The sequence below is a fragment of the Xanthomonas sp. F14 genome (assembly GCF_014199865.1).
Map to the genome: position 1 here is coordinate 457018 of NZ_JACHOM010000004.1, position 56989 is coordinate 514006.

Sequence of the window (56989 nt, forward strand, 5' to 3'; positions counted from 1 at the left end):
TACGCAACATCCCGGCCAACCGCTTGATGATCGAAACCGACGCGCCGTACCTGCTGCCGCGCACGCTCAAGCCGATGCCCAAGGACCGCCGCAACGAGCCGGTGTTCCTGTCGCATATCGTCGAAGAACTCGCACGCGATCGTGGCGAGGACGTGGCGCTGACCGCGGCCAACAGCACCGCGGCGGCGCGTGCGTTCTTCCGTCTGCCCGCGCCTGCAGCGGCGGCATGACCTGCGCGGCGTGGACGATCACGCCGCCAGCAACTCCCAGCCCTGCGCATCGCGCAAGCGCAGCCCCGGTTGCGGTGCATCCACGCTGACCCGCACGCCGCTGGCCCACGGCAGCTGCCGCTGCTGCGGAAACCAGCGCCGCGCCTGATCGACCACGATCAACAGGCCATCATCGTCGCCCAGCGCGGCAAAACCTTCGAGCGCCGGCGCAAACGGCCGCACGCCGAAGTGATGGGCGACACTGCTGGTCACCACCGCGACATCGTTGCTGGGTAAGCCGATCTCGCTCACGCACAGCAACTCGTCACCGTGGAACGCACCGTCGCCGTTGGCCACGTCCTGTACCGCCCGACGCGCGATCAACTCGAGTACCGCGCCATCGGGGCCGGCGAAATACACCGATCGCGACTGCCATACGCCGTCCAGTTGAAACTGCCGGCGGCCATGTGGATCGGCAAGCAGCTTGCTGCGCTCGCCGATCCACTGCGCAGCGGCGTCGAAGCGCGACGGCGCCACGTTGAACGCCAGATGCACGCTGCCCACCGGCTGCTGCGCCTGCACGCATTCCAGGCTGCTCCAGCCGATGCGAATGCTGTTGCCGTGCTGCGGCAGCTGCAGTACCTCGCGATAGAAGCGCAGGCTGAGGTCGGGGTCCAGGCAGGGCAGCAACAGATGGCGAAGATGCATGGCGGGCGCAGGTGATGGAAGGTGCAGGCATTGAACGACCTCAATCGCGGTTGAGGTCAAGCGGTGTGCCCGGATGGTGTGCGCGGATTCGGCAGGGCACGTGCGCGCGCTGGTAACGTGCATGTTGTCTGCAGCGAAGGCCCTGGCCGCGATGATGTCGCCATGCAAGCAGCATTGCGGACATGCGTGCTTCCACAGGATCAATGACTTCGGGTGCGGCTGAGGGTGTGTGGATCAGACCTCGGCTCAAGAGAACCAGCGCCATCGCTGGTGGCAGGCAACCCAATCAAACATCTTTCCGCATGAGCAGGTGTAGGAGCGCACCTGTGCGCGAGGGCATTACCGGGAGAGCCACATCGCGCACGGGTGCGCTCCTACAACAACCGTGGTGCTGCCGGCTCAAGACCAGCCTGGCTCACAGCACTGCCGCCAGGGCCAGCCTGGCCAACGGCGTCTGGCCCTCTGTTGGCAGGTAGGAGCGCACCTGTGCGCGAGGGCGTTACCGGGAGAGCCACGTCGCGCACGGGTGCGCTCCTACAACAACCGTGATGCTGTTGGCTCGAGATCAGCCTGGCTCACAGCACTTCCGCCAGGGCCAGCCTGGCCAGCGGCGTCTGGCCTTCTGCTGGCAGGTAGGAGCGCACTTGTGCGCGAGGGCGTTACCGGGAGAGCCACATCGCGCACGGGTGCGCTCCTACAACAACCGTGGTGTTGTCGGCTCGAGATCAGCCGGGCTCACAGCACTTCCGCCAGCGCCAGCCTGGCCAGCGGCGTCTGGCCTTCTGTTGGCAGGTGTAGGAGCGCACCTGTGCGCGAGGGCGTTACCGGGAGAGCCACATCGCGCACGGGTGCGCTCCTACAAAAACCGTGGTGCTGTTGGCTCAAGATCAGCCTGGCTCACAGCACTTCCGCCAGCGCCCACAGATGCCGGACCAGCGGCGCGGTGTCCAGGGCGCCCGGCGCGACTGCCAGGGCGAGCCGGGCCAGCGGCATCTGGCCTTCGATATCCAGATAGCGCACGCCGGGCAGCTGCAGCTGCGCGGTGGAGGCGGGCACCACCGACACGCCCAGTTCGGCGGCGACCAGATTGACGATGGACGACATCTGCGGCGCCTCCTGGGTGATGCGCAGGGTCACGCCGGATTGCCGGCAGGCGGCGAGGATCTCGTCGTACAGGCTGGACCCGAAGCTGCGCGGGAACAGGATGAACGGCTCGCCCGCCAGCGCCGCCAGTGGCGCGCTGTTGCGGGCGGCCAGGCGATGCGCGGTGGGCACGGCGATCTTCATCGGTTCGTCGGCAAAGCGCAGCAGTTGCAGGTCGGGCGGCGTGCTCAGGCCGTAGCGCACGAAGGCCGCGTCCAGGCGGCCATCGGCCAGGGCCAGCAGCAGCCCAGCAGTGTTGGTTTCTTCCAGCAACAGCTCGACCTGCGGCCATTGCCGGCGAAAGTCGCGGATCAGGTGCGGCACCACCGGGTTGAACGCGGCCGAGGCGGTGAAGCCCAGCCGCAGCCGGCCGGATTCGCCGCGCGCCACCCGCCGTGCGGTTTCGGCGGCGCGCTCCACATCGGCGAGCACGCGGCGCACCTCGACCAGAAAGGCCTCGCCGGCCGGGGTCAGCTCGGCGCCGCTATGGGTGCGCCGGAATAGCGGTGTGCCCAGATCGCGCTCCAGCGCCTGGATCTGCTGGCTCAACGGCGGCTGGCCGATGCCGACCCGCGCTGCGGCGCGGGTGAAGTTGCCCTCCTCGGCGACAGCCAGGAAGTAGCGCAGGTGGCGAAGTTCCATGCTATCTGTTCTGCATATGGCAACTGCCACGATCATATATTGGACAGGGGGTCAGCGCAGGCGAATACTCGCCGTCCCACGTCTCGATGCTGCGCCCGTGTCCTCTCCTGATCGCCGCACCGGCAGCCTGCCGGGCGCCACCGCCGGCCCTGCCGACAACGCCGCCGCCGCCGATGCGCCGGCCAGCGGCCGCATCCGCCTGGCCCTGTTCCTGGCCGGCTTTGCCACCTTCTCGCTGCTGTACAGCGTGCAGCCGGTGCTGCCGGAGTTTGCACGCGCTTTTGGCGTGGATGCGGCCACCGCCTCGCTGCCGTTGTCGCTGGCCACCGGCGCGCTGGCCCTGGCGATCTTCTGTGCCGGCGCAGTGTCGGAGAACCTGGGCCGGCGCGGGTTGATGTTCGTATCGATCGCACTGGCCGCGGTGCTCAACCTGGTCGCCGCCTTCCTGCCGCACTGGGGCGCGCTGGTGCTGGTGCGCACCTTGTCCGGTATCGCGCTGGGCGGGGTGCCGGCGGTGGCGATGGTGTATCTGGGCGAGGAACTGCCGGCCAACAAGATGGGCGCGGCCACCGGTCTGTATGTGGCCGGCAATGCCTTCGGCGGCATGAGCGGGCGCATCGTGATGAGCGTGCTGACCGATCACTACGACTGGCGCACCGCACTGGCGGTGTTGAGCGTGTTCGACCTGCTGTGCGCGCTGGCGTTCTTCTGGTTGCTGCCGCCGTCGCGCAACTTCGTGCGCCGGCATGGCATCAACCTGCGCTTCCATCTGCGCGCCTGGGCCGGGCATCTGCGCGACCGCAACCTGCCGTTCCTGTTCGCGCTGCCGTTCCTGTTGATGGGCGTGTTCGTCTGCCTCTACAACTACGCCGGCTTCCGGCTGGGCGGGCCGGAATTCGGCCTGAGCCAGAGCCAGATCGGCATGATCTTCAGCGCCTATGTGTTCGGCATCGTCAGTTCGTCGGTGGCCGGTGCGGCGTCGGACCGTTTCGGGCGCGGCCCGGTGGTCACCACCGGCATCGTGCTGTGCGTCCTCGGCGTGGCGCTGACCCTGGCGCATGTGCTGGCGCTGGTGGTGGGCGGCATCGTGTTGCTGACGATCGGCTTCTTCATTGCGCATTCGGCGGCCAGCGCGTGGGTGAGCCGGCTCGGCGGCGCGCACCGCAGTCACGCCGCATCGCTGTATCTGCTGGCGTATTACGCCGGCTCCAGCGTGATCGGCGCGCTTGGCGGCTGGTTCTGGCAACACGGTGGCTGGGGCGCGCTGGTCGGCATGTGCCTGACCTTGCTGGCTCTCGCCTTCGCCGCGGCCTACGTGCTGCGCCAGCGCGCCGATGACACACGGCCGTACGGGCGCTTTGCGCCGCACCCTGCACGCGGCGAGTGACGCGGTTCGACCGCCGCGTGCAAGCGCGACTGGCTGCACGACTGCGCGGTGTCTGTCAGCCGCTCTAGCGCGCCCGCTTGCTGCGTCTGGTCTGCGCTGCAGGCGGCAGCGTGGCCGCGGCATCCGCCGCACCCTGTGCCAGGGTTTCCAGCAAACGCGCACGGCGCCGCTCCAGGTCGGCCAGCTGGCGCTCGATCAGCTGCAGGCGTGCCCGATGCGCCTGCGCGGTTTCCGGGCACATCTGCGCGCCTTCCACCAGACGCATGCAATCGGGGAAGCCGAGGATGTCGTCCAGGCAGAAGCCGGTGGCAATCAGCCGCTGGATCTGCCGCACCTGTGCAACGCAGGCGGCGGGAAACACCCGGTAGCCGTTGGCGCTGCGCGAGGAGGTCAGCAGCCCATGCGCGTCGTAGTGGCGAAGCGAGCGCACGCTGGCGCCGGTCTGCAGCGCCAGCGCGCCAATGCTCAGTGAGGGTTCGGACGATGTGGCCATGCGCCCAGCATACGTTGCACGCAATGCTTGACCCTCACATTGGTGTGAGGCTCGAGGATGGTGGCTCCCATTGTCTGGAGCTCACTCCGATGCCTGTTCGCTTTCTCCCCATCATTGGCATGTTGCCGATGCGCTACCTGCTGGTTTGCCTGCTGCTGTTTTTCTCAACATCGGCTGCCGCAGGTCCGGCGGTCACCCCGGCGTCGCGCAGCTACACCGTCACCGCGCCTGACGGCGTGGCCCTGGCCGTGCAGGAGCATGGCGCCACCGATGGCCGGGCAATCGTGTTCGTGCACGGGCTGCTCGGCAGCCGCATCGATTGGGACGCGCAGCTGGCCGATCCGCGCCTGCAAGGCTATCGCTTGATCACCTACGACCTGCGCGGGCATGGGCTGTCCGGCAAGCCGGCGGCAGCGTCCGCGTATCGGGACGGCATGCGCTGGGCCGACGACCTTGCCGCCGTGGTGAAGGCAGCAAACGCGCGCGATGCGGTGCTGGTGGGTTGGTCGCTGGGCGGTGCGGTGATCAGCAACTACCTCACCCGTTATGGCGACGAAGGGCTTGGCGGCGTGGTGTATGTCGATGGCGTGATCGAACTGCGCGCAGAGCAACTGGGCGCGCATCCGGCGATCTATCGCGATCTGGTCTCCGACGACCTGCGCACGCACCTGCAGGCGGTGCAGGACTTCCTGCGGCTGTGTTTTGCCACCCAGCCTCCGGCGCCAGTGTTTGAAACCTTGCTGGCCAACGCGTCGCTGGCCTCGTGGGACATGCAGCGTGCCGTGCAGGGCATGTCGATCGACGTTGCCGGCCTGCAACGCACGCAGTTGCCGGTGCTGCTGATGTACGGCGCGCGCGATGCGCTAGTGACCACCGGGCCGACGCTGGCACGTGCACGGCAGCTGCAGCCGCGTGCGCAGACGGTGCTGTATCCCGACGCCGGGCATGCCCCGTTTCTGGAAGACAGCCCGCGCTTCAATCAGGATCTGCTGCGCTTTGTCGAACAGGCCGCCAACGCTCACTGACGCGGCGTGACGGCACGCGCGGTCCGTAGGGCGCGCTGCGCTGTGCTGCCGACCCGCGCAGCGCCCGTTGCCGCTGCGCAGGTCGGCACGCCGATGGCGGCCCCCCTGTCGCCATCGGCGGTTACAGCGTGGGCGAGGTGCCGGCAGGTGCAGATCCGGTCGCCGGGTCGTACTGCGGATGGCGTGGGTCCATGCTGGGTGGAGTGGAGGTGCCCGGCCGCAGCGCGCTTTCGCGCCAGGCGCGCACCAGCAGGTCGCGCAGCATCGCCGCGCCATCGCCGGCGGTGCGATAGACCATCGCGCGGCCATCGCTGCTGGATGCATCGTCGAAGGCGCCGGCCTTTTCCAGGCGATAGACCTGCTCGACACGGCCGGTGCCGATATCGAGAAAGCCCAGGATCTGCTCGAACACATCGCCATCCTGGTGCGCCAGGGCCGGCATGCGGCTCAGCAGGTCCTGGGGGGTCAGCGCAATCTTCTCCACGTAATCGCTCTCGAACTTGCCGTGCACCTTCGGGTCGGTGCTGTAGCCGTGCGGGTTCGGCCCCTGCCAGCCGTCGTGATGGATGCTGTCGTGCTGCGGCTGCGCGCCATCGCCGATGTAGTGCGCAAACCAGCTGACGTAGAACGCGCAGTTGCGTTCGAGCTCTCGGGTGTCCTGGCCCTTGGCGCGCAGCGTGCGCAGCTGCCGCATGGTCGCCACGATGCGTTGGTAGCCTTCGGTGGCGGCGTACGGCAAGGTGCCGGCCCAACGCACGTTCATGCGCTGCGCCAGTTGCGGGTCGCTGCCGGCGATGCGCCGTTGTTCGTCGTACAGCGCCAGCACGAAGGCGTAGCGCGAGCGCGGCGGGTGCTGCATGAAGGCGAACTGCTCGCGGAACCAGCCGTGGTTGGGGTCTTCTTCGATCTTGAGGAAGGGTTCGCTTTCGCTGCGCCAGCCGTCCGGCAGCGTGGCGCCGTCGGCGATCACCTGCGCGTACTGTTTGAGAAAGACCGGGCCGTCGTCGGGCAGCGCCTGCACGGCGGCGCTGTCGATGGCGGCATGCGCGCGGTGGCCCCAGGCGGCGGCATCGCCGGAACACGTCGCTGCTGCAACCAGCAGCGCACAGGCAAGACGGGAAGCTGTCATGGCAGTCCTTGTGGCCTGCAGCGCGTCTGCGGCGCTGCAGGCGATGGATCGGGAAGTGGAGCGCTGGCATCGAGGCTGCGACACCCCGGACGCCGGCGCACTCAGAAGTGGTAGGTCACCACCAGCCGCGAGTTGCGCTCGTAGATTGGCCGGCCGTAGATCGGCGCGCGCGTGCCCTGGCCGGAGATGGTGTCGGTGCGCGGGTTGCCTTCGGTCAGCGCAAAGGTGTTAGTCAGGTTGTCCACCGACAGCTGCACGTCCCACGGCCCGTTGCGCACCAGGATGTTGGCCGCCAGGGTGTCGTAGGCGGCCAGCTCGGTGGTGTTTTCCAGGTCGGCGTAGCGCTTGCCCACATAGGCGTAGCGCAACGAGGTTTCCCAATCGAACGCACCGGTGGTGAACAGCAGCGTCGGGCCGGCATTGCCGTACAGCTTCGGCTGGCGGTTGGGCATGTTGCCGTCCACGTCGACCACGGCCACTGCGCCATTGGCCACCACTTCGGTCAGGTCGGACACCTTGGTGTCGTTGTAGGTCAGGTTTGCATCAAAACGTAGCCACTGCGCCGGCGTCCACACCGCCGCCAGTTCGATGCCGGGGTTGGTGACGCTGCCGCGGTAGTCCTTGGATTCGGCCGCGCCGGTCTGCGGATTCACCGCGCTGGTGCCGATGTTGTACGGGTCGTACTTGGTGTAGAAGGCGGTGGCGAACACGTCCAGCGTGTCGAAGTTGAGCTTGGTGCCGAGCTCGAACTGGTCGGCGGTGGGGATGTTGACGTTGCCCTCGTTGGCGCCCTCGCTGGGCGCGCGGTGCGCACGCGAGGCGCGGCCGTAGATGCCGACGGTGGGAGTGATGTCGTAGTTGAAGCCCGCGGTCCAGTTGGTCACGCCCACGTCCAGCGCGGTGCGCGCGCGGGCCCCGGTGAACAGGCGCGCGGCATCGTCGGCCAGGGTGTCGGCCATGCCCAGGTTGCCGGTGCTGCGCAGCATGCTCCAGGCGCGGTAGCGGTAGCGCTCGTGACGTACGCCGGCTTCCAGGCGCAGCTTGTCGGTCACCTGCCAGGTGTCGGCGATGTAGGGCGCCAGCATGCTGGTGTAGGCCTTGCCCTGGGTGCGGTCGGCGCCGTAGATCACCACGCCGTCCTTGGTCACGCCTCCGACCACGTTGCCGGCCGCGTCGTAGCCGAGCAGGTCGATCGTGCGCGGGTTCTGCCGCATCTCCAGCAGATAGCTCTGGTAACGCGAATTGTAGGAACGCGCGTAATAGGCGCCGTACACGCCGAGCGTGATGTCGTGGCTGTCGCCGCCCCAGTCGAAGCGGCGGTGCAGGCGCAGGTCGTCGGCGAACGAATCGGCGCGTACGTTCATGGCGCGGTACTGGCCCTGGATCACCAGGCCGTCGGTGCTGGCCGGATCGAAGCGGCTACCGTCGTCGGTGTAGACGTAGCCCAGCGAGCTCAGGCCGGGAAACGCGGCGTTGGCGGCGGCGCGGCGGCTGTTGGCATACGCGGCGGCGTCCTGCGGCGCATTGCTGGAATACAGCGCGTCGAAGGTCATGTCCAGGCGATTGACGATGGCCTTGTTGGACAGGCTCCAGCCGTTGTCGAAGGCCAGGTCCAGGTTGGCGCCCAGATGGTTGAACTTCATGTGGCGGCCATCGGACAGGTCGCGCGACTCGCGCTGCGGCGCGCCGTTGGCATCGCTGGAGACGATGCTGGCGCGTTTCAGCTGCGCGCTGCTCAAGGTGCCGGTGAAGCGGTCGATCAACGGGTCCAGCGAACGCGCGGTGTCGCGCGGGTCGTACAGCGGGATCGGCATGTAGAACGCGTTCTTGTCGTCCAGATGCTTGGCGGTGAAGGTCAGCTTGCCGTGCTCCAGCGAATGCGTGAGGTTCATGCGGAACTGCCCGCCCTCGTCGGCCGGAAAGCCCACGTCGCGGTAGCCGTCGTTGCGCCGCACGAAGCCGCCGGCAGCCAGGTACCAGCCGTCGGCAAGCTTGCCCGACCAGTAGCCATCGAGCCGATACAGCCCGGTGTCGCCGACGGTGGTGCGCACTGCGCCTTCGGGGGTGTCGCCGCCCTGGCGGGTGACGAAATTGACGATGGCCGCGGCATTGGAAGCGAAGATCGGCGACGGCCCGCCGCGTACGGTTTCCACCGATTCGACCATCAGGTCCGGGCGCACCAGGCCTTCGGTCTTGTAGAAGTAGCCGTTGTTGTCCGGGTAGGGGCTGATGCCGTCTTCCTGGATCACCGCAAACGAGCCTTCGTCGGGAATGCCGCGGATGCGGTAGACGTTCTGCACTTCGCCGCCGGTGGATTCGGCATAGATGCCGGGCATGGAGCCGATCAGGCTGGCCAGGTTGAGCGGGGCCAGCTTGTCGATCTGCTCGGCGGTCAGCGCGGTGATCGCATACGAGGCGTCGAACTGGTTCTGGGCCTGGCCGGCGCCGGTGACGATCATCCGGTCCAGCGAGAAGATGCCGTCCTCGCCCTTGCGGGTGGCAGGCGTGGCGGGTGCGGCCTCCTGCGCGAGCGCGGGGGTGGCCAGGGTCAATGCAAGCAGGACGGCGAGCGGACGACGCGACACGGCACGACGCACTCCGGAGCGCGTCCGGATGTGGGTGTAGGGCATGGCAGGAGTGGGGTCAGCGGGGGAGCTGCCCACTGTCGCGGCGCCATGTTTCCGCAGCATTGCGTGTGCGCCCGATCACGCTAAGTTGGCGGGTTCGCGTGCTGATCTGTGACGTGGCACGTGTTTTCAAGCGATTTCAACCATGCGCGCAGGTTGCGGGCTGTGTGTCATTCGGTGCGCATCACCAGGTCAATTGTCCCGCCCTCGGTGTCATCGCGCCGGTGCCAGCTCGGACATCGCAGGCTGCGCCATGCTGGCAGCCGCTTGTCGACGCTGTCTGAACCGGCGTGATCGTTGAGATCGTTGGCGGCGCGAGCGTGATTGATCGCATTGAACGCATCGGCACATTGACCGCAAAGCCTGCGTTACACAGTGCCTTCGCCAGCGACACGGTGAAGCAATCGGGCGCTCAGCGCCGCCGCGCAGTGCCAGGGGTGCAGAGCTGGAGAGGGGCGCTTGCTTGGAATCACCAAGAAGGCCCCCAGACTATGTGCCATCCATCCGTGTGACAGTCGCCTTCGTGAGCACCTCATTCCCCCTGCCAGCACCGCGCAAGGCCCCGCAGCAAGCGCGCTCGCGCGCCACCGTGGAGGTCATCCGCCAGGCCAGCATCCAGGTGCTGGTAGCCGACGGACTGCAGGGCTGCACCACCACGCGGGTGGCCGAGCGTGCCGGCGTGTCGGTCGGCAGCGTGTACCAGTACTACCCCAATCGGCAGGCGATGTTGATCGCGTTGCTGCAGTGGCATCTGCAGGCGGTGATCGACGCGGTGGAACGGGCCTGTGCGCAACAGCACGGACGCACGCTGGCGCAGCAGTGCGAGGCCTTGGTGCATGCCTTCGTGCAGGCCAAGCTGCAGCACGTGGATGTCTCGCGCGCGCTGTACGCCATTGCCGAACTGCATGGTGGCGCCGCGCTGGGGTCGCAGGCGCGCAAGCGCTCGCAGCAGGCGTTTGCCGCGGCGCTGGCCACCGCTGCGGATGTGCGCTTCGACGATTGCGAGGCGGTGGCCGAGATCGGCATGGCGGCCATCACCGGGCCGGTGAAAAGCCTGCTCGAGGAGGGTGCGCCTGCGGTGCGGATTGCGCCGCTGCAGGCGCAACTGGTGGTGTTGCTGCACAGTTACCTCATGGCCACCGGAGTTGCGCGATGACGGCGGTAGCAGTTCAGGACAGCAACGTATTGCAGGACTTCATCGAGCGCCATCGGCGCCTGTTCGTGCTCACGGGCGCCGGTTGCAGCACCGATTCGGGCATTCCCGATTACCGCGATCTGCAAGGCGGCTGGAAGCGTCCGCAACCGGTCACCTTCCAGGCCTTCATGGGCGAGCTGTCCACGCGGCAGCGTTATTGGGCACGCAGTCTGGTCGGCTGGCCGCGCTTCGGGCTGGCGCAACCCAATGCCACCCATCACGCGCTGGCCGCACTGGAAGCGCGCGGCCAGCTGGAACTGCTGCTGACGCAAAACGTGGACCGCCTGCATCAGGCCGCCGGCAGTCAGGCGGTGATCGATCTGCATGGCCGGCTCGATGTGGTGCGCTGCATGGGCTGCGAGCGGCGCATGCCCCGTACCGAATTCCAGCTGCTGCTCGAGCACGCCAACCCCGGCTGGGCCGACCTGGACGCGGCGCAGGCACCCGATGGCGATGCGGACCTGGACGATGTGGCCTTCGACAGCTTTGCAGTGCCGCCGTGCCCGGTGTGCGGCGGCGTGCTGAAGCCGGATGTGGTGTTCTTTGGCGAGAACGTGCCGCGCGAGCGTGTGGAGCGTGCATTTGCGCATCTGCAGGCGGCCGATGCGGTGCTGGTGGTGGGCTCGTCGCTGATGGTGTATTCGGGCTTTCGTTTCGTGCAGACCGCGGCAAAGGCCGGCCTGCCGATCGCCGCGCTCAACTTCGGGCGCACCCGGGCGGACGAGCTGCTCAGCCTGAAGGTCGAACAGTCGTGCGCGCAGGCGCTGGCCTTCCTGCATGCGCCGTTCGATCCGCTGTGTGCACGCAGCGTCAACGATGCCAGTGCGCGTTCGGCATGACGCAGTGATCTATCGCAGCGGTTGTGCCCAGGCGCGCGGCGCAGTGCAATGGGCATCCTCGTGTCATCTGTGGATGCCCCCTTGAGCCAGCTGTTCTCCCCCATCCGCTTCGGTCCGCTTGCGCTCGCCAACCGGATCGTCATCGCCCCGATGTGCCAGTACTCCGCACAGGACGGCCGCGCCAGCGACTGGCACCGCATCCATCTGGGCACCTTGTCGCAATCCGGTGCCGGCCTGCTGATCCTGGAAGCGGCCGCGGTGCAGCCGCAGGGGCGCATCTCCTACGCCGACCTCGGCTTGTACGACGATGCCACCGAGCAGGCGCTGGGCGAGGTGCTGGACTCGGTCCGGCGTTGGTCGCCGATGCCGATCGGCATCCAACTGGCGCATGCCGGGCGCAAGGCCTCCACCGATCTGCCGTGGAACGGCGGCGAGGCCATCGCGCCGGATTACGCGCATGGCTGGCAGACCGTGTCCGCATCGGCACTGGCGTTCCGTGACGGTCAGCCGTTGCCGCAGGCACTGGACCAGGCCGGCATCGATGCGGTGGTGCAGGCCTTTGTCGATGCGGCACAGCGCGCCGAACGCCTGGGCCTGGCGCTGATCGAGCTGCATGCCGCGCATGGCTATCTGATGCATCAGTTCCTGTCGCCGCTGAGCAATCAGCGCAGCGATGCGTATGGCGGCTCGCTGGAAAACCGCATGCGGCTGACGCTGCGCATCTTCGACGCGGTGCGCGCAGCGGTGTCGGACAAGATTGCCATCGGCGTGCGTATCTCCGCCACCGATTGGGTAGAGGGCGGCTGGGATATCGAGCAGAGCCTCGCCTTGTCCAAGGCGCTGGATGCGCGCGGTGCGCACTACATCCATGTCTCCAGCGGCGGGCTGGATCCGCGCCAGCAGATTCCGGTGCAGGCGGGCTATCAGATCCCGTTTGCGCAGCAGATCAAGGCGCAGGTCAATACGCCGGTGATCGGCGTGGGCCTGATCACCGAGCCGGCGCAGGCCGAGGCGATCCTGCAGGACGGCCAGGCCGATGCGATCGCGCTGGCGCGCGGCATCCTGTACGACCCGCGCTGGCCGTGGCATGCCGCGGCCGCACTCGGCGCGTCGGTTACGCCCTCGCCGCAATACCTGCGCTGCGAGCCACGCGATGCGCGTGGCGTGTTCGCCAGCTGATCCATCCGATAGACGTCATAACAACAAGGACAACGCATGCCGATAGGATTTCTGGGCTTGGGGACGATGGGCCTGCCGATGGCGCACAACCTGCTGCGCGGCGGTTTTGAACTGCGTGTGTGGAATCGCTCGCCGGAGCGCGCGCAGTCGCTGCGCGAGGCCGGTGCCACGGTGGTGGATGCACCGCGCGACGCCGCGCACGGCCCGCTGCTGTTTTCGATGCTGGCCGACGACAACGCGGTGCGTGCCACCGTGCTGGAGCAAGGCGTGCTGGACGCGCTGCCGGCCGGCAGCGTGCACGTCAACATGGCCACCATCTCGGTGGCACTGGCGCACGAGCTGACCGCCCTGCATGCCGAACGCGGCGTGGCCTATGTGGCCGCACCGGTGCTCGGCCGGGTCGATGTGGCCGAAGCCGGCAAGCTCAACATTCTGGCCGCCGGCGACGAGGCGGCGCTGGCGCGCGTGCAGCCGATGTTCGATGTGCTCGGTCAACGCACTTGGGAGATCGGCTGCACCCCCGAGCAGGCCAATGCGGTCAAGCTGGCAGCCAACTTCTGCCTGGCCAGCGCGATCGGCGCCATGGCCGAAGCCAGCGCGCTGGCACGCGGCCACGGCGTGGATGCCACTCAGTTCCTGGGCATGCTCACCAGCACCTTGTTCGCCGCGCCCGCGTACCAGGGCTACGGCCGCCTGATCATGCAGCGCGAGTACCTGCCCGCCGGCTTCACCGCCACCCTGGGCCGCAAGGATGTGGATCTGGCGATCCAGGCCGGCGCCGACAAGCAGGTGCCGATGCCACTGGGCGAGTTGCTGCGCGCCGGCCTGGACGAGGCCATCGCGCATGGCGACGGCAACGCCGACTGGGCGGTGCTGGCAGAAGTATCGGCGCGGCGGGCCGGGCAGGCCTGATCGCAACCCAGGCGCGCGCGTGGGTTCTGCGCAGCGTGCCTGGCCTTGCAGGTGACGCGCGATGCGTCTTGCTCACCTCAACATGCAGCAGACCTTCTAAAATGCCGGCTCGTGACAGCCGCCGCTCCAGGGAGGATGCGATGCGACACCTGCATATCACGCTCGGTTCGACCGAGCGCACACCGCGCGCACTGATCTGCGCCGGTGGTACACGATGACCGCCGTACCGGTCGTTGACCAGGGCCCGGTGGGCCCGGACCATCCCGAGCATCCGGACCACTATCTGTTCGCGCAGATCCGCGAAGCGGTGGCCGCGCTCGATGCCGAGTTGAACAAACCCACCGACGAGGCCAGTGTCCGCATGGCCGCGCGCCTGCTGCCGCTGGCCAAGCAACATGGCTTCGACCAGGTGGATCACGTGGTGCTCAGTCGGCACGTTGGCGAGGTGGGCGAGAACGTGTTTCTGGTGCGTGGCGAGCTCGCCGATCCGGCGCATCTGCGTGCGCACATCACCACCCAGGAAGCGATGGAGACCTCGGTGGAGGCATCGATGGCGCAACTGGACGAGATCAATCGGCGGCTGATGCTGCGCCTGCCGCCGCGCTGAGTCGCAGCGGAAAGTTACGGGCGCAAGCACTGCGCCCGCAGCCGGGCGCATTGGCTATCATTGCGCCGATGCGCTCCGACTACATCCTCACCCTGTCCTGCCCCGACCGCACCGGCATCGTCTATCGCGTGACCGGGCTGCTGTTTGATCTGGCCTGCAACATCCTCGACGCACAGCAGTTCGGCGACGACGAAAGTGGCCGCTTCTTTCTGCGCGTGCACTTCGACAAACCGCCGGGCACCGACATTGCCGGGCTGGAACGCCGCTTTGCGCAGCTGGCTGATGAATTCCAGATGGACTGGCAGCTGCACGATGCGCGCCGTCGCGCGCGGCTGCTGGTGCTGGTGAGCAAGCAGGGGCATTGCCTCAACGATCTGCTGTTCCGCATGCACAGCCGGCAATTGCCGGTGGATATCGCGGCGGTGGTGTCCAACCACGCCGACTTCGCGCCGCTGGCCGCCTCCTATGGCATCGCCTTCCACCATCTGCCGGTGAGCGCCGACACGCGCGCCGCGCAGGAAGCGCAGCTGCTTGCGCTGGTCGAGGCGCTGCAGATCGATCTGGTGGTGCTGGCGCGCTACATGCAGATTCTTTCGCCCGCGTTGTGCCGCGCCTTGGCGGGGCGGGCGATCAATATCCATCACAGCTTCCTGCCCAGCTTCAAGGGCGCGCAGCCGTATCACCAGGCGCACGCACGCGGGGTCAAGATCATCGGTGCCACTGCGCATTACGTCACCGAAGATCTGGACGAAGGCCCGATCATCGAACAGGACGTGGCGCGCGTGGATCACGCGATGACGCCACGCGACCTGGCGCGGCTGGGCAGCGATACCGAATCGCTGGTGCTTGCGCGTGCGGTGCGTCGCCATGTCGAGCACCGCATCGTGCTCAATGGCCATCGCACGGTGGTGTTTCGCTAGCAGCGTCGCATATCCCCACGGACGGTGCAGTACGCGCAAGGGAGCGGTGGTCGGGCCAGGTCCGGCCAGCGAGCGCGCGGGACTGGTGCCACCGTCGCACTCTCCTCGCCGCTTCCTTCTGGAATTTTTTGCATGTCGCTAATCCCCGGCTCCAGCGCTCGCGCGCAACAGCACGCCACCCGCGCGGCGTTCTTCATTCCCGGCTTTGCTGCCGCGGTCTGGGCGGTGCTGGTGCCATTCGCCAAGGCCAGGACCGGCGTGGACGATGGCGCGCTTGGCCTGATCCTGCTGTGCCTGGGAGCAGGCTCGTTCCTGGCGATGCCGCTGGCCGGCGCGGTGTCGGCGCGCTTCGGTTTCCGTGCGGTCATGGCGGTGACGTCGGCGCTGATCTGCCTCAGCCTGCCGTTGCTGGCGGTGGTCGCCGATCCGTGGTTGCTGGGCGCGGTGCTGTTCGCGTTCGGTGCCGGCGTGGGCGCGATGGATTGCGCGATGAACATGCAGGCGGTGGTGGTCGAGCGCGATGCCGGGCGCGCGATGATGTCCGGATTCCATGCGTTTTTCAGCATCGGCGGTTTTGTCGGGGCCGGCGCGATGACCTTGCTGCTGTCGGCGCAGCTCTCCCCGCCGAGCGCGGCGGTTGCCGGGGCGATCGCCATGCTGCTTGTCGCCGTGGCGTCGGTGCGCCACTGGCGGACCGAGCGCGTGGCGCAACAGGGGCCGTTGCTGGCGCTGCCCAGGGGCATCGTGCTGTTCATCGGCATCCTGGCGTTCGTGGTGTTCCTGGCCGAAGGCACCATTCTGGACTGGAGCTCGGTGTTCCTGGCCGATGTGCACCAGGTCGAACCGAGCACCGCCGGCGTGGGCTATGTGGTGTTTGCATTGACCATGACGGTGACGCGCCTGCTGGGCGATGCGGTGGTGGAGCGCCTGGGGCGCATCCGCTCGATCGTGGTGGGCGCGCTGCTGGCCAGCGCGGGCTTTTGCGTGCTCACGCTGGTGAGCCCATGGCAGGCCTCGTTGGCCGGTTACGTATTGGTCGGCCTGGGCTGCGCCAATATCGTGCCGGCTCTGTTCTCGTTGGCCGGCAACCAGACGCGCATGCCGGAGAGCATTGCCATCACTGCGGTCACCACACTCGGCTATGCCGGCATCCTGGCCGGGCCGGCGCTGATCGGTTTCGCCGCGCATGGCATCGGCCTGGTCGGCGCCTTGCTCGCTGTTGCGGTGCTGATGGTGGGCGTGGCGGTGTCGACGCGGTGGTTGAAGGTGTGAGTGTTGGGAGTCGCGCGCCTGTGGTTGCTGGGGTGTCGGGAGTGCGTCGCGCGCAGGCACGCTCCTACGAAGGGGGATATTGATTACGCTTCGGTGGCTAGATACTCGAAGCGGTAGCCCACGCCGTACACCGAGCGCACCCATTCTTCGCCGCCCACCTCGGCCAGCTTGCGGCGCAGGTTCTTGATGTGGCTGTCCACGGTGCGATCGGTGACGATGCGGTGGTCCACATACACGTGGTCCATCAACTGTTCGCGCGAGTAGACACGCCCCGGGGCTGCGCACAGCGTGCGCAGCAGGCGGAACTCGACCTGGGTCAGGTCCAGGTCGCGCCCGGCCACGCTGGCGCGGCAGGCGGCCTCATCGATCAGCAATCCATGCGTGGGCACCGCGTTGGGATCGTGCCGGTGGCGGCGCAGCACCGCGCGCACCCGTGCAATCACCTCGCGCGGGCTGAACGGCTTGCAGATGTAGTCGTCGGCACCGATCTCCAGCCCGAGCAGGCGGTCGATCTCTTCGGCGCGCGCGGTCACCATGATCACCGGCACCGCGCCGAGGCTGCGCAGCTCGCGGCAGATGTCCATGCCATCGCGATTGGGCAGCATCAGGTCCAGCAGGACCAGATCCGGCGACTGCGTGCGAAACGCGGCAATTGCCTGCGCACCATCGGCCACCCAATGATGCGAATAGCCGGCCGCGTGCAGATACTCGCCCAGCACCGCAGCCAGACGCGGTTCGTCTTCGACAATCAGCACGTGCGCGTGCGGTGCTGCGGTGGTGGTGTCGTCCATCAGGCCTCCAGGGCCGGCAGCCGCAGCGTCACGCGCAGGCCACCCAGGGGCGAAGCGGTGGCGTGGATCTCGCCGTCGTGCGCGCCGACGATGTTGCGGCAGATCGCCAGGCCCAGCCCGCTGCCGCCGCTGGCGCGATTACGCGAGCCTTCCACACGATAGAAGCGCTCGAACAGGCGATCGAGCTTGTCTGCCGGCACGCCGGGCGCGCTGTCTTCGATCACGATCTCCACCAGGTGCGTGCGCCGTGCGCACTGCACCCGCAACTGGCCGCCGGCATCGGTGTAGCGCAAGGCGTTTTCCAGCAGGTTGGACAGCAGCTGCTGCAGGCGACGCTCATCGCCGTCGACATGCAACGGCGCAGTGATGCCGTGGGCCTGCAGCGTGAGCCCGGCTGCGGCAATGCGCGTGTGCATGCCGGCCAACGTGGACTGCAGCACCACGCTCAGATCAATCGGCGCGCGCCGGTAGGCCAGCGCGCCGACATCGGTGAGCGACAGGTCGTAGAGATCCTCGATCAGCTTGCCGAGCTGGCCGACCTCCTGGTGCAACGAGGTCAGCGATTCGCGCGTCATCGGCCGGATGCCGTCCTGCAGCGCTTCCAGCTCGGCGCGCAGCACCGCCAGCGGCGTGCGCAACTCGTGCGAGACATCGGCCATGAAATCGCGACGCGCACGTTCGTTGTTGTCCAGTGCCTGCGCCAGCTGGTTGAAGTCGCGCGCGAGCTGGTCGAGCTCATCGCGCATGCGCGCCTCCAGTCGCGTGCCGTAGTCGCCGGCCGCCAGGCGATGGGTTGCCGCAGTCAGGCTGCGCACGCGGCGCAGCAAGGTGCGCGACAGCAGCCAGCCGAACAGCGCGGCCACCACGATGGACGCCGCGCCGACAGTCCACCACAGACGTTGCTGGGCCTGGTAGAAGCGCGCGTCGTTGGCGGTCAGCACCTTCTCGAAGGGCAGCATGCCCATCCAGCCCACCGTCTGCCCGTGCACCACCACCGGGCGCAGCGTGTCGGTGCGGCTGACGTCGGGGTTGCCGATGATCACCCGGTAGTCGCGATCCAGCAGCGCGAAACGAAACACCGCGCCGGTCTGATCGGAAATTGGTGGCGCGCGTGGCGGCAGGTTCTGCGGCAGCTCCGGGCGCATCAGCACGAACCACGCATCGGGATTGTCGCGGATGAAGTTCCAGTCGCCGTGCTTGGCGTAGTCGGCCTGCACGCGCGGCAATACTTCCAGCATCCGCTCGATGCCCTGCTCGCTGAGATAGTCGAGAAACTGCTTCCTGAGCAACAGCTGCCCGGCCAGGCCATTGATCAGCAGCACTGCAATGCAGGCGCTGAGAATGGCGAGGAAGAGTTTGGCGGTGATTCCGAGTTTCATCGAGGCTGGGACAACCTTGTTGCGAACGAGGTCAGGCACGGGGTGCTTGCTGCAGGCATGGCAGGTTGCAGCAGCGGCGACTGCAGCTGCCGATGCAGCGCATGTCGTGCACAACCGTATTGGGACTTCATTAAACCCCGAAAGCAAGCGCCTGCTGTCTGTCGATGCAAATCTTCAAATTTGCTCCATATTCGCAGCGTAGCGTGCGCATCCTCCGATCACTCCCGAGTGCGCCGTATGCGTTGCGTTGCTTCCTCCCGTTCTGCCGTGGTGCCGCGTCAGTGGCTGCTGGCCGCCATGATCACCGTCGCGCTGGCGGCGTGTTCGCCTGCGCAAGCGCCGCAGCAGCGGCAAGTGGAAGTGGGCGTGCAACGCGTGGACGTGCAGCGCCTGGCGCTGGACCAGACGCTGCCCGGGCGCACCGTGGCCTATCAAAGCGCGCAGGTGCGCCCGCAAGTGGGCGGCATCCTGCGCAAGCGGCTATTCACCGAAGGCGAGCAGGTGCAGGCCGGGCAGGTGCTGTACCAGATCGAGCCGGCGCCGTTCCAGGCCGCGTATGCGTCCGCGCAAGGCGAACTGGCGCAGGCCGAAGCGGCGGTGCTGTCGGCCAGGCCCAAGGCGCAGCGGTATCAGACGCTGGTCAAGCTGGATGCGGTCAGCCAGCAGGACGGCGACGACGCCACCGCCACCTTGCGCCAGAACGAAGCCGCAGTCACCGCGGCCAGGGCGGCGTTGCAGACCGCAAAGCTCAATCTGGATTTCACCCGCATCACCGCGCCGATCAGCGGCCGTATCGGCACCTCGAGCTTCACCCCGGGCGCGCTGGTCACCGCCGACCAGACCGATGTGCTCACCACCATCAACCAGCTCGATCCGATCTATGTGGATGTCAGTCAGTCCAGCGCGCAGCTGCTGCAGCTGCGGCGCAAGCTCGATGCCGGCCAGCTCAAGGCGGTCGATGGCAAGGCCGAGGTCAAGCTGTTGCTGGAAGACGGCACTGCCTACGCGCGCACCGGCACGCTGGAAGTGGTGGACACCGCGGTGGATGCCACCACCGGCACGGTGAAGCTGCGTGCGGTGATTCCGAACCCCGATCATCTGCTGTTGCCCGGCATGTACGTCAAGGCGGTGCTGTCGATGGCGGTCAACGAGCAGGCGATCCTGGTGCCGCAACAGGCCGTCACCCGCAACAGCAAGGGCGAGGCGGTGGCGATGGTGGTCGGCGCCGACGGCAAGGTGGCGCAGCGCGTGCTCAAGACCGGCGATGCGGTGGGCGATCGCTGGGTGGTCAGCGAAGGCCTGTCCGCAGGCGAGAGCGTGATCGTGCAGGGCCTGCAGAAGATCCAGGTCGGCATGCCGGTGAAGACGCGCGAGGTGAGCGCCACTGCGGCCGCGTCTGCAGCGGCGCCGAGTGCAGCCGCTGCAGGCACACCGAGTGCACCCGCCGCCGCGCGTGCGGCCACGCCGACGCCTGCAGCGCCGGCCAGCGCCACGCCCAAGGCCGACTGAGGAACTCCCATGGCTCGTTTCTTCATCGACCGCCCCATCTTTGCGTGGGTCATCGCCATCGTCATCACGCTGGCCGGCGCGATCTCGATCTTCTCGCTGCCGCTGGAGCAGTACCCGGACATCGCACCGCCCTCGGTGACGGTCAGTGCGACCTATACCGGTGCCTCCGCAGAGACCGTGCAGAACTCGGTCACCCAGATCCTCGAACAGCAGATGACAGGCCTGGACAATCTGCTCTACATGTCCTCCAGCAGCAGCTCGGCGGGCACCGCGCAACTCACGCTGACCTTCGAGTCCGGCACCGACCCGGACACCGCGCAGGTGCAGGTGCAGAACAAGGTGTCGCAAGGCGAGGCGCTGCTGCCTGACGAGGTCAAGACCAACGGCGTGACCGTGACCAAGTCGGCCAGCGGCAGCATGTTCATGGTGCTGGCCTTCACTTCCGAAGACGGCAGCATGGACAGCACCGACATCGGCGACTACATGGTGTCCTCGTTGCAGGATCCGATCAGCCGCCTCAACGGCATCGGCAGCGTCAACGTGTTCGGTGCCGAGTACGCGATGCGCGTCTGGCTGGATCCGGAAAAACTGCACACCTACGCATTGATGCCCTCGGATGTCAGCAGCGCGATCGCCGCGCAGAACGCCGATGTCTCGTCGGGCGCGCTGGGCGCATTGCCGGCGCTGCAGGGCCAGCAGTTGAATGCCACGGTGACCTCGCGCAGCAAGCTGCGCACACCGGCACAGTTCGAGAACATCGTGCTCAAGTCCGATGCCGGCGGCGCCACCGTGTACCTGCGCGATGTCGCGCGGGTGGAGCTGGGCTCGGAATCCTACGGCTCCAGTTCCAAGTTCAACGGCAAGGCCGCCTCGGGCATGGGCCTGCAGCTGGCGACCGGTGCCAATGCGCTGGACGCAGCCAAGCTGGTGGAAGCCAAGCTGGATGCACTCAAGCCGTACTTCCCGGCCGGCCTGAAGTACGAGGTCGCCTACGACACCACACCGTTCGTGCGCATCTCCATCGAGGAAGTGGTCAAGACCCTGATCGAAGCGATCGTGCTGGTGGTCGTGGTGATGTACCTGTTCCTGCAGAACTGGCGTGCCACGCTGGTGCCGGTGATTGCGGTGCCGGTGGTGCTGATGGGCACCTTCGGGGTGTTGTCGCTGCTGGGCTTTTCGATCAACACGCTGACCATGTTCGCGATGGTGCTGGCGATCGGCCTGCTGGTGGACGATGCCATCGTGGTGGTGGAAAACGTCGAGCGCCTGATGGCCGAGCAGGGCATGTCGCCGCGCGAGGCCACGCACACCTCGATGGGCCAGATCACTGGCGCCCTGGTCGGCATCGCGCTGGTGCTCACCGCGGTGTTTCTGCCGATGGCCTTCTTCGGCGGTGCCACCGGCGAGATCTATCGGCAGTTCTCGGTGACCATTGCCGCGGCGATGATCCTGTCGCTGGTGGTCGCGCTGACCCTGAGTCCGGCGCTGTGCGCCACCTTGCTCAAGCCCATCGACAAGGGCGGCCATGTCTCGCGCAAGGGCGCGCTGGGCACCTTCTTCACCTGGTTCAACACCCGCTTCGATCGCGGTACCGAGCGCTATGGGCGTGGCGTGGAGCGTGTGGTCGGCCATCGCAAGCTCGGCTCGCTGGTCTACGCGCTGTTGCTGGTGGTGCTTGGCCTGCTGTTCTGGCGGTTGCCCAGCGCGTTCCTGCCCGAGGAAGATCAGGGCATGCTGATGGTGATGTTCAGTGCGCCGGCCGGTGCCACCCAGCAACGCACCCAGCAGTCGATCGACCAGGCCACCGCGTTCATCCTCAAGCAGCCGGAAGTGCAGGGCATCATGACCATCTCTGGTTTCAGCCTGGCTGGCAGCAGCCAGAACTCGGGCATGGGCTTTATCCGCCTGAAGGACTGGGCCGACCGCGAGGGTTCGGCGCAGGAGGTGGCCCAGCGCATCACCGGCGCGATGATGATGACGCTGCCCGACGCGCAGGTGTTTGCATTGACGCCGCCGGCCATCAACGGGCTGGGCACCAGTTCCGGTTTCACCCTGCAGTTGCAGGATGCCGCCGGCAACGGCCACGAGGCGCTGGTGGAAGCGCGCAAGCAGTTGCTGCAGCTGGCCAACGGCAATCAGAACCTGACGGCGGTGCGCTTCAACGGCCTGGACGACGCGCCGACCTACCGCGTGCAGATCGACGATGCCAAGGCCGGCGCGCTGGGCGTGGCCGCAGCCGACATCAACACCACGCTCTCCACGGTGATGGGCGGGCGCTACGTCAACGATTTTCTCAACAACAACCGGGTCAAGCGCGTGTACGTGCAGGGCGAAGCGTCCGCACGCATGCTGCCCGGCGATATCGACCGCTGGTACGTGCGCAACAGCGACGCCGCCATGGTGCCGTTCTCCGCGTTCGCCAGCAGCGCCTGGGCGTATGCGCCGCAGGTGTTGACCCGCTTCAATGGCAGCGAATCGATGGAGATCACCGGCAGCGCCGCATCCGGCATCAGCTCGGGCGATGCGATGACCGCGGTCGCCGGCGAAGTGGACGGCATGGGCAAGGGCGTGGGCTACGCCTGGTCGGGCATGTCGTATCAGGAACAGGCCGCCGGCACCCAGACCTGGATGTTGTATGCGGTGTCGCTGGTGTTCGTGTTCCTGTGCCTGGCCGCGTTGTACGAGAGCTGGTCGATCCCGATCTCGGTGATGCTGGCGGTGCCGGTGGGCATCGTCGGCGCGCTGCTGGCGACCTGGATGCGCGGGCTGTCCAATGACATCTATTTCCAGGTCGGCCTGCTGGCAACGATGGGCCTGGCCGCCAAGAACGGCATCCTGATCGTGGAGTTCGCCAAGGAGCTGGAAGAGAAAGGCCAGCCCTTGATCGAGGCCACCCTGCACGCCGCACGCATGCGCCTGCGCCCGATCCTGATGACCTCGCTGGCCTTCATGCTCGGCGTGCTGCCGATGGTGATCAGCAGCGGCGCCGGCTCCGGCGGACGCCATTCGCTGGGCACCGGCGTGCTCGGCGGCACGCTGGCCTCCACCGTGCTGGGCATCTTCTTCGTACCGTTGTTCTACGTGATGGTGCGCAGCCTGTTTCCCGGCAAGGCGGCCGCGCACTCCCCCGTCGTTTCCACCTCCGAGGTAACGCCATGATGCGCACGACATCCCTCAGCCTGGCGGTGGCCTGTGCCATCGCATTGAGCGGCTGCGTCAGCATGGCGCCGCAATATGCGCGCCCGGATGCACCGGTGCCCGGTGTGGTCGGCGACACCGGCAGCCCGCTCCATGGCGACAGTGCCGATGGCCGCACTACCGCTGCGGCTGGGCTGGACTGGCGGCAGGTGCTGGTCGATGCGCGCCTGCAACAGGTGGTCGCACAGGCGCTGGACAACAACCGCGATCTGCGTGTGGCCGTGCTCAATATCGAGCAGGCACGTGCGCAGTACCGCATCCAGCGTGCGGACCTGTTTCCGGCGGTGGACGCCACCGTCTCGCACACGGCGCAACGTGCCGCAGCCGCGACCAGTTTCACCGGCGCGCCGCAGATCATCCGCAGCGCCACCGGGCAGGTGGGAATCAGCAGCTGGGAGCTGGACCTGTTCGGGCGCATCCGCAGCCTCAAGAACGAAGCGCTGGAGACCTATCTGGCCAGCGAGCAGACCCAGCGCAGCACCCGCCTGAGCCTGGTGGCCGAAGTGGCCAGCGACTGGCTCACCGTGGCCGCCGATCAGCAGCGGCTGGCACTTGCCCAGCAGACCCTGGAGAGCCAGCGCAAGACGCTGCGCCTGACCGAATTGCAGCACGATAACGGCATCGTCTCCGGGCTGGATCTGGCGCAGATCCAGACCAGCGTGGAAAGCGCGCGCGCCGATGTCGCCAGCTTCACCACCCAACTGGCGCAGTCGCGCAATGCGCTGAACCTGGTCGTGGGCACGTCGGTACCGGCGGCGTTATTGCCGGCTGCCGATGCGATCGAGAGCGGCGTGGCATTGGCACCGTTGCCGGCGCAGCTGGAATCGCGCGTGCTGTTGCAGCGCCCGGACGTATTGTCGGCCGAGCACACGCTCAAGGCCGCCAACGCCGACATCGGTGCGGCGCGTGCGGCGTTCTTCCCCTCCATCTCGCTGACCGGCAATGTCGGGCGCGGCAGCGATGCCTTGTCCAGCCTGTTTGATGGTGACCACACCTGGTCGTTCACGCCCAGCGTGAGCCTGCCGATCTTCCGCGCCGGCGCCTTGAAGGCCGAACTGGATGTGGCCAAGCTGCAGAAGGACATCACCATCGCCCAATACGAGCTGGCGATCCAGACCGCCTTCAGCGAAGTGGCCGACGCGCTGGCCGAGCGCACCCAGCTGGACGAGCGCATGGACGCGCAGCGCGCGCTGGTGGAAGCGGCACAACGCGGTTTCACCCTGTCGGATGCGCGCTACCGCAATGGCGTGGACAGTTATCTGGTGGCGCTGGACGCGCAGCGCTCGCTCTACAGCGCACAGCAGACCTTGATCAGCCTGCGGCTGACCGAAGCAAGCAACCGGGTGACCTTGTACAAGGTGCTCGGCGGCGGCGCCGATGCGCAACCGCAACCGCTGGCGCAACAGTAGCCTTGCATGGATGCGCGAGCGCAAGCGCATCCGTCAGATCCTCAATGCAGTGAAACTGCCAAGGTCAAAAGGAGCGGACCAGATTGCATGTCATTAGACAGCCCCGCGTTACGCATAGCTCGCAGCCATGCACACCGACCATCTCGACGGGTCCTTGCCCGCTCACCGTCGCGGGACCTTACGCGGCATGGATGCCGCGTAAGAGCCTACATGGACGTACTTGCGGCGTGTCCTGCGAGGGTGGGTGGGCAAGGGCCCTGCAGCCAAGCCGCGGGCCGTCTGCTCTGCGCTTGATCTATCCGTATGGTCCAAGTGCATCGCGACACAACGCATAACGCAACCAAGCCTTTAAACCCTAGCTCCGCCAAAGCGCGCTCCGAGCCTTGAGTCAAAAGCTAGGTGAGTCGAGCGTGCGGTGCCCTCACCGCTTGCGGGACACGCCGTGAATCCATCCGTGGAGGCTCCTCGGCGGCATCTATGCCGCCGAGGGTCCCGCAACCGGCAAGGACACCGCACCAGAGAGTTGGTTGGCTGCTTTCTTGAGAGCTTGTTGCTCGGCTTGCGGTGGCAAATCAACAGTCTGTGGCTTGCGTGTTGAAAGCCCGCCTGCTGCTCGGGTTGGGATGGAAAAATGGTGAGGCGTTGATCTAACCCACGGTGATCCGACCAGCGCCCGTCATGCACCGCTCGCAACCACGCACACCGACCATCTCGAGGGGTTCTTGCCCGCTCACCGTCGCGGGACCTTACGCGGCATGGATGCCGCGTAAGAGCCTACATGGACGTACTTGCGGCGTGTCCCGCGAGGGTGGGCGGGCAAGGGCCTTGCAACCAAGCCGCAGATCATCCGCTCTAGAAACCGATGCACCCACAGCGTTCAATCATTGCTAAAACCGTATCACTTCGCCGCGTTGGCGTTCATCACCGCATTGCGGCTGGCATCCAGGTACTGCGCCGGGTCGCGCATGCCGGTGGTGTGGCATTGCCCGGTGGTGTGGCCGCGATTGACGCCGCCCGGCAGCTGCGCGTTGACCTGCTCCACGGTGCCATCTTCCGGGTCGTTCAGTACCAGGTCCGAGGCCGCGTTGCAGTAGTCGTTGGTGTACCAGTTGGTCTTGGCGAACGAGGTCGTGTAGTAGTTGACCTTGGCGCGCGCATCGGCCGGAATACCGGCCAGCCAGGCTTTGGCGCCGTCGTAGGTCATGTCGGTATTGGTGCCGCAACCCACGCCGAACCACGAGCCCACCGCCGCCAGAATGCCGGACAGATTGGTGCCCTGGTACGGCGTGCCGACTGACTGCATCACCCGCCCACCTGTAGCGTTATCCAGCCCGCTCCAGTAGTAGGTATATAGATGCAGCGCGGCCATGCCGCCCTGGCTGTGCGCCACTGTTGCGAACGAGGACCACTGACTGGCGAACTGCGCCAAGCGCTGTGCGAACTGGTCGTTGCTGCGGTTCTGTTTGGCATCAAGGAACGAGGACGCATTGGTGAACTGCGCCTGCGGCCACACGCCGTTGGAGCAATAGCCGTGCACCAGCACCAGTTGCGACCCCGTGGCCTGCGGCTGCGCCATCGCACTGGCGCGGGTCAGCGTCGTCGGACGCGGCCCCATGCGCATGCTCTCGTCGATCGCAGCGGCAGAGCGCGCGATGCTGGCGCGGCGCAACGCGGGCAGCTGCAACGGCAGCGTGTCGGCCTGTACCAGCGGGATGTAGTGGTCGGGGTCTTCGATGCGCAGCCCGCGCAGCGTAAACGGCGCACGCGCACCGGCACGCGCGACCCAGCGTTCGTCCAGGCTCAACGGCAGCTGGCCTTGCTGCGGCGTCAGCATGCCGCCGATCCACGCCACCGGCACGTCCTTGCCCTTGGCATCGGTGCCCCAGACCTGGCCAAACACGCGGTAATGCGATGGTGCCTTGCCGCGTGCGGCGACCGGCAAGGCAATGCTGAGCCGGGTGCCGTCGGCAGCGCGTGCGCTGAGCGCGTTGCCGAGCAGACGCAGGGAGGTATCCAGCACCGGCAACACATGCTCGCTGGTGCGCACGAACGGCTGCCCGGCCTGGTCGCGACCATGCACGATCACCTGTGCGATCCAGGTGCCTTCGGCCGTCGGTTGGAACGTGCCGCCATACACGCCATCGCCGGCAGCACCATCGTCGTGCTGCCCGTCATCGGCCATCGGCAGTATGCGGATGCCGCCTTGCGGGTCGATCACACGCAGGCTCGCTGTTTCGATCTGCCCCGCCTGCGCGGCCAGCAAGCTCGCGCCGGCTGCATCGTTGCCGCTGAGCAACGCGTTGAGCGTCAGCGACTGGCCGACCTGCTGCCGACGATGGCGCGGGTACGAGGCCAGCTGCGTATGCGCATCGCCTTCCATCAGCACATACCCGCGTTGCGCCACCGGCGTCGACGATTGCAGCGTCAGCGCCCAGTTGCCGTTCTGCGCGGATTCCACCGCGTAACGCATGCCGCTGGTGCCGCTCTCGGCGCTGCCCAGCAGTGTGCGTTGTGCCTGCAGCTGCGGTGTAACAGCAGCGGCACGTGCGCCGGCAACACGTGGTGCAGTCACCGCCGCCTCCCACGGCTGATCGCCGGCCAGCACCATGAAACGCAGATGGCCGTTTTCCACCGGCAAGGTGCCTTGCCAGCGTGCGGACTTGCCGGCCGGCGTCAACTCCACCGGCAGCAAGGCGCTCTTGGACAGGATCGCCGACTCGGCCGGATCGGGTGCGCGCATCTGCGCGAACTCCTCCGGTGGGCCAGCCAGTTGTTTGGGTTGCAGCTCGGCCGCGGCAAGCGGCGTGGAGACCAGCGACAGGGTGCACAGCAGGGACAACAGCGACGGCTTCGGCATGGCGACATCTCTCCTTGAACGTTGCAGAAGCGATGCCGCCGCGCATTGCAACGGCATCGGATGCAGCGCCCCCTCGCCGCGATTCGTCGATGGTTATACCGCGCGCTTGTGACAGGTCTGCTGTGCGCTGCAGCACCTCACGCGCGGCAAACAAACCGCCAGGAATGAAAAGTACAGACTGTGATCGAGGTCGTGGACATGTCGAGGTCCACGACGCATTGCTTGCTACAACGCACAGGTCTGCGGTCGCTATGCAGCGCCGAATTCGGCGCGCCTCAGTCCGCCTAAACGCGCGCGGAGCGGGAGCGGTACTGCTCTACCCACGCGACAGTCTGTGCGATGCCGCCAAACGGATAAAAGTGCATGCGGACCTCGCCGTGCGCATCAGTCAGGCCAGTGGCCAGCCGTTCCACAAAACGATCCGGCCCGGCGGTACCCAACAGCTTGCCGAGCGAGATGCCGTATTTGGACAACATCGATGCGCATGCGCCGACACCGCAGCTGGCGGCATAGCGTGCGAGCACCGCCACGCCGGCAGGACCGGGTACGCCCACACGCACGGGATATGCAATGCCGTGCGCGCGCAGCGCCTGCAGCCACGTCAGCACGATGTCGGCATCGAACGCGAACTGGGTGACGATCAGCGGCGCCATGCCGCGCTCGGCGATGCTGCGACACTTGCGTTGCAGCACCTCCCATCGATCGGCTGCAGGCATGCTCGGATGCCCTTCCGGATGCCCCGCCACGGCGATGGTCCGGATGCCGTTGCGCTCAAAGACCCCGGTATCGAGCAGCGACAAGCTGTCCGGAAACGGCCCGAGCGGAGCAGGCGGATCGCCCGCAATCACCAAACAGCGCTCGACGCCGGCGTCATCGACGGCGCGGCTGACAAAGGCATGTAGCTGCTCGCGCGAGGCGATACGGCGCGCGGACAGGTGCGGCATCGGTTGAAAGCCGAGTGTGCGCACCATCCGTGCCGCGGCCAGCCGCGCGTCGTCGTCCTGGTTGGGCAGGTAGGGGATGGCAATGGTTGCGCCACGCGTGATCCGGGGCGCCGCTGCAGCCAGCCCGGCAATGTGCTTTGCGCTGACCTCCAGCGAATAGGCATCGGTGATGGTGCCGGCGAGGCTGGGCGTGTCCGGGTCGATCAAGGGTGTTGCCGTCCTGTCGTGGTGATTGGCTGCGCCGCGGCGTCAGCCCCGATCGAGCGGGCAGGGGCCAGGGAGAACGTTGAAATTCCGGCGGCGTCCTGGCCCCCCCCCGGCACTCAATCGTCCTGTTCCGCATCGCCGTAGAATTTCACGCCCAATTGAATGCGATTGCGCCCGCTTTCCACGCGGTGCCGGTTGGTGTCGCGCAGCGAGTAGACGCAGCCGCAGTATTCCTGCTGGTAGAAGTTCTCGCGCTTGCTGATCTCGACCATGCGCGACGAACCGCCGCCCTTGCGCCAGTTGTATTCCCAGTACATCAAGCCGGGGTACCTGGCCGCAGCGCGCACGCCGCAGTCGTTGATCTGCTGCATGTTCTTCCAGCGCGAGATGCCCAGGGAGCTGGTGATCACCGGAAAGCCGTGCTCGTGCGCATACAGCGCGGTGCGTTCAAAGCGCATGTCGAAGCACATGGTGCAGCGCACGCCGCGCTCGGGTTCGTTCTCCATCCCGCGGGCCCGCTCGAACCAGTTGTCCCGATCATAGTCGGCATCGACGAAGGGCACGCCGCACTGCTCGGCAAAGCGGATGTTCTCATCCTTGCGCAGCTCGTATTCCTTGCGCGGATGAATGTTGGGGTTGTAGAAGAAGATGGTGTAGTCGACGCCGGACGCCAGCATGGCCTCCATCACCTCGCCGGAGCACGGCGCGCAGCAGGAATGCAGCAACACCTTGTCGTGGCCGGCAGGCAGGGGGAGTGGTGCGCGGGTTGCGGTGGTATCCATCAGTGGGCTCCGGATGTCGTGGCGGTGCCATTGGCAGGCTGGCGGGCCAGTTCGATGAAGGCGCGCAGGTAGTCGACGGTGATATCCGCCTCGCGTGCGCCCAGGAAGATCTGCTTGGCGATGCCGCGCGCGCCCAGTCGCACCGGCACCACGTCCATCCTGGCGGCGTATTCCTCCACCAGCCAGCGTGGCATGGCGGCCACACCGCGGCCACTGGCCACCATCTGCATCATGATGTCGGTGGTTTCGATGGCCTTGTGGCGCCTGGGCGTGACACCGGCCGGCAGCAGGAACTGGCTGTAGATGTCCAGGCGCTCGAGGTCCACCGGATAGCTGATGAGCACTTCCCGCGTCAGTTGCTGGGGCTTGACGTAGGCGGCCGACGCCAGCGCATGGCCCTTGGCCACGACCAGCACCTGCTCGTAGTCGAACACCGGCTCGAACCGCAGCCCGGGCTTGTACAGCGGGTCGGGCGTGACCAGCAGATCGATCTCGTAGCCGAACAGCGCGCCGATACCGCCGAACTGGAACTTCTGCTTGACGTCCACATCCACATCCGGCCAGGTGGCCAGATAGGGCGCCACCAGCTTGAGCAGCCACTGGTAGCAGGGATGGCATTCCATGCCGATGCGCAGCGCACCGCGTTCGCCCTGCGCGAACTGGCCCAGGCGCTCCTCGGCCAGGTCCAGCTGCGGCAGCACCCGGTTGGCCACCGCCAGCAGGTACTGGCCGGCCTGGGTCAGGCGCAGGTTGCGTCCCTCGCGCAGCCACACGTCGGTGCCCAGCTGTTGCTCCAGCTTCTTCATGCTGTGGCTCAGCGCCGACTGGGTCAGGTTCAGCACGCCGGCAGCGGCGGTCAGCGAGCCCTGCTGCTCGACCTGCTGGACGATGGTGAGATGGATGCGCTCAAGCATTCAGATGATCCGAATTCATGGATTGTTGAAATAACACCATTTTACTTCATTGAATACGAGCCCTAGCATCGGGGTTCGTCGTTTCAGGTCAACCCGCATGACTGTCAACGTGCCACACCCCCTCCGCGTCGTCGCGGTCTCCGGTGGGCTGCAGCGCCCCTCCAAGGCCGTCGCCCTGGCCGAGCACATGCTGGCGCTGATCGCCGCTGCCGTGCCGTGCGAGCAACATCTGGTCGAACTCGGGGCGTTGGCGCCGCAGTTCGCCGGTGCGGTCTGGCGCTCGCAGCTGCCGGCAGCGGTGGAGCAGGAACTTGCCGCCGTGGAGCAGGCGGACGTGGTGGTGGTGACCACGCCAGTCTATCGCGGCTCCTTCACCGGGCTGTTCAAGCACTTCTTCGACTTCATCCACCAGGATGCCTTGATCGACAAGCCCGTCTTGTTGGCGGCGACCGGCGGCAGCGAGCGCCATGCGCTGGTGATCGACCACCAGTTGCGGCCACTTTTCAGCTTCTTCCAGGCGCGCACCTTGCCGCTGGGCGTCTACGCCACCGACCGCGACTTCCTGGACTACCGCGTGCACAACGAGGCCCTGGCCGAGCGGGCCAGGCTGGCGGTACAGCGGGCATTGCCGCTGATCGCATTGACGCGGCCGGCAGGTGCCATTGCCGCAGAAAACGTCGCCGCGGCCTGAGGCCACCCGGCCACCGTTGCGCGGCGGGTCAACACTGCGCGCCGGCTACAGGATCGGTTGGCAACTGTCCGCAGATCCAGAGTCCCGGCATCCATCCAGCAGGGATCCACCCCTGCGCCGAGACCTGCGCTCGTATTCAATTTCGGAAACAAGGCGTCAGCTTGCAATGACTCAGGAATTCACCTTCAGCATCAAACGTCAGCGGTTTGACGAGGACTACCGTCCCGCGGCCAACACGCGCAACACAACGAACTTTGCCAACCTGGCCAGGGGGCAGCGTCGGCAGGAAAACCTGCGCAACACGCTTGCGATGATCAACAACCGCTGCAATGACCTGGCACATTGGGATAACCCCACCCGCGACCGCTACGCGGTGGAGCTGGACATCATCTCTGTCGAGATGAACATCGGCGAGAACGACAGCGGCGATGCATTTCCGCTGATCGAGATATTGAAGCCCAGCATCCTCGACAAGACGAGCGGCGCGCGCATCGATGGCATTGCAGGGAACAATTTTTCCTCCTACGTGCGCGACTACGATTTCAGCGTGCTGCTGCCGGCGCACAATCAGGACGCGTCCGGCTTCAGCATCCCGAAAGATTTCGGCAGCCTGCACGGAAAGCTGTTCAAGCACTTCGTGGACTCGGACGCCTATACGGCGCGTTTCGCCAAGCCACCGGTCATCTGCATCAGCGTCTCCAGCAGCAGGGTCTATCACCGAACCGGCAACCGGCACCCCGTGCTCGGCATCGAGTACCGGCAGGACGAATTTTCCCTGACCGATCGTTACTTCGAGAAGATGGGCCTGCAGGTGCGCTATTTCATGCCTCCCAACAGTGTCGCCCCGCTGGCTTTTTACTTCTTCGGCGACCTGCTCAACGACTACACCAATCTGGAGCTGATCGGCACCATCAGCACCATGGAGACGTTCCAGAAGATTTACCGCCCGGAAATCTACAACGCCAATTCCGCGGCGGGGGCCATCTACCAGCCGAGCCTGAAGCACCAGGATCATTCCTCTACCCAGATCGTCTACGACCGGGAAGAGCGCAGCCAGCTCGCGGTGACGCAGGGCAAATTCACCGAGGAGCACTTCATCAGGCCCTACGGCAAGATTCTCGCGCAGTGGGTTTCCCACCACGCTGTCTGATCAACAAGAACGCAAGACACCACTCATCATGAAAAAGCTGCTCCCTACCTCCACCGCCGGCAGCCTGCCCAAGCCGTCCTGGCTCGCACAGCCGGAGAAACTCTGGTCGCCCTGGAAGCTGCAGGACGAGGAATTGATCGAAGGCAAGCAGGATGCATTGCGCCTGTCGCTGCAGGAACAGCAGCACGCCGGCATCGATATCGTCAGCGACGGCGAGCAGACCCGCCAGCATTTCGTCACCACCTTCATCGAACACCTCAGCGGCGTCGATTTCGAAAAGCGCGAAACCGTCAGGATCCGCAATCGCTACGACGCCAGCGTTCCCACCGTCGTTGGCGCGGTGAGCCGCCCCAGGCCGGTGTTCGTGGACGATGCCAGGTTCCTGCGCCAGCAGACCCGCCAGCCGATCAAATGGGCGTTGCCTGGCCCCATGACGATGATCGACACCCTCTTTGACGCGCACTACAAAAGCCGCGAAAAGCTGGCGTGGGAATTTGCCGTCATCCTCAACCAGGAAGCCAGGGAGCTTGAAGCGGCCGGCGTGGACATCATCCAGTTCGACGAGCCGGCCTTCAATGTCTTCTTCGACGAGGTCAACGACTGGGGTGTTGCCACCCTCGAGCGTGCGGTCGAAGGGCTTAAGTGCGAGACCGCCGTCCACATCTGCTACGGCTACGGCATCAAGGCCAATACCGACTGGAAGCAGACCCTGGGGTCGGAGTGGCGTCAGTACGAAGAGTCGTTTCCCAAGCTGCAGACATCCACGCTCGACATCATCTCGCTGGAGTGCCACAACTCGCACGTGCCGATCGACCTGATCGAACTGGTGCGCGGCAAGAAGGTGATGGTCGGGGCCATCGACGTGGCGAGCAATACGATCGAAACGCCGGAAGAAGTGGCCGCTACGCTGCGCAAGGCGCTGCGCTTTGTCGATGCCGACAAGCTCTACCCGTCCACCAATTGCGGGATGGCGCCTCTGGCCCGTGACGTTGCAAGAGGCAAGCTCAAGGCCCTGAGTGCAGGCGCAGACATCATTCGCGCAGAACTGGCGGCCCGCTAACGCGCCGGTGCTGGCGCTGGGTCGGTGGCCGAAGCAACAGGGCTGCGGCTAGCGCCATCGTGCCGACGCACGTCGCCACCACGGCTCGCGACGCAACCACCAACAAGCCCCGCATGCGGGGGGCTTGTTGGTCTTCCATCACGGTGCAGGGATCAGTAATTGACCTGCAACTGCAGCCGCAGCAAGTCGCCTTCCACCACCGGATACGGCGCGGTGGTGACGTCGGTGCGCTTCATCTTCGAGTAGGCGAACACCAGTTCCAGCGCATCCATCGGCTGCCACTCGACGCCGGCTTCCACTTCGTCCAGGCGCATGCGCGGCGCATTGGTGTCGAACTTGGAGCCGCCGCGGTAGGTCTGCCACTTCAGGTACGGCAGCAAGGTACCGTAGCTGCCATCGTGCTTGTACATCGCCTGCACGTAGCCGCCGCTCAGCGAGCGGGTGCGGATGCGCCGCTGTGCGACATCCAGCTCCGGGCCGCGGCCCACTGTCCACTCGGCCTGCAGGCCGAACGGCTGCGGGTAGTAGATGATGTGCGCGGCCACGCGTTGGTCGGTGTAGCCGTTCGGGTCGGTGATGGCCGGGGTGAAGCTGCGGCCACCGATGTTGACTGCTGCCGCGGTCGGCACGAAGCGGCCGCTGTAGGCATCCGCACCCACTTCCAGGTACTGGCCGTTGGCGAATTTGAACGGGTAGGTGGCGTGCACCACCGCATGCATGCTGTCGTTGCGCTCGGCACGGTTGGCGCCCTGGCCGTTGTACACGCCGGCACCGATCACGCCGTAGTCGCCCGAGCCCTTCAAGCCCGACTTGACCAGGTCCTGGAAGCGGCCCTTGGCCACGGTGGGGCTGTAGTAGAACACCGCACCGATATCGCGTTCGTCGCGCAGGCCGGAGTTGAGCGCGTCGGCACGGTCCAGGGTGAGACGGTTCTGGCTGGACTGCAGGTTCTCCCAGCCGTACGGCATCTTCGACTGGCCCACGCGCACGCGGTACTCGCGCTTCTTGTCGAAGTAGATGTCGGCATACGCATCGCGCAGCTGCGCGAAGTTGGAGGTGGTCGAACCGGTCGGCGTGCTCGCAAAGTCCGGCTGGAAGTACAGCGACACGTGCTCGTTGAGATCGCCGCTCAGCACCAGGCGCGCACGCCGGATACCCAGGCTCTGGTCGTTGCCGATAAAGCGGTCGCCGGGTGCGCGCAGATCCTGCGCGTCGCCGCCGATGCCCTGGTTGTAGCGGATCTGCGTGTAGCCGCGCAGGCTCAGCTTGTCGTACCACTTCTTGCCGGCCTCGCCAGCCTTGGCCGGTGCCGCAGCCGGTACGGGTGCAGGTGCGGCCTGGGCGATGGCGGTGTCGGCAGGCGCCGCTGCCGCAGGGGCGGGCGGCAGTGCCGGTGCGGCCGGCATCGCCGACGCCGGCAGCTTGCCGTTCTCGTCCACCTGCACGAACTTGCCCAGCTTGTCGCGGCCCGGGGCCGGCTCGGCGAAGATCTGCTTGGTCTTGCGGTCGACGTACAGCTCCAGCTCGGCGGCCAGCGTGCTGCCGCTGGCGGTCGCGCTGAGGGCGCACAGGACGGTGGCGAGATTGCGTTTTTTCATTGGTCCGGCTCGTGCAAGGGAAACGGGTCGGCGGCAGCGTCAGGCCGGCGCTGCCTCGCGGGCGGCGAACACGGCGCCGGCACGCCCACCAGGCGCCCGGTCGTCCTGACGGTGCGGCAATGCGTGCAGTTATATTTAGATTTGATGTCAGTTTGGTGACATCGGCGGCCCCGCACAGCGCAACGCTGTGTCAGCTACGTGTCTGGCGCGTGTCAGTTGTGCGACGTGCAGAAGGCCGGCCCAGCGGCGCGCGGCGCGGGCATCAGGCGCGGATGTGACGCTTTGGTTGCTGCCGCCGGCCATCGGGCCTGCGGTGCCTTGGGCAGATGGTGGCGCCAGGAGCAGCTGCCGACGCAAAGGCCGAAGCGCGTGCTGTGCACGGCCATGGCGTGCTGTCGTCGTCGCCAACGCGTGGGCAAGGGACGATGGCTCAGAATCATGGCAAAGGCGGGTCATCGCCCGCCTTTGCCGGATCACGCACCGCGTGGCGTAGCGCCGCGCCGATGCTGCTGCGGGCTGTCGAGCAGCGCCGTGCCAGGGCTCGGCTCAGCCGCCCGGCGTCGCCTGCCATGCCGCCGCCACCGCATCGCGCAGCGGGGGGGTCGGACGGCCGATCAGCTGGCTCAGCGTGTGGCTGTCGTCGAACAGGCTGCCGCCGCGCGAGGAGGCCGAGCACTGTGCCAACACCTGTGCGAATGCAGCCGGCAGGCCGATCTGCACCAAGGCCGCCGCGTAGTCGGCTTCGGGCAGGTCGTGATAGGCCACCGGCTTGCCCGACTGCTGCGCCACCTCGGCGGCATACTCGGCCATCGTGAAGGCCGTATCGCCGGCCAGTTCGTAGACCTTGCCGGCCTGCGGCGTGTCGGCGGCCAGCACCGCTGCGGCGGCCTCGGCATAGTCGGCGCGCGTGGCCGCACTGATCCTGCCCTCGCCGGCGCTGCCGATCACCGCGCCATGCGCCACTTCGGCCGCGATCGAGCCGGTGTAGTTCTCGGTGTACCAGCCATTGCGCAGCAGCACGTGCGGCACGCCGCTCTCGCGCAGCAGCGCCTCGGTGACCACATGCTCGGGTGCCAGCGCCAGCGTGCTGGTATCGGAATGCAGCACGCTCGTATAGGCCAGCAACTCCACGCCGGCACGCTTGGCGGCCTCGATCACGTTGCGGTGCTGCGGCACGCGTTCGCCCACCGCATTGGACGACACCAGCAGCACCCGACCCACGCCTGCGAAGGCCTGATCCAGGCTCTGCGGGTCCGCGTAGTCGGCGCGACGCACGGTGATGTTGCGTTTTGCGAACTGTGCGAGTGACGCAGTATCGCGGGCCGTTGCTACGATCCGAGCGGCCGGGACACGCGCCAGCAATGCGTCGACCACCAATGCGCCCAGCTGCCCGCTGGCGCCGGTGACGAGGATCAGGGGGGAGGTGTGTGCCATGGTGAACTCCAGTAGGTATTGATAAGAGGTGTGGTCTACTATCTAGACTCTTGGTCCGCGCACCTATTGTTAGGGCCGTTCGAACCTCCGCAAGGAGGCAGTTTTCCACCCCCTGGTTACCGTGAGATATCCCAGTGAACGCGATTGCTCTGTTTCCGCCGCCGCCGTCCCTGCAAGGTATGCCGTTCGACGCCACCAAGTGCCCGGTGCGCGACGTGCTCGATCAGATCGGCGACAAATGGACCATGCTGATCCTGCTGACGCTGATCCCCGGCCCCTCCCGCTTCAGCGCCATCCAGCGCGCCGTGCCGGACATCTCCAAGCGCATGCTGACCCAGACCCTGCGCAACCTCGAGCGCAACGGCATGATCACCCGCAAGGTCTACGCGACCAAGCCGCCCAGCGTGGAATATGCCTTGTCCAAGCTCGGCGTGGCGCTGCTCGGCCCGATCTCGCAGCTGCTCAACTGGGCAGGCGAGAACCACGCGGCCATCCGCTCTGCACGCGAACGCTTCGATCATGCCCAGCAGCCGGCGGTTGCGCTGAATGCCGACGAAGCGCTGGCGTAAGCGCCGGTTTGCAGTATCGGCAAGCGAGCTGACGGCGCTGACTTCCGGGTGGGCGCCTCGGCCTATTGGTGGATCGCCTAAGCGCTTGCACTAGGCGCAGCGGTGGATGGATTTCCGCGTCTGCCAGATGTGCGTTGTTGAGGCATCGATACTCGGGCCCGGAAGCGTAGGCGGCTCAGTGGCGGACTCGCCATGCATCGCCGCTGTCGAGGGCACGCCCTGGCACCTGGACCCGACCCCAGAGTGACGACATCACAGCCACCACGGCCTGCCATGCATGCAGCAGCCCCACCGTCGATCTGTGAACGCGTGCTCACAAAATCCCGCGCCGGATAAACGACTGCCAGCACAGCCACGCCACGCGTCGCCCGCAAACCCTTGCGGCGTAACGGGCCTGGCGCGTGCTATCGCTGCCATCGCTAATTTCAATCGCAAGCCGGCTCAAGCGTCCGCACCGGCACCCGATAAGGGGCTCACCTTATCTCGCGAATCCGCTGCGCCATGCCCGTCTTCGGCACCCTGTCCGCCTCAACGCGACGCACCCTGGGCGCTGCCCTGCTCGCGCTGTGGTGTGGCTGGATCGCCGTGGCCTGGACCACGCCCCACGCGCAAGCCACCGACGTCGCCAGTGCATGGGCGCAGGTCCAGGCCAGCCTGCCGGCCGCGCAGCGGGCGCCGATGCTGATCGGCGTCGCAGGTGCCTGCGCCTGCACCGACCCGGCCGCCGATCGCGCCTGGGCCGTGCTCAGCAGCGCGGTACGTGCGCGTGGCGGCCAGGTGCGCATGCTCGACACCCCCGCGCTGCGTGGCAGCGGCTATGCCGTGTGGCTGCTCGGTGCCGACGGCCAACCGCGCTACGCCGGCCCCGCAGACGGCGGCGCCGTGTGCGGCACCGCCGGCACGGCGGATTGGTCGCGCTGGTTACCCGATGTCCTGGCGCGCACCCCGGGTGCCGCGCTGGTGTCCCCTTGTCCTTGTGCCGTGGAGTCGCTGTCATGATGGAACTGTCCGCATCGGCGCCGCCGACCTCCACCTACGCCACCCGCCTGGCGATCAAGGCCGACCGGCTGTTTCTGTGGCTGGCCGTGCTGCAGAGCGTGGGCTCGCTGGGCCTGGCCTGGTACCAGGGCCAATGGACCACGTTTCTGGCGGTCACGCTGCCCAGCCTGTTGCTGATGGCCTGGCAAGTGCAGGCCAACCCCGGCACGCGCCTGACCCGCATCACCAACGCGCTGGTGCTGATGGCCCTGGTCGCGGCCACCATCCAGCAGGCACATGGCCTGGTGGAAATGCACTTTGGCGTGTTCGTGATCCTGGCGCTGCTGCTGTACTACCGCGACTGGCTGCCGGTGGTGGTCGCCGCAGGCGCCATCGCCGTGCATCACCTGGCGTTCTACTGGCTGCAATCGCGCGGCATGCCGGTGCAGGCGTTCACCGTCGGCAGCGGCTTCGGCATCGTGGTGCTGCATGCCGGCTACGTGATCGTCGAAACCGCCTTCGTCTGCGTGATGGCCATCCAGCTGCGCCGCCAGGTCGATGCCCTCGACCACGAGGCCGAAGCGCTGGCCGAACTGGCCGACACCCTGGCCACCGGCGCCACCTTGCCGCCGGCCATCCTGCAGCAGCCCTTCCGCAGCGGCTCGCTGGCGCAGGCGCTGGTGCGCATGAGCGTGCAGGTGGAAGAGCGCATCGCCCAACAGCAGCAACTGCTGCTGGAAAATCGCCGTATCCGCCTGGCGCTGGATGCATCGGCAATGGCGGTGGCCATCGTCGACGGGCAGGGCGCTGCCATCTATCGCAATCAGTCGTTCCAGCAACTGAGCACGCAGGTCGATGCGCATGTGCTGCACACCGCACTGGCCGATGCGGTGCAGCTGGGGCATGACGCAGGCAGTAGCAAAACGCGCGCGCTGGCGGCGTTGCAGCTGCAGGAAAACATCACCCCGGTCCGCGATGACGACGGCGCCTCGCTGGGCGTGGTGGTGGAGTGGCAGGACCGCACCCAGGACCTGGCGCTGGAAGAGCAACTGGCCACGGTCATTGCCCAGGCTGCGCGTGGCGAGCTCGGTGCCCGTCTGCAGGGGAATGCAAGGAGCGGCACGCTCGGCCAGCTGGCCGAGGGCGTCAACCAGTTCCTGGCCATCACCGACGACAGCCTGCAGGACATGCGCCGCATGCTGGCGGCGATGTCGCGTGGCGATCTGACCCAGCGCATCGACCGCCACTGCGAAGGCGTGTTCGAGCAGATGAAGCGCGACGCCAATGCCACCGCCGACGAGCTGGCGCGCATCATCACGCAGATCCGCAGCTCCAGCACCGCGATCAATCACGCCGCCGGCCACATCCTGACCCGCAACGATGCCTTGGAGCAGCAGGTGCAGCGGCAGTCGGCCACGCTGGGCCGCACCGCCACTCAGATGCAGGCGGTGCTCGGCACCATGCAGGAGCACACCGCGCAGGCGGCCGACGCCGACAAGCTCACCGCCGCCGCATCCGAGGCCGCACGCAGCGGCGGCGACACCATGCACCAGGCGATGGGCACCATGCAGCAGATGGAACAGGCCTCGCGCCGCATCCAGGACATCGTCTCGGTCATCGACGGCATCGCCTTCCAGACCAATATCCTGGCCCTGAATGCCGCCGTCGAAGCCGCACGCGCCGGCGAAGAAGGCCGCGGCTTTGCCGTGGTCGCCGGCGAAGTGCGCGCGCTGGCATTGCGCTCGTCCACCGCCGCCAGCCAGATCAAGACGCTGATTGGCGAATCGGTCACGCATATGCAGGCCGGCGTGCAGCAGGTGCGCCACGCTGGCGAAGGCATGCAGCACATCGTCGCCACCATCGGCCAGGTCAGCAGCACGCTCAGCAGGATCGCCGTCGCCTCGCAACAGGAAGCCGGCAGCATCGCGCAGGTGCATCACACCCTCGCCGGCGTAGACGCCGACATGCGCGACGGCGTCACCCGCATGCAGGACGCCAGCGCCGCCGCACGCGCCATGGGCGACCATGCCGCGCAGCTGGAAGATGCAGTGAGTGCGTTTGTGGCTGAGATGCCGGCAAGCGCCGAAGTCGTTAGCGAACGACGGGTTGCGTGATCCTGCGGGGTGCTGCTCTGGGCTTGCGCAAGCCATAGGCTTTAGCCCTTGTCATCCCTGCAGCGCTACGCGTTGATGGACTGCCGTTGGCGCGGTTGTGCCGCTAGGCCGTCCGCTATCGAGCATGGTGAGCCAGCCAGCGCCAAGCGAACGACTGAGTGCGTCGCCACACTCGCTCACAGCCAGCGTCGAACGCGCGCGCAGAATTCCGCATAGGCGCCAGGAAACCGGACAGCCAACTGCCGTTCCTCCGGCTTGATCTGAAAGCGCGTCACATACAGCACAAACAGCGGGACTGCCAGAAGTGCCACCGCATGGTGCAGATACAGCGTCCAGCCCAGCAGGATTACGGCGTGACCGACATACATTGGGTTACGGCTGTAGCGATACACACCGCCAGTGATCAGTTGCGTGGCCAGCGCAGGTCTCAGTGGATTGACCGTCGTGCCGGCGCGCTTGAACGCAAGCTTGGGAGGTCCATTGAGCGCAACGCCGACACATGTCAGTGCAACTGCCACAGGTGTGCGCAGTGGTAGCGAGAATACAAATGCCGGCATCAGACGCGCGACAGCCAACGCAGCCAAGCCCAGCAACACCATCACGACCGGCGGTGGGATCTTCGTTTCAAGCCAATGCATCGCGCGGTTGATTGACATGTTCTCTCAACACAGCTGCTCTGAGCTACCAGACCAATCAGCGATGATGCTGAGTCAGCCTGCGCACCCGATGTGGACACCTCACTTGATGAGGTGCGGATTGCGCCCACAAATCCAGATCCAACCTGCCACTGCACCAACAAGGGAGCCCAGCAGTTCACCGATCATGAAGCGTTCGCCACAAAAGTGCGCCATTGCCGCACCTGCGACAAAGCCGGCAAGGCCTAGCCCCGCAATTTTACTCTGCTCAATCAGCCACTGCCCCTCCTTGGCACGCTTGAGCCGCAAGGCGTACTCCTCTGCCGGATCCCGCGTTAGCATTGCTTGAGCAACCGCATCAGCCTGCGACGATTTCATGTCTGCCATTGATGGGGGATGAGCGAGTTAAATCGCAGTGAGGGGATGGGTAGGTGCACCGGATACCGTGTCATCGCGTCAAGGCTTGCTGCGCAGCTCCCGCAGCTTGCCAGTGAACCAGGATTGGCTGGATACCGGCGCAGTGTTGCCGCAACGCACCTGATACGGCGTGCCCGACATGCTGCTCTTGGTGGCAGCAAGCTCGATGAAGGATTCGGTAGACGTCACCAGCCCCTTCTTCTGCAAGTAGTCGTACTTGCGCTGCAAGTGTTCACTGGCTTTGGGCGCAGCGTACCACGACCCATTGCGCGAAAACTCGCAGTTGGATTGCGCAAGGACCTTGAAAAGCTGATCGACCTCACGCGTGGTGGCGGGCGAAACCCCTTGGGCCGAAAGCGATGCACAGGCACCGAGCAGGAAAACTGCAAGACACGATCTAACGTTCATCGACCGAATGGTAGCGCATGCCAGCGCCTTGCCGACCGGCATCGAGGAGCGGCACCGAAACAGCTGCGGATCCGCTGCCATGACTGCATGTCACAGCGACTACCAGGCGGTATCAACGTCGGCTCCGGCAGCACAGCGCAGTCGGCCGAGCGACATGCGCGTGTCACCTAATGCCGGCGTCAGATGGCACCACGCCGACGCGCCCAGGCAATGCCGAACACGGAGCCAAGCGACAGCCCCAGGCCGAGGCCTTGCGGCAGGTTGCCCATCGCTGCCCCGAGGGCAGCCCCCACGGCTGCAAAGATGCCAATGCTGATGCCGACCAATTTGGAATAGAGCTTGGTATCTGCTGGTTTCAACATGAGCATTCCTTCGTTGATAGTTGAAGCGATCCACCTGACGATTACATTGCGCAGGCGGGAACTGACGCGCACCACGCGTACCGATTCTAGTGTCTTGGGCTCGCGTTGCAACTCCGGAACTCCGCGCTGCGTAGCGGAAGCGTGACATCACGCCAACAAACAAGGCTCATTTTCAGCACATGAGACGGCAATGCACGCTTGCTCAAGCGCATTCGGACTCGTTATAAAAGCGTTGCTTTGCGAGCTCGGACAGACCAGCGGCAACGCAGCAATGGAGTCATCAGGAAGAATGCTCAACATCGGGCGGCGCGTATCGCAGCAGCGTTGAGCCCTCGAAGTAATTCCCGTAGTACTCGCTCGCCCTCAGCCCCGGATTCGCCTCAAAATCGATGTAAGGCTCGGAACAATGCGGGCAGCGAAAAGGATTGAGGTAGGCGTAGCGGGACCCATCCGGTGCCAACGGTAATGCGTCTTCCAGCACAGCAAGCGCTTCGGCATCCGGCTCGGACAGCGCTGCAGGGCTGCCAGGCAGATGGCTATCGACGGTGATGGTGTACTTGCCGGACCCCGAGTAGAAGTATCCCGCGTTGCCAAAACCCGCGTGATAGGAGCGGATCAGGAACGAACGCTGGCAGTGGTCGCACTCACAGGAAAGCAGCACGTTGCCACCGGTGACTAATCCGCTGAAGTGCAGACCCCTTGCAAAAAGCCCCTTGCCTGCAAGTGCGGAACTGCTGACGCTGGCGCCCGGCAGGAAGAACGGCTGAAACCTGATCCCGGATGCTTGGCCATTCGCAAACGCATCTGGATCGAGCTGCTCGGTCTGCGAAATGACACAGTCTGCCTGGCACCCGAGGTTGGGATGCACGCGAACGGAAAAGTGGAACCACCCCGTCGCAGCACCAAGTTCATGCCGGTGCACCTCTCCCGCCGAGTCGGCAAACTCCAGGACGCTATTGGACTTCAACCATGCGGAAGGCTTGAGCTCACACGGGACATCGCTCTCGGTAACGCGGCACAACTCTCGCCCATCGGCGCGAACGATCAATAACGGAGCGGCTTTCTTCTCGAAGATGGAGAACATGCTTTCCTTGGCGGCAGTGCGTGAGTGACAGATTGGAACGCTGGGCGCGAGCGCAGCAGAACAATGGTAGCTCTACCGAAGGTTCGGCGCTGCGCTCGCGGTGTTCCTCTTGAAGGCCATGCCTACACTGGCGGGCGCAGTCAACACGAAACCGAACTGCTGATAGAGCCTGTACGCCTGACCATCCGCAATCAGGCTGACGTACGCCGAATCAGGGACTTCCTGCTCAATGTAATTGGCGATCTCGCCCATGACAGCCTTACCCAGACCACGGCCCTGATGCTCTGGCAAGACGGCAATATCGACCACCTGATAGAAACAGCCGCCATCACCGATAACGCGCCCCATCGCCACCGGCTCGCCATCGCAAAGTACCTGCACGCTGAAGAGCGAGTTGGGCAGCCCGCGCTCGGCGGCTTCAAGTGCCTTCGGACTCAAGCCGCTTGCTTGCCGAAGATGCCGATACGATTCGACAGTCGGTGTTTGATGCACAACGCGGTAGGGCGTTGAATGAGTCATTGCAAATCCCTGTAGCACCGAACGGCTACGCTCATTCGATTTGATAGGTGGATGAGGCTTGATTGAAATTCTAGGACGAATCAGCGGGAGAACCAATAGATGCTCTGTTTGCCTCGGTCACTGGAGCAAGCATTTCCAGGAGAGCTTTAGCCAACAAGTGAACCTGCTCCCAAGCGGGGTGCTGCATTGCTACAAGATTTACGGTGCGTCCCGAGCCTCCTGGTATGTCATTGACCGGAACAAGATGTGCCGCAGCCATAAATGCAAGAAGAGCAGATTCCTGCTGCTCTGTGAAGAAGCCAGTAACTATCAGATTATGTCCGTACAGAGCATCATCCCGTAGCTCCCAAGCGGTGTTGTAGTCGCCCATCGCTTGGCTGCTCCTCCGCTGGCTCGACCAACGCCTCTACAGTAAAGAGGAAAGCATTGTATGAGAGGTGTGATGCCTCAATTGCCGACATTTGTGGGGGATCAGACATGGATTTCAATAGCCCGGCTAAGTTGGACTGTTAAGCGTCTTCGGCTTGAGCGAATAGCTAAGTCAACCGGCGGAGCGGCTTCGTCTCGAATGAATTGTCACGCCGCATGCCGATACGTCGCGGCGGCAAATCCAATGATTGCTGCAAGGACAAGCATGACAATCCATCCTGACCTCTGATGGAACGGCACTGGGTTGCACCCAATCTGCGCTTCCGCCGCCGAAGCGTTAACTATCCAGCCGTGGGAGCAAACGGGACAAATGAGCTGGTACTGCTTGGAGATAACCCATCCGAAAAGATGGTAGAAGTGTCCGTACGTGTACTTGAGACGCAGTGTAAAGACTTGCTCTTGCTCGCACCTCTGGCAGTGCTCATGCTCTGCCAGGTCGAAGGTCAGCACACGCTCGCCCCATCCCCAAAGAATCATCTGTCTCTCTCGAAATATCCTTAGCGGTCCAGCAACTGGATTAAACAGAACCGCGAACTGGATCCGGCTTGAACGACTTGCCAAGCGTCGCCACTAGTCACTGCTCCCGACACAGCCAGAGTCCCCCGCATCGCAACTGGAAAAACCAATGTCCTGACCACCCGATGCGCCACCATCGGATGACAGATAGAACGGGTCACTTGTACCGGACGACGTGGAGCCAGCTGACTGAGAAGAAGCAAATGCCGCACAAACCACCGCGCCAATGACTGGAACAAGCCAGATGAGGGCAACTTGCAACGCGCGTTGTGATGGCGACAGCACCGAAACGCGAAGCACGGCAACCGATGCGACGATGTTGCCAAGTGCAAGTACCACACCCAATAGAAGCATCAACTTCATCCAAACCTCCAAGTCGCCTGACTATTACCGGGGTTGCCCGTGTGGCGTAAAAACGATCCTCGCCGAGTCGTCCATTGCCGTCAATCGCTGCAAGCCTTTGCAACAAACGCTCGTTATGCCAGCGCGGCTGCCCATGACCATGTGCTATGCCATAGTCAAGTTGATCCAACGTGAGATGCAGGACGACGGCTTGGTGCTCCACCTTTGTCCTCCTGCGCGAGAAGCAGTGAGCGCGCAAGGTGTGATGCTAAACGCGTTGCGCTTGATGCGGGCGTTGGTCTGCATGCTGCGCGACGCATCTGCTTAGTCCTTGGGTGCCACGCTGACGACCAGCTCGCCGTTGCGCATGCGTATGTTGAGTTTGCTGCCGATGGTGAAGCCCAGCTGCTCCAGCCAGCGGCCGCGTAGGCGCAGCGTGGGGATGCGTTGGTGGCTGTCGGGGTAGTAGCCGTAGCCGACGGTGCAGTGTTGCGGGGCACGCGGGTGGCCTCGGCGGCGCGGCTTGCTGGGATCGGGGCGGGGCTCGGGGATGGGGGTGCGCTCGAGGTAGCGCCGCGGCGTGATCGTTGGGTCGAGCGAGTGCCAGCCGATCTCGGTGGGTGGCGGCACCGTGGCGCGCTTGCGCGCTGGCTTGGGACTAGACGTGGATCGACGCATGGCAAAGCCCTCCTTGACGAACAGGCCCCGCCGCCGGGTGGCGACGGGATGTCGGGAGGTTAGAAACCGCTAACAGTCGGCGGGCGTATTTCCCCGAAGGGTGTTGTATTAGCCGCCCTCCCGACGCAGGCATCGCGTCGGTTGCCCCCGCAAGAAGCTGCAGGCACAAAAAACCCACCGGTTTGACGGAGGTGGGTACCGCTGTTAGGGGAGTTTCTACGCTCCTTGAGGGAGAGATTGCTGCGGGTTTGTTGGGATGTCAACTACCTCGGCAAGTGGAAGTCGATCAGCGTCCAACGAAGCCGTTGCCCATACCGATGAGGAATCTGGAAAATAACCCCGACCCCTTATTCTCAATTTTTAGCGGGCTGATGCACCTCAGACTCCAGGCGAAGAACGCGGTATCCGAGAAAGGCGCACAAGACAGCCATAGCGATGAGCAAGCCTTTGAACACCATAAAATCTCCAGCTAGGTCTAACGCCTGAGTTAAGCCGACTCACGTAGCGGTTTCGGCTTGGGTGAGTTGCTGTGGCTCAGTGTTGCTAGAGCGTAGCCTGCTAGTGCGTACAACACAGAGCGCAAGATACCCCACGGCTCGAGTAACTCACCGACATGCGCACCCAGTGCCAAAGACAGAGCCATGTCCGTCAGCTGTACTAGCAAGAATGCAGCAACTACCTGCCAGGCCCTACGAGTCGGGGCACCAGTGGCAAGGCGCCAATAGCAGACGACTGCAATAAGCCCAGTTGCAACACGCCTGAAAAGGCGGGCTCTCTCTACTAGTTGGTCAATCGTCGCCGGTTCGATCTGCGAATGAGCCACCCAGACTCCGCTAAGAACACCGACACCACTGGTCAGAATCATGAGTAGAGCAGACCAGCCAACGACGCGCTTCCAGTTCACAGCACTCTCCTCCTGAGTTCCAACACCGGAATCAAGCCGACTCGCGAAGCGGCTTCGGCTTGAATGAAGTGCTAGGCGGCAGCTTACCGCCCATTGGCACGACTAGCCTCCTGAAAAAGCGCGGCCAGGTCCGAGCTGGACATCTTGCTGAGCCTGTCATACGCGGATCTGGTGGCGGACTCGGTCCCAGTACCTTCGCCGCGCAACTCAATGCCACCGTTACCATTCGGCGTGAGGATAAAGACGAACGGCGCAGCTGGATTGGGCACGCTAGCAGCGACCACTACGGAATGCCCGTCAGCGCAGCCATATATCAGCCACTCATTGCCTCCGAACTGCTTCAGGGCCGGTCCAATGTTGCATTGAAGCACGGGTTGCTCAGTGGCAGGCACAGTCGACGAGCTAGCAGCGAGAAGTGCGATGAATAGAGTTGCGATCATGTCTACTTTGCTGCCTAGCACCTGAGTTGAGCCGACCCGCGAAGCGGGTACGGCTTAAATGACTTGTTAGGCCCCGGACCTGCGCGTCACCAACCAGCCAACTATGGAGCTCGCAAGCCCGCCCCAAACCACTCCGATTGGAAACTGCACGCCGATGAGGTATGCAATGCCAGCACCGATCCCCGAGCCCGCTAAAGCAAGCCATGCTACTTTGCGCTTTCGCGAGAGATAAGCGGTCTCCGCTATACGCTTTTGGCGAATCTGCTCCTGAGTACGCAGATCCGGCCCCAAAATGGCCTTCGCGATTGCGTCGGCTTGTGTCCTTTCCATCTTGCGATGACTCCTGACAGCGGCGAACGCCTGAGTTAAGCAACGTCGCGAAGCGGCGACGGCTTGAATGGATTATCAGGCCTTCGCCCGTGCACCTTTGGCCTGCACGAACCGACCGATCACATAGACGACAGCGCCGCAAAGCAGCACCACGCCACCGATGTTGCGGACAATAGCTTGGAGATCTCTATCCGGAAGAAAGAACGAGGTAAAAGCTATCACTCCTAGGGCGAACAAGACCAGCGATCTGCCAATCTTTAAGTAGGGGTTGGAACGACAAAATCGGGAGTCGCTCATGATCTTTGCCTCAAATGTCAGTTGCGAAAAAGCAGACCTAACGCCTGAGTTAAGCCGAACCGTATAGCGGTTTCGGCTTGAATGGATGGTTAGGCCGCAAGCCGGCGTAGCCTGCCCCACGACTGGCGAAGCCCCACAAGGTGCACTAGACCAATGGCGAGACAGGTCGCCGAGCTCACGACCCAGAACGTGAGGCTGTTGCCAGGGAAGTAGGCCATGACCGGGACAAACGCCACACCGCGAACGATGTAAATACCTGTGATCGCCGTAAGGACTGTTCGACGTAGCAGAAACGGCCGGAATACTCCTGCGGCCGAGAGTGCGTACGCACTCCAAATGGCCAAGATGGTGGCGATTGCTAGCGTGACCACTGTGGGGTACCAGCTGCCTTCGGCGTGACGTTGCGCCATCTGCTCTCCGGCGCCCAAGAGGCGGAAGAGCGGTGCGCCCACTACCAAGCATGCAAGATGTGCCAGTGCTGCAACGCCACTCAGTGCGCCGCCGACGATGAGAAGCTTGTTGGTTGGGCCTTCCACGCGATCTCCCTTGCGGACTAACGCTTGAATTAAGCCGCGTCGCGAAGCGGCATCGGTTTGAATGAATTGTTAGACCGCTGCCTATTCACCTTGTCCCCTCATGTTGGTTATCTCAACTATCTCTGTGACAGTAAGGACATGTTTGCAGCGACCAAGGCCACCATAGCTACCTCTGGGACCAAGTCTGCCACGTAGGACAACGTGTGATGTACCCCACGGGCCACTTGCATCTTTCGCGGGAAGTTCAGCTTTTTGCATGGATATGCCGCTGAGGCACCAATCCTCCTTTTTGCCGTCAGGAGTGAAAATGGCGTTCTCGAAGTTGTAGAAGTATTCACCGCCATAGGCTGGATGTTTGGTGGACCCTGAGGAACAAGCTGTCAGTGATGTGCAAATCACCATTGTCAAAATTGCGAAATTCTTCACTGCTGCGCCCTAACGTCCGAATTAAGCCGAGCCACGAGGCGGCGTTGGCTTGAATAAATTCTTAGGATTCATCTGTGGGCCAAACCTCGACCAAGTCACCGTCGACAAAGCCGACACATGCTGCGGTCGCGATGCGAAGCATCGTTTGCCTGTGAGTTAGATGAATTCTCATTAAAAGATCTGACCTATTTAGTAACGCACCCCTGTGCTTGTTCCCCCGGTGCCCGCGACAGAATGTATGAGTACGAATTTGAGTCGCTGAATCGGCTTGAATGAACTGTCAGCAGTCATTACACGTACATTGCCCTAGTGCCAGGTTTGGAACTCGCTACGCGATCTGAAAATCCTGCGTAGAAAAATGGAATGTTGTGACCGGCGTCGCCAGCAATACGCCCGTGTACTTTGCTCCATGTGACTAACGCGATATGACTTTCTGGCTCTCCAACGATCAGAATTGGTTGGTCATACTCGTCGTGCCAGAAGAACTGGCCGCCGAATTGACGATAAGCAACATCCAAGATGTAACAGCCAACGCGCTGAACGATTTCTGTGATCTGACCCTGCGGCAGGTCTGAGAAGTAGTTGCAGGCTTCTGCAAGTATCTCTTCAATAACCTCTAGGCTCTGGGAAGAGTAGTTCAATGCACCACCAGCGCGTTCCTGAAGCATCTCAATGCACTCGACAGCCAAGCGCTGTACTTCGCTCCTTGTATCACTCACCAACTTCTCTCCTATGACGGCTAACGACTGAACTAAGCTAGCCCGCAAACCGGGTCTGGCTGACTGAATTGCTAGGTACCGCCGACCCCTACAATAATGCAGATTGCCGGTGTGGTTAAGAACCAAACAACTGGTAGCCAGACGAGCTTACGTGCCCGGAGCCACAGCGGTTTGAGGTGGGGCGGGATAGTAGACGACGGTCGTGCGATCCAGCCTAGCTCACGAAGATTGTTGTGGTAGCCAGGACCAAGACCAGGAAATTGCGTGAGGTATTCCCAGGTGGCTCGATCAACTGCCAGAAGATCTCGACGAAAGCGGATGTTGAGTAGGGTGCCAGCGCCGCCGGCAAGTGCGAGACTACCCACGCTATAGAGCGTGGTCAGCCACTCTCGTGGACCGACCACACCGAAACGCAGCAAAAGAACCAGAGCTGCAAAGATTCCCCATGCAACAAATAGCCATCGAACTTTCATGCAGTGCCTGTCGCCTGAATTAAGCCGACTCGCGAAGCGAGTCCTGCTTAGATGAATTGTTAGACGTGCCTACGCAGACCAGCAATGCAGTGGGCTGCCGAGCACGCCATGGGCGCCGAGGTTGCTCACACTCTCACCCCAAAAGCAATAGAAGCGGCTCTGCTCTGGTTGGTACACGAGCCAGTAGCCTGCTTGATGAGCGACGCATTGACCCGAGACGCATTGACCCGAGATGACTTGGCCAAGCGCCATGTCGGGAAAGCCAGGCGCCATGACTGTAGCGCTAACGGGAAATGGTTTGCAGACGTTGCGCCGGATGCTATCCGCTAGCCCAGCAAAGTAGCTTTTGGCGTTGACGCCGGAATTGACGTACACACCGTAGTGTCAGATAGCTCGACCTACAGTTTCGCAAGTAGCGGGTTATTTTATTGTACATCTAACGCCTAAATTAAGCCGATCCGCGAAGTGACTTTGGCTTGAATGGGTTGTTAGGCGGCGCGCCTAAATAGCAAATGTGGGAATCTTCGAAGTGACCCTTTGGGTCATATGGTATCCTACAGCTTAGCTGTATATCATCTTGTTTCTTGTCATCCAAGATCATGAAATCACTATAGATTTTTCCATTTAGTGTGAAGCATGGACGGATTGGATACCCGTCAATCGACGCCCGAAATTTTCCCGACTGATCCGTCACGGCCGCGAGAGGAGCGGCACCGCAATCAGAATAATCATCGATGTTATGTGGAAGTCTCACCTCTATGCCTGGCGTAGGCTTTCCATCCACCGTGAATAATCCTTCAATCATGCGGCCTGGGTTATGGAAGCCACTGATCGCAATAGCAAATATGAGGGGGAGATATCTCATGTGCGGCCTACACCTGAATTAAGCTGCGTCGCTAAGCAACTTCGGCCTGAATGAATAGTTAGGCATCAGCGTCTCTACGAAAGGTAGCGCAAACTGATGCTCATTGAATACGGTCTTGTAGTGAGCAGGCATACTTAGCAGCTTATTGTGCAGATCTTGAAGTTCGTCCCGGACATCAGGCCTATCCCACAATGCCTTAGTGGCTTGAGCGCATAGCGTATGAAGGGTGTCGCCCTGTACGAGTACGCCAGGGAACTGGCGGCCAAGATGCCCAATCACCGGCATGTTTGATCGGTCTGAGAAAATTTCAACGGTCTCAACGTACATGATCTGATGCCTAAAGTTTGAGCTAAACCGACCCGCGAAGCGGGTTCGGCTTGAATGAATTGTTAGGCCTCATGCTGAGGCTCGGCCCGACGATATGCAACATGGGCCAATGGCTCCAGAGCTGTAGGCACGGGAACAGTAAGGTGCTGCTGGTCCAGTTGCCACTGCGCTGGAAAGTCAGCGATGACCTCGGCGGCGGAGCAAGAGCAACTTTCCCGTGTCGGTCTCGGAGGAGACCCGTCGTATTCGAAGCGGAGCCGAACGGTCTTTGAGGTTGGATCAGCCTCGATTGAGGCTTGGCGCAGCTCAATGTGCACCTCGCCGAGAAGTGCACGCTGGAGTGAGAGCAGCAACATTGAACGGTCGAAAGTGTCGCTCATGAGGCCTAACACCTGAATTAAGCCGACCCGCGAAACGGGTTCGGCTTGAATGAATTGTTAGGTGCCACCCATCCGATCATTGAAGGCGCGCTCTCCATCAGCACCCCACCAAGGAACAGCAATAGATGCACCTAGTTTGCGAAGATCCCTTAGCAAGCGGATCAGCCCATCAATTTGAGCCGAACCCCACTCAGGGCCCATCCGATAGTCGAGTGTAATCCCGTCCGCATCCACCCACACCCCGACGTCCGGAATGACCGTCTCGCCCAAGGTCACATCGGCCAGGACGATATGAAATGGCTCTAAATCGCCATTAACGGCTAGCTCCGCGTCCGCCGGGCTGCTGAAGGGGCGGTCACTGTCCGTGGCCGGCACCCAGACGCGACATCCACCCACCGTCGCGTCGACGGCACCAAGGGCGAATAGATGAGCGAAGGCACGTGCAACTTGGATAGGCGAAGGGAAGTGCAGCTCAATCTCAGGGAGCGAGCCGTCATCCTCCTTAAAGTAGCGTTGCAGCTCCATGTGGCACCTAACACCTGAATTAAGCCGATCCGCGAAGCGGGTTCGGCTTGAATGAATTGTTAGCCACTAGAGGCTATGCCGAAACCGCCATCTCTAGCAAAGTTCTGGCGTAGTTGACTCCCCCGTCCGGGGCTGGCTGGGACTTCAACTCTAGTAGCGCATACCAGCAGGAGACCTTGGCTCCAACACGAAAAAGCTTGCGGTCGTGCTTTTCGTGAGCATAGATGCTCTCGAGCACGACGGTGCCATCGTCTTGTTTGAGGTTGAAAGAGTTGACGCTATCGCCCCATCGGGAGTCCTGTCCCGCGAACACCAAATCCCGGATCGTGCCGGTCACATGGACGGTTTTGATATGTCCTGATTTGATGCTTTCCCACCACTCATTTGAGCCGAACAAGCCGTTAACAGGCTTGAGTCCCAGAAATGGCTTGTCGTTGTTCAGGCTAAGGGCCTGGACGATCTGAACGTGTTCCGGATCGTCCCTGAGCTCGTTGGACAGCTCATAGACAACCGTCAACGTTGGGTCTTTGTGGTTCAGTGCGAGATGCATGTTCTAGTGGCTAACGCTTGAGTTAAGCCGACCCGCGAAGCGGCGTCGGCTTGGACGATTTGTTAGCCCCCACGCTACACCCACGGATTCTCATAGATAGTCTCCCGCAGTAGTCGGGCCGCAAAGAATGCCATTTGCTCAAGCTCTGCCTCGGTGGTTTGAGGCTTCTCAAGGAGCATGGCGTCATCCCATGGCTCGTCGATGTGCACCCATCTATTGCGGTACTTGCGCAGCGTATGCAAGTTCTCTTTCAAAGCGTTCGGAATTGGGGACAAATCTATCAGGTCTACCAAACGCTCCTTTTTTGACTGTGCATACTCAGATCGCAGGTAGGTCTCAATGCCGGACATCGCGGTGAGAATCGATGCCAAATGAGCTGAATGCACAAATGCAATGTCCGTCTCACGGACTATGACGCTACACCACTCAGAGAGGATGACGCCACCTTTAAGCAGTTCCTCGTCAAGTGCTGCCAAGTGTGACCAGCGATCATCTGGGGTCATGTGGGCTAACGCCTGAATTAAGCCGACCCGCGAAGCGGGTTCGGCTTGAATGAATTGTTAGACCTGCCAACCGCGGGGCTGGAGCCCTCAAAGTGAAACTCTACCGGAACTTGGTGGCGGCAGGCTTGCTCTCGCGACGGATAGCGCCACTGTGCTACAGCGGAAAGGATGGCGTCGTTGTAGCCAACTGGTTGGCCGCGACTGCGGCCGATGGGGTGCCGCTCCGCCGAGACAATGACCGGGGACTGCACATGCCCGGTAGGCCCAATGACAAAAGCGACTTGGGCTTTGCCAGAAAACTCATTGTGTAGCCGGGGTGGCAGCCTTGGTGCAACTGTAGCTGTAGGGGCAAGCCCGAACGAGCAGCGCGGGGGCGGCGCAGCTGAAGCGCACGCGCACAGCGCGATGCCGAGAGAAAAAACCATCAAGTTGTAGATTTCTCTCATGGCAGGTCTAACGCCGGAATTAAGCCGCGCCGCGAAGCGGCGTCGGCTTGAATGAATTGTTAGGGGGCACGCGCCGGAACCAGAACAACCATGTGCCGATACCACATGCAAACAGCCACGCAAGTAGAAACCAGAACCCAGACCGTGATTCGACTGCCGTTGTGGCTTGGCCATTCTCTTGAGCGAAGGTAATGATCTTGGGGTCGTCGAGGACGCTCGGAACGATGATATATGAGCGAGAAGATCTGACGTACTGAGATTGAGTCGAGTAGCGGGACTGGTAGGAAGCGCCCACGAGAATTGCTGATTGATCGGAGTATTGGGCGAGGCCTGTGGAAGCTGGAGGCCAAGGTGACAGCCAGCCGTACACCGCTACCACCGGGACCAGGAGCAAATAGGCAGGCATGCCGAACTTAAGCAGCATGCGGAATAGACCAACGAGAAACTTCACCAGTGCCCCCTAACGCCTGAATTAAGCCGAGCCGCGAAGCGGCTTCGGCTTGAATGAATTGTTAGGCCATATTAGCCCGCACAGTACTGATCTGTGTTCGGGAGCTCGCCGCCCAGCCAGCACCTGTGGATCTTGTAGCTAGCACGGTTGAAAGCGCTGAGGCTCTCATCGCCAGGCATGGGGTGCACTAGTTCAGTGGTGCCCGTTTGCTTGTCTATCTGAAAGGCGCCGGTGACGTATCCGAGCTGTTCGAGACGCTTGGTGCCGATCCGCCGGTATTCCGTGCAGATGAAATCATAGCAGCATACCCGCTCTGTCTCGGACTGCTTCCGGATGCCGATGTAATGCCGGTCGAGATAGTCTTCTGACTGCATGGATGTGTCCGAATGTGGCCTAAAACCTGAATTAAGCCGAGCCACGAAGCGGCTTCGGCTTGAATGAATTGTTAGCCCCCATTGGTTAGCTCAGAGGGTTGTGCCGGTGAGACCAGGTAACGAAAAACGACATAGACGGTGCCTTGCGACGAGTGGAAGTCTTTAAGCGCGGCCGCCTGATTGTAGAACTGGGTGAGACGTTCTTTCTCAGCCTCGGAAGCGTCCGAAGTCTGCATGTCAAATGTGGCAGGCTTGTCCGGTGTGAGTGTGTACCTGACCATGACACCGAAGTTGGCGTTGCTGCTGCCGAAGGAGGCCGCAGCAATTGGCTTAATACCTTTGTGGAGCCGCATGAGCTCATCGTTGTTGATGTTGCGGCCACAACGATCGTCAGGGCTCATGTACTGGAAGTTCTCCAGTTTGATGTTTGGTGCGGGCGTGCCTTGTGGCTCTGGAAGATAGATGCTCATAGCCTCACCACAGAACATCTCATCCGGCTTTGGCGCGGCGTCTGCTTGGGGCGATGTCGTTGCTAAAAGAAAAGAAAGTCCGATGGAGATGGGCATGGGGGCTAAGGCCTGAATTAAGCCGACCCGCGAAGCGGGTTCGGCTTGAATGAATTGTTAGGCCCCAACTTGCCTACCAGCCAGGCGGCAAGTTGACTTGGGCCACGGCGGTTCTCATTGGCTGAGTTGGACGCCTCACTGCACGCTGACAGGAAGAGCTGACCAACGGAGCCAAGTACTGGTAATCCGATTTCCTCCCGGAGTGCCACTCCCTGGCTAGACAGAGATAGGAGCTGCTCATTGCGCTCGCTGATCTGATGCGGTCTGACGTAGTCCGGATGGAACGCCGAGTTGAAGAAAATCATATCGCCGTGCTGCGCGGTATACGGCAGCGCATCCATAAGCAACTCGAGCAGCTCGCTTTCGGTTGCCGCGAGCTGAGTCTCTAGTTTGGCCTGGCGAGATGCTTTCATTGGGGCCTAACGCCTGAATTAAGCTGACCCGCGAAGCGGGTTCGGCTTGAATGAGTTGTTAGGGCTCACTCTCTCACATGTGCCCGCAGTCCAGCTAGGACCGCAGGCTCAGTGACGTTGAGCGCCGCCAACTGAGATGCGGATAGGTGGTATGGACCTTGAGGCAATTGTTTGTAGAGAGGCTCATTTTTTGGATTGAGCAACACCCAAACAAGGCCTGAGCGACTTGTGGCTGGCAGGCCAACCATCTGGTAGTCGGATACGATTAGGACCAGTGGCGCAGAACGCGACATGCTCCGGTATTCGTACTCGACTCCTTGAAGAGCTGACCACTCAGATTTGTTTCCGATGGAATCGGGTCCGCTACATGAAGCAAGCAGGCAAGCAGCTACTGCAATTGAGCGCCTGAAATATCTCATGTGAGCCCTAACGCCCGAATTAAGCCGACCCGCGAAGCGGGTTCGGCTTGAATGAATTGTTAGAGCCCTGCCCGCGACAGCGCATGAGTCAACTCCAACTGGTTGCAGCCATGGTCCTGCAGGATGCCGTCAGCATCTAGCACCCCAACCTCAAATCCCTCCTCAACATCCTCGTAGTAGAGCAGGCCAGATGGCAACTCCGCAACGACAAGGACCTGGCCAAAGGCACGGCTGCGCTGGAAAGGGACTGAATAAAACGGCACGCGATATGGGGCGAATGCAGCTTGCTGGGTAGGCGAGCAGCTAGGGAACTGATCGGCCACCAGCGCCTCAAGCTCAACGACTGTAATGGGCTGCCAAGTTTCCAAAGGGCTCTAACGCCTGAGTTAAGCCGAGCCGCGAAGCGGGTTCGGCTTGAATGAATTGTTAGGCCTCATGCTGAGGCTCGGCCCGACGATATGCAACATGGGCCAATGGCTCCAGAACTGTAGGCACGGGAACAGTAAGGTGCTGCTCGTCCAGTTGCCACTGCGCTGGAAAGTCAGCGATGACCTCGGCGGCGGAGCAAGAGCAACTTTCCCATGTCGGTCTCGGAGGAGACCCGTCGTATTCGAAGCGGAGCCGAACGGTCTTTGAGGTTGGATCAGCCTCGATTGAGGCTTGGCGCAGCTCAATGTGCACCTCGCCGAGAAGTGCACGCTGGAGTGAGAGCAGCAACATTGAACGGTCGAAAGTGTCGCTCATGAGGCCTAACGCCTGAATTAAGCCGACCCGCGAAGCGGGTTCGGCTTGAATGAGTTGTTAGGCGTCATCACTCGGACGCCTCAGCGGGGGAAACATAGGGTACGGAATAATGCAGTCTCTGCTTTAAGCATGAACCGTGAGCGCTGAGCACTTGAACGGCGTCCCCCTCAAGCGGCAGAACGATAGGCTGCAGGTCCTGCTCTATCCAAGCTCCGCAGAAGCAGCAGTGATGGTCGCCGCAAATGAGGTCAGACCAAGTTTGGTGCACCGAGAAATCTGCCATGACACCTAACGTTTGACATGAGGGGCGCCCAAAGGCGCTAGCCTTTGGGCGTCTCTCTCGATGGAAAGGTTAAGCGGCACGGGCTACCTTTCAGGGGAGTTTGAGTTGTGAATCGCAGCTCACTCGGTTCATTGGGAACTCGATGAACCGGAGAGCCCCTTTCCGCATGCCCTCGATTCGAGCACGCAGCTTCGTTTCGCCTTCGAGTTGATAGATGACCCGTTGCGGGAAGTCGTGTTGTGGATTCTCGAACACGACCTCGGTCTCACCAAGGCGCAGGAGAGGAAAGACCACTGTTTTCTGCCCTGACGGCATGGCGATGAAAGCCAGTTGTCCGCTTTCCGCAGCTCGGATCTGCATGAACTCAAACTCGACTGTCTTTCCTTGCTTCACCGTGCGGCTCACGCCGAGCAAGGTACCGCCAGCCAAGGGCAGCCAGTGCTCGCCTGAGCCCGGTTCGGCGGTATCGCTTTTCCAGCAGCCCCCAAGCCAAGCCAACTGCGAGATGTCTGCAGCTCTTGCACTTGTGCCCGTGCCAGCGACAAGCACGATTATTACTGCTATGAAGGGCAGAGTATGCATGATGTTTGTGCCACCTAACACCAGAATTAAGCCGACCCGCGAAGCGGGTTCGGCTTGAATGAATTGTTAGGCCGCGCCACCACGATCCCGAGCACGTTTGACCAGGAAATTCGTAGCAACTAGACCAATCACAAAAAAGAGCGCAAGGATAGCCAGCGCTGCGATCACGTAAGCA

General features: G+C 63.7%; 53 protein-coding genes (1 of these 53 cut by a window edge). 19 read left to right on the plus strand and 34 right to left on the minus strand.

All coding sequences use genetic code 11. The annotated features are described in order from the left end of the window. Positions 1-230, plus strand: the 3' portion of a protein-coding gene (locus GGR73_RS16060) for a TatD family hydrolase (RefSeq protein ID WP_184457843.1). Its footprint begins 577 nt before the window's first position; only the last 230 of its 807 coding nucleotides appear in the window; its start codon lies off the left edge, out of view; its stop codon occupies positions 228-230. Between the two features lie 18 nt (positions 231-248). On the opposite strand, the gene GGR73_RS16065 is transcribed toward GGR73_RS16060, so the two are convergent. Continuing rightward, positions 249-917: a hypothetical protein gene (locus GGR73_RS16065; protein ID WP_184457845.1), complete on the minus strand. Its 669-nt coding sequence runs from the start codon at positions 915-917 to the stop codon at positions 249-251. 897 nt (positions 918-1814) lie between these two features. Then, on the minus strand, positions 1815-2702 hold the full coding sequence (locus tag GGR73_RS16070; RefSeq protein WP_039528909.1) for a LysR family transcriptional regulator: 888 nt from the start codon (positions 2700-2702) through the stop codon (positions 1815-1817). A gap of 97 nt (positions 2703-2799) precedes the next feature. On the opposite strand from GGR73_RS16070, the gene GGR73_RS16075 reads away from it, so the two are divergent. Further along, positions 2800-4089 (plus strand): MFS transporter, encoded by a 1290-nt coding sequence (locus GGR73_RS16075; protein WP_425519125.1) that lies wholly within the window; start codon positions 2800-2802, stop codon positions 4087-4089. A gap of 64 nt (positions 4090-4153) precedes the next feature. On the opposite strand, the gene GGR73_RS16080 is transcribed toward GGR73_RS16075, so the two are convergent. Further along, positions 4154-4582, minus strand: a complete 429-nt coding sequence (locus tag GGR73_RS16080) for a MerR family transcriptional regulator (protein ID WP_184457847.1) — start codon at positions 4580-4582, stop codon at positions 4154-4156. Between the two features lie 89 nt (positions 4583-4671). Here GGR73_RS16080 and GGR73_RS16085 point away from each other — a divergent pair, with 89 nt between their 5' ends. After that, positions 4672-5607 carry an alpha/beta fold hydrolase gene (locus GGR73_RS16085; RefSeq protein WP_184457849.1) on the plus strand — a complete coding sequence of 312 codons (936 nt, stop codon included), beginning with the start codon at positions 4672-4674 and terminating at the stop codon, positions 5605-5607. Positions 5608-5728: 121 nt separating this feature from the next. Here GGR73_RS16085 and GGR73_RS16090 read toward each other — a convergent pair whose 3' ends face one another. Both GGR73_RS16090 and GGR73_RS16095 read right to left on the minus strand, forming a co-directional pair. Further along, positions 5729-6736, minus strand: a complete 1008-nt coding sequence (locus GGR73_RS16090; RefSeq protein WP_243849413.1) for a phospholipase C/P1 nuclease family protein — start codon at positions 6734-6736, stop codon at positions 5729-5731. A gap of 101 nt (positions 6737-6837) precedes the next feature. Further along, the gene (locus GGR73_RS16095) at positions 6838-9321 is read right to left on the minus strand and encodes a TonB-dependent receptor domain-containing protein (RefSeq protein WP_435012359.1); all 2484 of its coding nucleotides are present in this window, start codon (positions 9319-9321) and stop codon (positions 6838-6840) included. Positions 9322-9886: 565 nt separating this feature from the next. Between GGR73_RS16095 and GGR73_RS16100 the strand changes: the two genes are divergently transcribed. The 7 genes from GGR73_RS16100 (at position 9887) to GGR73_RS16130 (ending at position 16287) form a co-directional block, all read left to right on the plus strand. Next, complete coding sequence (locus GGR73_RS16100) at positions 9887-10519, plus strand: TetR/AcrR family transcriptional regulator (RefSeq protein WP_024939804.1); 633 nt, start codon at positions 9887-9889, stop codon at positions 10517-10519. After that, a complete protein-coding gene (locus GGR73_RS16105) occupies positions 10516-11397 on the plus strand; it encodes an NAD-dependent protein deacetylase (protein ID WP_054592099.1) in 882 nt (293 codons plus the stop codon). The genes GGR73_RS16100 and GGR73_RS16105 overlap by 4 nt, the downstream gene beginning before the upstream one ends. A 60-nt stretch (positions 11398-11457) precedes the next feature. Beyond that, a complete protein-coding gene (locus GGR73_RS16110) occupies positions 11458-12576 on the plus strand; it encodes an NADH:flavin oxidoreductase/NADH oxidase (RefSeq protein ID WP_184457975.1) in 1119 nt (372 codons plus the stop codon). Positions 12577-12612: 36 nt separating this feature from the next. After that, on the plus strand, positions 12613-13488 hold the full coding sequence (locus GGR73_RS16115) for an NAD(P)-dependent oxidoreductase (protein ID WP_184457854.1): 876 nt from the start codon (positions 12613-12615) through the stop codon (positions 13486-13488). A gap of 214 nt (positions 13489-13702) precedes the next feature. Continuing rightward, the gene (locus tag GGR73_RS16120; protein WP_047126299.1) at positions 13703-14095 is read left to right on the plus strand and encodes an XVIPCD domain-containing protein; all 393 of its coding nucleotides are present in this window, start codon (positions 13703-13705) and stop codon (positions 14093-14095) included. Between the two features lie 68 nt (positions 14096-14163). Continuing rightward, positions 14164-15015, plus strand: coding sequence for a formyltetrahydrofolate deformylase (gene purU, locus GGR73_RS16125; protein WP_184457977.1), 852 nt, complete (start codon positions 14164-14166; stop codon positions 15013-15015). 132 nt (positions 15016-15147) lie between these two features. Continuing rightward, complete coding sequence (locus GGR73_RS16130; RefSeq protein ID WP_167708243.1) at positions 15148-16287, plus strand: MFS transporter; 1140 nt, start codon at positions 15148-15150, stop codon at positions 16285-16287. Positions 16288-16370: 83 nt separating this feature from the next. On the opposite strand, the gene GGR73_RS16135 is transcribed toward GGR73_RS16130, so the two are convergent. Both GGR73_RS16135 and baeS read right to left on the minus strand, forming a co-directional pair. Continuing rightward, positions 16371-17078, minus strand: coding sequence for a response regulator (locus GGR73_RS16135; protein WP_184457856.1), 708 nt, complete (start codon positions 17076-17078; stop codon positions 16371-16373). Beyond that, positions 17078-18457, minus strand: a complete 1380-nt coding sequence (baeS, locus tag GGR73_RS16140) for a sensor histidine kinase efflux regulator BaeS (RefSeq protein ID WP_102253208.1) — start codon at positions 18455-18457, stop codon at positions 17078-17080. The genes GGR73_RS16135 and baeS overlap by 1 nt, the downstream gene beginning before the upstream one ends. 237 nt (positions 18458-18694) lie before the next feature. Here baeS and GGR73_RS16145 point away from each other — a divergent pair, with 237 nt between their 5' ends. The 3 genes from GGR73_RS16145 to GGR73_RS16155 are packed head-to-tail and all read left to right on the plus strand — an operon-like array spanning position 18695 to position 24573. Further along, a complete protein-coding gene (locus GGR73_RS16145) occupies positions 18695-19966 on the plus strand; it encodes an efflux RND transporter periplasmic adaptor subunit (RefSeq protein WP_435012515.1) in 1272 nt (423 codons plus the stop codon). A gap of 9 nt (positions 19967-19975) precedes the next feature. Further along, positions 19976-23125, plus strand: a complete 3150-nt coding sequence (locus GGR73_RS16150) for an efflux RND transporter permease subunit (protein ID WP_166769462.1) — start codon at positions 19976-19978, stop codon at positions 23123-23125. After that, on the plus strand, positions 23125-24573 hold the full coding sequence (locus GGR73_RS16155; protein WP_184457858.1) for an efflux transporter outer membrane subunit: 1449 nt from the start codon (positions 23125-23127) through the stop codon (positions 24571-24573). Before GGR73_RS16150 ends, GGR73_RS16155 begins: the two co-directional genes overlap by 1 nt. An 898-nt stretch (positions 24574-25471) precedes the next feature. On the opposite strand, the gene GGR73_RS16160 is transcribed toward GGR73_RS16155, so the two are convergent. From GGR73_RS16160 to GGR73_RS16175, 4 genes are all read right to left on the minus strand, one after another. Beyond that, complete coding sequence (locus GGR73_RS16160; RefSeq protein ID WP_184457860.1) at positions 25472-27430, minus strand: choice-of-anchor X domain-containing protein; 1959 nt, start codon at positions 27428-27430, stop codon at positions 25472-25474. A 284-nt stretch (positions 27431-27714) separates the two neighbouring features. After that, positions 27715-28581: a methylenetetrahydrofolate reductase gene (locus tag GGR73_RS16165; RefSeq protein ID WP_221234199.1), complete on the minus strand. Its 867-nt coding sequence runs from the start codon at positions 28579-28581 to the stop codon at positions 27715-27717. Between the two features lie 116 nt (positions 28582-28697). Beyond that, complete coding sequence (locus GGR73_RS16170) at positions 28698-29363, minus strand: epoxyqueuosine reductase QueH (RefSeq protein ID WP_184457862.1); 666 nt, start codon at positions 29361-29363, stop codon at positions 28698-28700. Further along, positions 29363-30277, minus strand: a complete 915-nt coding sequence (locus tag GGR73_RS16175; protein WP_102255444.1) for a LysR family transcriptional regulator — start codon at positions 30275-30277, stop codon at positions 29363-29365. Before GGR73_RS16175 ends, GGR73_RS16170 begins: the two co-directional genes overlap by 1 nt. 97 nt (positions 30278-30374) lie before the next feature. On the opposite strand from GGR73_RS16175, the gene msuE reads away from it, so the two are divergent. The 3 genes from msuE to GGR73_RS16190 all read left to right on the plus strand — a co-directional run bounded on the left by msuE (position 30375) and on the right by GGR73_RS16190 (position 33178). Further along, a complete protein-coding gene (gene msuE / locus GGR73_RS16180; protein WP_184457864.1) occupies positions 30375-30968 on the plus strand; it encodes an FMN reductase in 594 nt (197 codons plus the stop codon). A 166-nt stretch (positions 30969-31134) separates the two neighbouring features. Further along, the gene (locus GGR73_RS16185) at positions 31135-32118 is read left to right on the plus strand and encodes a DUF1852 domain-containing protein (RefSeq protein WP_184457866.1); all 984 of its coding nucleotides are present in this window, start codon (positions 31135-31137) and stop codon (positions 32116-32118) included. Positions 32119-32146: 28 nt separating this feature from the next. Beyond that, a complete protein-coding gene (locus GGR73_RS16190) occupies positions 32147-33178 on the plus strand; it encodes a methionine synthase (RefSeq protein ID WP_039513239.1) in 1032 nt (343 codons plus the stop codon). Positions 33179-33330: 152 nt separating this feature from the next. On the opposite strand, the gene GGR73_RS16195 is transcribed toward GGR73_RS16190, so the two are convergent. After that, on the minus strand, positions 33331-34776 hold the full coding sequence (locus GGR73_RS16195) for an OprO/OprP family phosphate-selective porin (RefSeq protein ID WP_102255445.1): 1446 nt from the start codon (positions 34774-34776) through the stop codon (positions 33331-33333). 546 nt (positions 34777-35322) lie between these two features. After that, positions 35323-36210: an SDR family oxidoreductase gene (locus tag GGR73_RS16200; RefSeq protein WP_184457869.1), complete on the minus strand. Its 888-nt coding sequence runs from the start codon at positions 36208-36210 to the stop codon at positions 35323-35325. Between the two features lie 134 nt (positions 36211-36344). Between GGR73_RS16200 and GGR73_RS16205 the strand changes: the two genes are divergently transcribed. The 3 genes from GGR73_RS16205 to GGR73_RS16215 all read left to right on the plus strand — a co-directional run bounded on the left by GGR73_RS16205 (position 36345) and on the right by GGR73_RS16215 (position 39871). Further along, positions 36345-36779: a winged helix-turn-helix transcriptional regulator gene (locus tag GGR73_RS16205; protein ID WP_184457870.1), complete on the plus strand. Its 435-nt coding sequence runs from the start codon at positions 36345-36347 to the stop codon at positions 36777-36779. A gap of 501 nt (positions 36780-37280) precedes the next feature. Next, the gene (locus GGR73_RS16210; RefSeq protein ID WP_102255448.1) at positions 37281-37778 is read left to right on the plus strand and encodes a hypothetical protein; all 498 of its coding nucleotides are present in this window, start codon (positions 37281-37283) and stop codon (positions 37776-37778) included. Then, positions 37775-39871: a methyl-accepting chemotaxis protein gene (locus tag GGR73_RS16215; RefSeq protein ID WP_456362990.1), complete on the plus strand. Its 2097-nt coding sequence runs from the start codon at positions 37775-37777 to the stop codon at positions 39869-39871. The genes GGR73_RS16210 and GGR73_RS16215 overlap by 4 nt, the downstream gene beginning before the upstream one ends. A 176-nt stretch (positions 39872-40047) precedes the next feature. Here GGR73_RS16215 and GGR73_RS16220 read toward each other — a convergent pair whose 3' ends face one another. The 21 genes from GGR73_RS16220 to GGR73_RS16315 form a co-directional block, all read right to left on the minus strand. Beyond that, a complete protein-coding gene (locus GGR73_RS16220; protein ID WP_184457984.1) occupies positions 40048-40509 on the minus strand; it encodes a methyltransferase family protein in 462 nt (153 codons plus the stop codon). Positions 40510-40608: 99 nt separating this feature from the next. Further along, on the minus strand, positions 40609-40884 hold the full coding sequence (locus GGR73_RS16225; protein WP_184457872.1) for a hypothetical protein: 276 nt from the start codon (positions 40882-40884) through the stop codon (positions 40609-40611). 78 nt (positions 40885-40962) lie between these two features. After that, positions 40963-41412: a DUF5329 domain-containing protein gene (locus tag GGR73_RS16230; protein WP_456362991.1), complete on the minus strand. Its 450-nt coding sequence runs from the start codon at positions 41410-41412 to the stop codon at positions 40963-40965. 98 nt (positions 41413-41510) lie between these two features. Further along, positions 41511-41693: a hypothetical protein gene (locus GGR73_RS16235; protein ID WP_115043406.1), complete on the minus strand. Its 183-nt coding sequence runs from the start codon at positions 41691-41693 to the stop codon at positions 41511-41513. Positions 41694-41973: 280 nt separating this feature from the next. Then, positions 41974-42777 (minus strand): hypothetical protein, encoded by an 804-nt coding sequence (locus tag GGR73_RS16240; protein WP_184457874.1) that lies wholly within the window; start codon positions 42775-42777, stop codon positions 41974-41976. 72 nt (positions 42778-42849) lie between these two features. Further along, positions 42850-43296: a GNAT family N-acetyltransferase gene (locus GGR73_RS16245; RefSeq protein ID WP_184380973.1), complete on the minus strand. Its 447-nt coding sequence runs from the start codon at positions 43294-43296 to the stop codon at positions 42850-42852. Between the two features lie 70 nt (positions 43297-43366). Next, positions 43367-43666: a hypothetical protein gene (locus GGR73_RS16250; protein ID WP_184457876.1), complete on the minus strand. Its 300-nt coding sequence runs from the start codon at positions 43664-43666 to the stop codon at positions 43367-43369. A gap of 629 nt (positions 43667-44295) precedes the next feature. Continuing rightward, entirely contained in the window at positions 44296-44604 is a 309-nt protein-coding gene (locus tag GGR73_RS16255; protein WP_184457878.1) for a hypothetical protein, read from the minus strand. A gap of 303 nt (positions 44605-44907) precedes the next feature. After that, the gene (locus tag GGR73_RS16260) at positions 44908-45261 is read right to left on the minus strand and encodes a SymE family type I addiction module toxin (protein WP_167763301.1); all 354 of its coding nucleotides are present in this window, start codon (positions 45259-45261) and stop codon (positions 44908-44910) included. A gap of 1749 nt (positions 45262-47010) precedes the next feature. Continuing rightward, the gene (locus GGR73_RS16265) at positions 47011-47232 is read right to left on the minus strand and encodes a hypothetical protein (RefSeq protein WP_184380977.1); all 222 of its coding nucleotides are present in this window, start codon (positions 47230-47232) and stop codon (positions 47011-47013) included. A gap of 1252 nt (positions 47233-48484) precedes the next feature. Beyond that, positions 48485-48913 (minus strand): hypothetical protein, encoded by a 429-nt coding sequence (locus GGR73_RS16270; protein WP_184457880.1) that lies wholly within the window; start codon positions 48911-48913, stop codon positions 48485-48487. A 71-nt stretch (positions 48914-48984) separates the two neighbouring features. Next, positions 48985-49386 carry a hypothetical protein gene (locus GGR73_RS16275; protein ID WP_184457881.1) on the minus strand — a complete coding sequence of 134 codons (402 nt, stop codon included), beginning with the start codon at positions 49384-49386 and terminating at the stop codon, positions 48985-48987. Positions 49387-50269: 883 nt separating this feature from the next. Then, positions 50270-50578 carry a DUF6959 family protein gene (locus tag GGR73_RS20375; protein ID WP_456362992.1) on the minus strand — a complete coding sequence of 103 codons (309 nt, stop codon included), beginning with the start codon at positions 50576-50578 and terminating at the stop codon, positions 50270-50272. 437 nt (positions 50579-51015) lie between these two features. Then, positions 51016-51483: a hypothetical protein gene (locus GGR73_RS16280; RefSeq protein WP_184457883.1), complete on the minus strand. Its 468-nt coding sequence runs from the start codon at positions 51481-51483 to the stop codon at positions 51016-51018. A 73-nt stretch (positions 51484-51556) separates the two neighbouring features. Continuing rightward, positions 51557-52033 (minus strand): hypothetical protein, encoded by a 477-nt coding sequence (locus GGR73_RS16285; RefSeq protein WP_184457885.1) that lies wholly within the window; start codon positions 52031-52033, stop codon positions 51557-51559. A gap of 74 nt (positions 52034-52107) precedes the next feature. Next, complete coding sequence (locus GGR73_RS16290; protein WP_039517403.1) at positions 52108-52536, minus strand: hypothetical protein; 429 nt, start codon at positions 52534-52536, stop codon at positions 52108-52110. A 968-nt stretch (positions 52537-53504) separates the two neighbouring features. Beyond that, a complete protein-coding gene (locus GGR73_RS16295) occupies positions 53505-53807 on the minus strand; it encodes a hypothetical protein (RefSeq protein WP_184457887.1) in 303 nt (100 codons plus the stop codon). Positions 53808-53878: 71 nt separating this feature from the next. Beyond that, positions 53879-54373 (minus strand): hypothetical protein, encoded by a 495-nt coding sequence (locus GGR73_RS16300; RefSeq protein WP_184457889.1) that lies wholly within the window; start codon positions 54371-54373, stop codon positions 53879-53881. A 17-nt stretch (positions 54374-54390) separates the two neighbouring features. Next, entirely contained in the window at positions 54391-54786 is a 396-nt protein-coding gene (locus tag GGR73_RS16305) for a hypothetical protein (RefSeq protein WP_184457890.1), read from the minus strand. Positions 54787-55264: 478 nt separating this feature from the next. Next, complete coding sequence (locus tag GGR73_RS16310; RefSeq protein ID WP_184457892.1) at positions 55265-55573, minus strand: hypothetical protein; 309 nt, start codon at positions 55571-55573, stop codon at positions 55265-55267. 749 nt (positions 55574-56322) lie between these two features. Beyond that, positions 56323-56814, minus strand: coding sequence for a DUF6265 family protein (locus tag GGR73_RS16315; protein WP_184457894.1), 492 nt, complete (start codon positions 56812-56814; stop codon positions 56323-56325). Between the last annotated feature and the right edge of the window lie 175 nt (positions 56815-56989).

What these genes read in the sequence shown, in the direction of transcription:
- GGR73_RS16080 (WP_184457847.1), bottom strand. Translation starts at nt 4,582, where the DNA reads ATGGCCACATCGTCCGAACCCTCACTGAGCATTGGCGCGCTGGCGCTG.
- GGR73_RS16280 (WP_184457883.1), bottom strand. Translation starts at nt 51,483, where the DNA reads ATGGAGCTGCAACGCTACTTTAAGGAGGATGACGGCTCGCTCCCTGAG.
- GGR73_RS16070 (WP_039528909.1), bottom strand. Translation starts at nt 2,702, where the DNA reads ATGGAACTTCGCCACCTGCGCTACTTCCTGGCTGTCGCCGAGGAGGGC.
- GGR73_RS16185 (WP_184457866.1), top strand. Translation starts at nt 31,135, where the DNA reads ATGACTCAGGAATTCACCTTCAGCATCAAACGTCAGCGGTTTGACGAG.
- GGR73_RS16175 (WP_102255444.1), bottom strand. Translation starts at nt 30,277, where the DNA reads ATGCTTGAGCGCATCCATCTCACCATCGTCCAGCAGGTCGAGCAGCAG.
- GGR73_RS16150 (WP_166769462.1), top strand. Translation starts at nt 19,976, where the DNA reads ATGGCTCGTTTCTTCATCGACCGCCCCATCTTTGCGTGGGTCATCGCC.
- GGR73_RS16130 (WP_167708243.1), top strand. Translation starts at nt 15,148, where the DNA reads ATGTCGCTAATCCCCGGCTCCAGCGCTCGCGCGCAACAGCACGCCACC.
- GGR73_RS16250 (WP_184457876.1), bottom strand. Translation starts at nt 43,666, where the DNA reads ATGGGCGACTACAACACCGCTTGGGAGCTACGGGATGATGCTCTGTAC.
- GGR73_RS16065 (WP_184457845.1), bottom strand. Translation starts at nt 917, where the DNA reads ATGCATCTTCGCCATCTGTTGCTGCCCTGCCTGGACCCCGACCTCAGC.
- GGR73_RS16260 (WP_167763301.1), bottom strand. Translation starts at nt 45,261, where the DNA reads ATGCGTCGATCCACGTCTAGTCCCAAGCCAGCGCGCAAGCGCGCCACG.
- GGR73_RS16200 (WP_184457869.1), bottom strand. Translation starts at nt 36,210, where the DNA reads ATGGCACACACCTCCCCCCTGATCCTCGTCACCGGCGCCAGCGGGCAG.
- GGR73_RS16105 (WP_054592099.1), top strand. Translation starts at nt 10,516, where the DNA reads ATGACGGCGGTAGCAGTTCAGGACAGCAACGTATTGCAGGACTTCATC.
- GGR73_RS16135 (WP_184457856.1), bottom strand. Translation starts at nt 17,078, where the DNA reads ATGGACGACACCACCACCGCAGCACCGCACGCGCACGTGCTGATTGTC.
- GGR73_RS16145 (WP_435012515.1), top strand. Translation starts at nt 18,695, where the DNA reads ATGCGTTGCGTTGCTTCCTCCCGTTCTGCCGTGGTGCCGCGTCAGTGG.
- GGR73_RS16315 (WP_184457894.1), bottom strand. Translation starts at nt 56,814, where the DNA reads ATGCATACTCTGCCCTTCATAGCAGTAATAATCGTGCTTGTCGCTGGC.
- GGR73_RS16295 (WP_184457887.1), bottom strand. Translation starts at nt 53,807, where the DNA reads ATGCAGTCAGAAGACTATCTCGACCGGCATTACATCGGCATCCGGAAG.
- GGR73_RS16230 (WP_456362991.1), bottom strand. Translation starts at nt 41,412, where the DNA reads ATGGCAGCGGATCCGCAGCTGTTTCGGTGCCGCTCCTCGATGCCGGTC.
- GGR73_RS16255 (WP_184457878.1), bottom strand. Translation starts at nt 44,604, where the DNA reads ATGAAGTTGATGCTTCTATTGGGTGTGGTACTTGCACTTGGCAACATC.
- GGR73_RS16265 (WP_184380977.1), bottom strand. Translation starts at nt 47,232, where the DNA reads ATGAGCGACTCCCGATTTTGTCGTTCCAACCCCTACTTAAAGATTGGC.
- GGR73_RS16155 (WP_184457858.1), top strand. Translation starts at nt 23,125, where the DNA reads ATGCGCACGACATCCCTCAGCCTGGCGGTGGCCTGTGCCATCGCATTG.
- GGR73_RS16240 (WP_184457874.1), bottom strand. Translation starts at nt 42,777, where the DNA reads ATGTTCTCCATCTTCGAGAAGAAAGCCGCTCCGTTATTGATCGTTCGC.
- GGR73_RS16210 (WP_102255448.1), top strand. Translation starts at nt 37,281, where the DNA reads ATGCCCGTCTTCGGCACCCTGTCCGCCTCAACGCGACGCACCCTGGGC.
- GGR73_RS16215 (WP_456362990.1), top strand. Translation starts at nt 37,775, where the DNA reads ATGATGGAACTGTCCGCATCGGCGCCGCCGACCTCCACCTACGCCACC.
- GGR73_RS16085 (WP_184457849.1), top strand. Translation starts at nt 4,672, where the DNA reads ATGCCTGTTCGCTTTCTCCCCATCATTGGCATGTTGCCGATGCGCTAC.
- GGR73_RS16120 (WP_047126299.1), top strand. Translation starts at nt 13,703, where the DNA reads ATGACCGCCGTACCGGTCGTTGACCAGGGCCCGGTGGGCCCGGACCAT.
- GGR73_RS16190 (WP_039513239.1), top strand. Translation starts at nt 32,147, where the DNA reads ATGAAAAAGCTGCTCCCTACCTCCACCGCCGGCAGCCTGCCCAAGCCG.
- GGR73_RS16275 (WP_184457881.1), bottom strand. Translation starts at nt 49,386, where the DNA reads ATGAAAGTTCGATGGCTATTTGTTGCATGGGGAATCTTTGCAGCTCTG.
- GGR73_RS16285 (WP_184457885.1), bottom strand. Translation starts at nt 52,033, where the DNA reads ATGCATCTCGCACTGAACCACAAAGACCCAACGTTGACGGTTGTCTAT.
- GGR73_RS16170 (WP_184457862.1), bottom strand. Translation starts at nt 29,363, where the DNA reads ATGGATACCACCGCAACCCGCGCACCACTCCCCCTGCCTGCCGGCCAC.
- GGR73_RS16235 (WP_115043406.1), bottom strand. Translation starts at nt 41,693, where the DNA reads ATGTTGAAACCAGCAGATACCAAGCTCTATTCCAAATTGGTCGGCATC.
- GGR73_RS16220 (WP_184457984.1), bottom strand. Translation starts at nt 40,509, where the DNA reads ATGCATTGGCTTGAAACGAAGATCCCACCGCCGGTCGTGATGGTGTTG.
- GGR73_RS16160 (WP_184457860.1), bottom strand. Translation starts at nt 27,430, where the DNA reads ATGCCGAAGCCGTCGCTGTTGTCCCTGCTGTGCACCCTGTCGCTGGTC.
- GGR73_RS16115 (WP_184457854.1), top strand. Translation starts at nt 12,613, where the DNA reads ATGCCGATAGGATTTCTGGGCTTGGGGACGATGGGCCTGCCGATGGCG.
- GGR73_RS16290 (WP_039517403.1), bottom strand. Translation starts at nt 52,536, where the DNA reads ATGACCCCAGATGATCGCTGGTCACACTTGGCAGCACTTGACGAGGAA.
- baeS (WP_102253208.1), bottom strand. Translation starts at nt 18,457, where the DNA reads ATGAAACTCGGAATCACCGCCAAACTCTTCCTCGCCATTCTCAGCGCC.
- msuE (WP_184457864.1), top strand. Translation starts at nt 30,375, where the DNA reads ATGACTGTCAACGTGCCACACCCCCTCCGCGTCGTCGCGGTCTCCGGT.
- GGR73_RS16225 (WP_184457872.1), bottom strand. Translation starts at nt 40,884, where the DNA reads ATGAAATCGTCGCAGGCTGATGCGGTTGCTCAAGCAATGCTAACGCGG.
- GGR73_RS20375 (WP_456362992.1), bottom strand. Translation starts at nt 50,578, where the DNA reads ATGTACGTTGAGACCGTTGAAATTTTCTCAGACCGATCAAACATGCCG.
- GGR73_RS16300 (WP_184457889.1), bottom strand. Translation starts at nt 54,373, where the DNA reads ATGCCCATCTCCATCGGACTTTCTTTTCTTTTAGCAACGACATCGCCC.
- GGR73_RS16305 (WP_184457890.1), bottom strand. Translation starts at nt 54,786, where the DNA reads ATGAAAGCATCTCGCCAGGCCAAACTAGAGACTCAGCTCGCGGCAACC.
- GGR73_RS16090 (WP_243849413.1), bottom strand. Translation starts at nt 6,736, where the DNA reads ATGACAGCTTCCCGTCTTGCCTGTGCGCTGCTGGTTGCAGCAGCGACG.
- GGR73_RS16195 (WP_102255445.1), bottom strand. Translation starts at nt 34,776, where the DNA reads ATGAAAAAACGCAATCTCGCCACCGTCCTGTGCGCCCTCAGCGCGACC.
- purU (WP_184457977.1), top strand. Translation starts at nt 14,164, where the DNA reads ATGCGCTCCGACTACATCCTCACCCTGTCCTGCCCCGACCGCACCGGC.
- GGR73_RS16245 (WP_184380973.1), bottom strand. Translation starts at nt 43,296, where the DNA reads ATGACTCATTCAACGCCCTACCGCGTTGTGCATCAAACACCGACTGTC.